The 56,878-nt window shown below is 63.0% G+C and carries 50 protein-coding genes and 1 tRNA gene (1 of these 51 cut by a window edge); 20 read left to right on the forward strand and 31 right to left on the reverse strand.

The annotated features are described in order from the left end of the window. Positions 1-151: 151 nt before the first annotated feature. Positions 152-2,866, reverse strand: a complete 2,715-nt coding sequence (polA, locus tag MLD24_RS18855) for a DNA polymerase I (RefSeq protein ID WP_248168640.1) — start codon at positions 2,864-2,866, stop codon at positions 152-154. Between the two features lie 191 nt (positions 2,867-3,057). On the opposite strand from polA, the gene MLD24_RS18860 reads away from it, so the two are divergent. Together MLD24_RS18860 and MLD24_RS18865 are read left to right on the forward strand one after the other, a co-directional pair. Further along, positions 3,058-3,408, forward strand: a complete 351-nt coding sequence (locus MLD24_RS18860; RefSeq protein ID WP_416381874.1) for a DUF2782 domain-containing protein — start codon at positions 3,058-3,060, stop codon at positions 3,406-3,408. 494 nt (positions 3,409-3,902) lie between these two features. Further along, entirely contained in the window at positions 3,903-4,343 is a 441-nt protein-coding gene (locus MLD24_RS18865; protein ID WP_248168641.1) for a hypothetical protein, read from the forward strand. Between the two features lie 93 nt (positions 4,344-4,436). Here the strand turns inward: MLD24_RS18865 and MLD24_RS18870 are convergent, their stop codons facing one another. Both MLD24_RS18870 and pyrE read right to left on the reverse strand, forming a co-directional pair. Next, on the reverse strand, positions 4,437-5,099 hold the full coding sequence (locus MLD24_RS18870) for a DUF4124 domain-containing protein (protein ID WP_248168642.1): 663 nt from the start codon (positions 5,097-5,099) through the stop codon (positions 4,437-4,439). Between the two features lie 91 nt (positions 5,100-5,190). Then, on the reverse strand, positions 5,191-5,829 hold the full coding sequence (pyrE, locus tag MLD24_RS18875; protein ID WP_248168643.1) for an orotate phosphoribosyltransferase: 639 nt from the start codon (positions 5,827-5,829) through the stop codon (positions 5,191-5,193). A gap of 70 nt (positions 5,830-5,899) precedes the next feature. On the opposite strand from pyrE, the gene MLD24_RS18880 reads away from it, so the two are divergent. Further along, on the forward strand, positions 5,900-6,706 hold the full coding sequence (locus tag MLD24_RS18880; protein ID WP_227172601.1) for an exodeoxyribonuclease III: 807 nt from the start codon (positions 5,900-5,902) through the stop codon (positions 6,704-6,706). 88 nt (positions 6,707-6,794) lie between these two features. Here the strand turns inward: MLD24_RS18880 and rph are convergent, their stop codons facing one another. Then, the gene (gene rph / locus MLD24_RS18885) at positions 6,795-7,511 is read right to left on the reverse strand and encodes a ribonuclease PH (protein ID WP_227172600.1); all 717 of its coding nucleotides are present in this window, start codon (positions 7,509-7,511) and stop codon (positions 6,795-6,797) included. Positions 7,512-7,701: 190 nt separating this feature from the next. On the opposite strand from rph, the gene MLD24_RS18890 reads away from it, so the two are divergent. The 5 genes from MLD24_RS18890 (at position 7,702) to MLD24_RS18910 (ending at position 12,398) form a co-directional block, all read left to right on the forward strand. Continuing rightward, positions 7,702-8,568 (forward strand): YicC/YloC family endoribonuclease, encoded by an 867-nt coding sequence (locus MLD24_RS18890; protein ID WP_248168644.1) that lies wholly within the window; start codon positions 7,702-7,704, stop codon positions 8,566-8,568. Between the two features lie 76 nt (positions 8,569-8,644). Continuing rightward, positions 8,645-9,274 (forward strand): guanylate kinase, encoded by a 630-nt coding sequence (gmk, locus tag MLD24_RS18895; RefSeq protein WP_227172598.1) that lies wholly within the window; start codon positions 8,645-8,647, stop codon positions 9,272-9,274. 116 nt (positions 9,275-9,390) lie between these two features. Next, positions 9,391-9,603, forward strand: coding sequence for a DNA-directed RNA polymerase subunit omega (gene rpoZ, locus MLD24_RS18900; RefSeq protein WP_227172597.1), 213 nt, complete (start codon positions 9,391-9,393; stop codon positions 9,601-9,603). 131 nt (positions 9,604-9,734) lie between these two features. Next, the gene (locus MLD24_RS18905; protein ID WP_248168645.1) at positions 9,735-11,912 is read left to right on the forward strand and encodes a RelA/SpoT family protein; all 2,178 of its coding nucleotides are present in this window, start codon (positions 9,735-9,737) and stop codon (positions 11,910-11,912) included. Positions 11,913-12,011: 99 nt separating this feature from the next. Beyond that, the gene (locus tag MLD24_RS18910; protein ID WP_227172595.1) at positions 12,012-12,398 is read left to right on the forward strand and encodes a RidA family protein; all 387 of its coding nucleotides are present in this window, start codon (positions 12,012-12,014) and stop codon (positions 12,396-12,398) included. A 48-nt stretch (positions 12,399-12,446) separates the two neighbouring features. Here the strand turns inward: MLD24_RS18910 and MLD24_RS18915 are convergent, their stop codons facing one another. Continuing rightward, positions 12,447-13,331 carry an NAD-dependent epimerase/dehydratase family protein gene (locus MLD24_RS18915; RefSeq protein WP_248168646.1) on the reverse strand — a complete coding sequence of 295 codons (885 nt, stop codon included), beginning with the start codon at positions 13,329-13,331 and terminating at the stop codon, positions 12,447-12,449. An 86-nt stretch (positions 13,332-13,417) separates the two neighbouring features. Here MLD24_RS18915 and MLD24_RS18920 point away from each other — a divergent pair, with 86 nt between their 5' ends. The 3 genes from MLD24_RS18920 to MLD24_RS18930 all read left to right on the forward strand — a co-directional run bounded on the left by MLD24_RS18920 (position 13,418) and on the right by MLD24_RS18930 (position 17,949). Next, positions 13,418-14,377 (forward strand): hydrogen peroxide-inducible genes activator, encoded by a 960-nt coding sequence (locus tag MLD24_RS18920; RefSeq protein ID WP_248168647.1) that lies wholly within the window; start codon positions 13,418-13,420, stop codon positions 14,375-14,377. Between the two features lie 7 nt (positions 14,378-14,384). Continuing rightward, on the forward strand, positions 14,385-16,460 hold the full coding sequence (recG, locus tag MLD24_RS18925; protein ID WP_248168648.1) for an ATP-dependent DNA helicase RecG: 2,076 nt from the start codon (positions 14,385-14,387) through the stop codon (positions 16,458-16,460). Positions 16,461-16,578: 118 nt separating this feature from the next. Further along, positions 16,579-17,949, forward strand: a complete 1,371-nt coding sequence (locus MLD24_RS18930) for an HDOD domain-containing protein (protein WP_248168649.1) — start codon at positions 16,579-16,581, stop codon at positions 17,947-17,949. Positions 17,950-18,276: 327 nt separating this feature from the next. On the opposite strand, the gene MLD24_RS18935 is transcribed toward MLD24_RS18930, so the two are convergent. From MLD24_RS18935 to MLD24_RS18945, 3 genes are all read right to left on the reverse strand, one after another. Continuing rightward, the gene (locus MLD24_RS18935; RefSeq protein ID WP_248168650.1) at positions 18,277-18,732 is read right to left on the reverse strand and encodes a DUF2489 domain-containing protein; all 456 of its coding nucleotides are present in this window, start codon (positions 18,730-18,732) and stop codon (positions 18,277-18,279) included. Between the two features lie 52 nt (positions 18,733-18,784). Continuing rightward, complete coding sequence (locus tag MLD24_RS18940) at positions 18,785-21,061, reverse strand: molybdopterin oxidoreductase family protein (RefSeq protein WP_248168651.1); 2,277 nt, start codon at positions 21,059-21,061, stop codon at positions 18,785-18,787. Between the two features lie 137 nt (positions 21,062-21,198). Beyond that, positions 21,199-22,785, reverse strand: coding sequence for a hypothetical protein (locus MLD24_RS18945; RefSeq protein ID WP_248168652.1), 1,587 nt, complete (start codon positions 22,783-22,785; stop codon positions 21,199-21,201). A gap of 383 nt (positions 22,786-23,168) precedes the next feature. On the opposite strand from MLD24_RS18945, the gene MLD24_RS18950 reads away from it, so the two are divergent. Further along, entirely contained in the window at positions 23,169-24,038 is an 870-nt protein-coding gene (locus tag MLD24_RS18950) for a CHAD domain-containing protein (protein ID WP_248168653.1), read from the forward strand. A 173-nt stretch (positions 24,039-24,211) separates the two neighbouring features. On the opposite strand, the gene MLD24_RS18955 is transcribed toward MLD24_RS18950, so the two are convergent. The 4 genes from MLD24_RS18955 to rpsU all read right to left on the reverse strand — a co-directional run bounded on the left by MLD24_RS18955 (position 24,212) and on the right by rpsU (position 28,584). Beyond that, positions 24,212-24,288, reverse strand: a tRNA-Ile gene (locus tag MLD24_RS18955). An 85-nt stretch (positions 24,289-24,373) separates the two neighbouring features. After that, a complete protein-coding gene (gene rpoD / locus MLD24_RS18960; protein WP_227172586.1) occupies positions 24,374-26,215 on the reverse strand; it encodes an RNA polymerase sigma factor RpoD in 1,842 nt (613 codons plus the stop codon). 253 nt (positions 26,216-26,468) lie between these two features. After that, positions 26,469-28,217, reverse strand: coding sequence for a DNA primase (gene dnaG, locus MLD24_RS18965; protein ID WP_248168654.1), 1,749 nt, complete (start codon positions 28,215-28,217; stop codon positions 26,469-26,471). Positions 28,218-28,368: 151 nt separating this feature from the next. Next, on the reverse strand, positions 28,369-28,584 hold the full coding sequence (rpsU, locus tag MLD24_RS18970; protein WP_004578868.1) for a 30S ribosomal protein S21: 216 nt from the start codon (positions 28,582-28,584) through the stop codon (positions 28,369-28,371). Between the two features lie 302 nt (positions 28,585-28,886). Between rpsU and tsaD the strand changes: the two genes are divergently transcribed. Beyond that, on the forward strand, positions 28,887-29,948 hold the full coding sequence (tsaD, locus tag MLD24_RS18975; protein WP_248168655.1) for a tRNA (adenosine(37)-N6)-threonylcarbamoyltransferase complex transferase subunit TsaD: 1,062 nt from the start codon (positions 28,887-28,889) through the stop codon (positions 29,946-29,948). Between the two features lie 12 nt (positions 29,949-29,960). Here the strand turns inward: tsaD and plsY are convergent, their stop codons facing one another. Continuing rightward, positions 29,961-30,554, reverse strand: coding sequence for a glycerol-3-phosphate 1-O-acyltransferase PlsY (plsY, locus tag MLD24_RS18980; protein ID WP_248168656.1), 594 nt, complete (start codon positions 30,552-30,554; stop codon positions 29,961-29,963). Positions 30,555-30,710: 156 nt separating this feature from the next. Between plsY and folB the strand changes: the two genes are divergently transcribed. Continuing rightward, complete coding sequence (gene folB / locus MLD24_RS18985; RefSeq protein ID WP_227172582.1) at positions 30,711-31,070, forward strand: dihydroneopterin aldolase; 360 nt, start codon at positions 30,711-30,713, stop codon at positions 31,068-31,070. Further along, a complete protein-coding gene (folK, locus tag MLD24_RS18990; RefSeq protein WP_248168657.1) occupies positions 31,067-31,588 on the forward strand; it encodes a 2-amino-4-hydroxy-6-hydroxymethyldihydropteridine diphosphokinase in 522 nt (173 codons plus the stop codon). Before folB ends, folK (MLD24_RS18990) begins: the two co-directional genes overlap by 4 nt. Positions 31,589-31,652: 64 nt before the next feature. On the opposite strand, the gene pgi is transcribed toward folK (MLD24_RS18990), so the two are convergent. From pgi to dksA, 10 genes are all read right to left on the reverse strand, one after another. Continuing rightward, entirely contained in the window at positions 31,653-33,320 is a 1,668-nt protein-coding gene (gene pgi / locus MLD24_RS18995; protein WP_227172580.1) for a glucose-6-phosphate isomerase, read from the reverse strand. A gap of 28 nt (positions 33,321-33,348) precedes the next feature. Continuing rightward, positions 33,349-34,203 (reverse strand): pantoate--beta-alanine ligase, encoded by an 855-nt coding sequence (gene panC, locus MLD24_RS19000; protein WP_227172579.1) that lies wholly within the window; start codon positions 34,201-34,203, stop codon positions 33,349-33,351. Then, the gene (panB, locus tag MLD24_RS19005) at positions 34,200-34,994 is read right to left on the reverse strand and encodes a 3-methyl-2-oxobutanoate hydroxymethyltransferase (protein ID WP_227172578.1); all 795 of its coding nucleotides are present in this window, start codon (positions 34,992-34,994) and stop codon (positions 34,200-34,202) included. Before panB ends, panC begins: the two co-directional genes overlap by 4 nt. A 115-nt stretch (positions 34,995-35,109) precedes the next feature. Continuing rightward, the gene (folK, locus tag MLD24_RS19010) at positions 35,110-35,622 is read right to left on the reverse strand and encodes a 2-amino-4-hydroxy-6-hydroxymethyldihydropteridine diphosphokinase (protein WP_227172577.1); all 513 of its coding nucleotides are present in this window, start codon (positions 35,620-35,622) and stop codon (positions 35,110-35,112) included. After that, positions 35,619-36,983, reverse strand: coding sequence for a polynucleotide adenylyltransferase PcnB (gene pcnB, locus MLD24_RS19015; protein ID WP_248168658.1), 1,365 nt, complete (start codon positions 36,981-36,983; stop codon positions 35,619-35,621). The genes folK (MLD24_RS19010) and pcnB overlap by 4 nt, the downstream gene beginning before the upstream one ends. Positions 36,984-37,819: 836 nt before the next feature. Next, positions 37,820-39,211, reverse strand: a complete 1,392-nt coding sequence (locus MLD24_RS19020) for a sigma-54-dependent transcriptional regulator (RefSeq protein ID WP_227172574.1) — start codon at positions 39,209-39,211, stop codon at positions 37,820-37,822. A 1-nt stretch (position 39,212) separates the two neighbouring features. Further along, on the reverse strand, positions 39,213-42,182 hold the full coding sequence (locus MLD24_RS19025; RefSeq protein WP_227172573.1) for an ATP-binding protein: 2,970 nt from the start codon (positions 42,180-42,182) through the stop codon (positions 39,213-39,215). Beyond that, positions 42,172-42,348 (reverse strand): hypothetical protein, encoded by a 177-nt coding sequence (locus MLD24_RS19030; RefSeq protein WP_248168659.1) that lies wholly within the window; start codon positions 42,346-42,348, stop codon positions 42,172-42,174. Before MLD24_RS19030 ends, MLD24_RS19025 begins: the two co-directional genes overlap by 11 nt. 88 nt (positions 42,349-42,436) lie before the next feature. Beyond that, positions 42,437-43,345, reverse strand: coding sequence for a tRNA glutamyl-Q(34) synthetase GluQRS (gluQRS, locus tag MLD24_RS19035; RefSeq protein ID WP_248168660.1), 909 nt, complete (start codon positions 43,343-43,345; stop codon positions 42,437-42,439). A 48-nt stretch (positions 43,346-43,393) separates the two neighbouring features. Beyond that, positions 43,394-43,834 carry an RNA polymerase-binding protein DksA gene (gene dksA, locus MLD24_RS19040; RefSeq protein ID WP_227172570.1) on the reverse strand — a complete coding sequence of 147 codons (441 nt, stop codon included), beginning with the start codon at positions 43,832-43,834 and terminating at the stop codon, positions 43,394-43,396. Positions 43,835-44,042: 208 nt separating this feature from the next. Here dksA and sfsA point away from each other — a divergent pair, with 208 nt between their 5' ends. Beyond that, positions 44,043-44,771, forward strand: a complete 729-nt coding sequence (gene sfsA, locus MLD24_RS19045) for a DNA/RNA nuclease SfsA (protein ID WP_248168661.1) — start codon at positions 44,043-44,045, stop codon at positions 44,769-44,771. On the opposite strand, the gene MLD24_RS19050 is transcribed toward sfsA, so the two are convergent. The 3 genes from MLD24_RS19050 to MLD24_RS19060 all read right to left on the reverse strand — a co-directional run bounded on the left by MLD24_RS19050 (position 44,755) and on the right by MLD24_RS19060 (position 47,119). Then, positions 44,755-45,096: a Rieske (2Fe-2S) protein gene (locus tag MLD24_RS19050; RefSeq protein WP_227172568.1), complete on the reverse strand. Its 342-nt coding sequence runs from the start codon at positions 45,094-45,096 to the stop codon at positions 44,755-44,757. The genes sfsA and MLD24_RS19050 overlap by 17 nt on opposite strands. Continuing rightward, positions 45,093-45,449: a pentapeptide repeat-containing protein gene (locus MLD24_RS19055; RefSeq protein WP_227172567.1), complete on the reverse strand. Its 357-nt coding sequence runs from the start codon at positions 45,447-45,449 to the stop codon at positions 45,093-45,095. The genes MLD24_RS19050 and MLD24_RS19055 overlap by 4 nt, the downstream gene beginning before the upstream one ends. A 95-nt stretch (positions 45,450-45,544) precedes the next feature. Beyond that, positions 45,545-47,119: a bifunctional aminoglycoside phosphotransferase/ATP-binding protein gene (locus tag MLD24_RS19060; protein WP_248168662.1), complete on the reverse strand. Its 1,575-nt coding sequence runs from the start codon at positions 47,117-47,119 to the stop codon at positions 45,545-45,547. 112 nt (positions 47,120-47,231) lie between these two features. Here MLD24_RS19060 and mrcB point away from each other — a divergent pair, with 112 nt between their 5' ends. Together mrcB and MLD24_RS19070 are read left to right on the forward strand one after the other, a co-directional pair. Next, positions 47,232-49,559 (forward strand): penicillin-binding protein 1B, encoded by a 2,328-nt coding sequence (gene mrcB / locus MLD24_RS19065; protein WP_248168663.1) that lies wholly within the window; start codon positions 47,232-47,234, stop codon positions 49,557-49,559. Continuing rightward, positions 49,556-50,161, forward strand: coding sequence for a tetratricopeptide repeat protein (locus tag MLD24_RS19070; RefSeq protein WP_425562298.1), 606 nt, complete (start codon positions 49,556-49,558; stop codon positions 50,159-50,161). The genes mrcB and MLD24_RS19070 overlap by 4 nt, the downstream gene beginning before the upstream one ends. Positions 50,162-50,230: 69 nt before the next feature. Here MLD24_RS19070 and hemL read toward each other — a convergent pair whose 3' ends face one another. Genes hemL through MLD24_RS19095 form a run of 5 tightly spaced genes read right to left on the reverse strand, consistent with a single transcriptional unit; the run spans position 50,231 to position 55,221 of the window. Then, the gene (gene hemL / locus MLD24_RS19075; protein ID WP_248168664.1) at positions 50,231-51,511 is read right to left on the reverse strand and encodes a glutamate-1-semialdehyde 2,1-aminomutase; all 1,281 of its coding nucleotides are present in this window, start codon (positions 51,509-51,511) and stop codon (positions 50,231-50,233) included. Between the two features lie 46 nt (positions 51,512-51,557). Beyond that, complete coding sequence (gene thiE / locus MLD24_RS19080) at positions 51,558-52,223, reverse strand: thiamine phosphate synthase (RefSeq protein ID WP_248168665.1); 666 nt, start codon at positions 52,221-52,223, stop codon at positions 51,558-51,560. Continuing rightward, positions 52,220-52,978 (reverse strand): bifunctional hydroxymethylpyrimidine kinase/phosphomethylpyrimidine kinase, encoded by a 759-nt coding sequence (gene thiD, locus MLD24_RS19085; RefSeq protein ID WP_248168666.1) that lies wholly within the window; start codon positions 52,976-52,978, stop codon positions 52,220-52,222. The genes thiE and thiD overlap by 4 nt, the downstream gene beginning before the upstream one ends. A gap of 41 nt (positions 52,979-53,019) precedes the next feature. Continuing rightward, positions 53,020-53,442 carry a protoporphyrinogen oxidase HemJ gene (gene hemJ, locus MLD24_RS19090; protein ID WP_227172560.1) on the reverse strand — a complete coding sequence of 141 codons (423 nt, stop codon included), beginning with the start codon at positions 53,440-53,442 and terminating at the stop codon, positions 53,020-53,022. Positions 53,443-53,445: 3 nt separating this feature from the next. Further along, positions 53,446-55,221, reverse strand: a complete 1,776-nt coding sequence (locus MLD24_RS19095; RefSeq protein ID WP_227172559.1) for a chloride channel protein — start codon at positions 55,219-55,221, stop codon at positions 53,446-53,448. 169 nt (positions 55,222-55,390) lie between these two features. On the opposite strand from MLD24_RS19095, the gene argC reads away from it, so the two are divergent. Together argC and MLD24_RS19105 are read left to right on the forward strand one after the other, a co-directional pair. Then, entirely contained in the window at positions 55,391-56,431 is a 1,041-nt protein-coding gene (gene argC / locus MLD24_RS19100) for an N-acetyl-gamma-glutamyl-phosphate reductase (protein WP_248168667.1), read from the forward strand. 8 nt (positions 56,432-56,439) lie between these two features. Further along, on the forward strand, positions 56,440-56,878 hold the 5' portion of the coding sequence (locus tag MLD24_RS19105; protein WP_248168668.1) for a DUF6776 family protein. The gene runs 302 nt beyond the window's last position; 439 of the gene's 741 nt are visible here — the first part of the coding sequence; its start codon is at positions 56,440-56,442; its stop codon lies off the right edge, out of view.

Genomic DNA, 56,878 nt, shown 5'->3' on the forward strand with positions numbered 1-56,878 from the left:
GGGCAGCCTCTGGAAAGTCGCTGACCCCAATTACAACAAACCCCCGCTGCCATGGCGAGGGTTTGTCAGCAGTCTGAAACGCCCCAAAAGGGGCGTTTATTCAGATGTTTGCACTGTCTAGGGGCAATGATCTAACGGTGATGAAGTGGCTTCAGTGGGCCTCATCCCAGTTGTCGCCCACGCCGGCCTCCACCAGCAGTGGAACCCGCAGTTCTGCGGCGGCGGACATCCGTGCCACCAGGCCCTCACGAACCCGCTCCACCGCGTCTTCCCGGACTTCCAGAATCAGCTCATCGTGAACCTGCATGATCATCCGGGCATCGTCGGGGTGTTCGCTCAGCAGCCACTCTTCCACGGTGATCATGGCGCGTTTGATGATGTCGGCGGCGGTGCCCTGCATCGGCGCGTTGATCGCCGTGCGTTCCGCAGCCTGCTGCATCTGCTTGTTGCGGGCATTGATCTCCGGCAGGTAGAGGCGACGGCCAAACAGAGTCTCAACGTAGCCGTCGTCGTGGGCCTGTTTGCGGATGTCATCCATGTATCGCAGCACACCGGGGTAGCGCTCGAAGTAGCGGTCGATGTACTGCTGGGCGACCTTGCGCTCGACGTCCAGTTGTCGCGCCAGCCCGAAGGCGGACATGCCATAGATCAGGCCGAAGTTGATGGCCTTGGCGCTGCGACGCTGGTCGTCACTGACGTCCTCCAGTGACACCCCGAATACCTCGGCAGCGGTGGCCCGGTGAATGTCCTCGCCGTTGGCGAAGGCGGTCAGCAGGCCTTCGTCGCCCGACAGGTGGGCCATGATCCGCAGCTCGATCTGGGAATAATCCGCCGCCATCAGCTGGTAGCCTTCCGGCGCAATGAAGGCCTGACGGATGCGTCGTCCCTGGGCGGTGCGAATCGGAATGTTCTGCAGGTTGGGCTCGCTGGAAGACAGCCGTCCGGTGGCGGCCACCGCCTGATGATAGGAGGTGTGGACGCGGCCGCTGCGGGCACTGATCATGCCGGGCAGGCTGTCAGTGTAGGTGGACTTGAGCTTGCTCAGGCTGCGGTGTTCGAGAATCAGTCGGGGCAGGGCGTGCTCGTGGGCCAACTCCTGCAGCACCGGCTCGGCGGTGGACGGCGCGCCCTTGGGGGTTTTCTTGATCACCGGCAGGCCCATCTTGTCGTAGAAGATGGCCTGTAGCTGTTTCGGCGAACCCAGGTTGAACTCTTCGCCGGCTTCCTCGTAGGCTGCGGCCTGCAGCTCTTCCATTCGTGCTGCCAGCTCCTTGCTCTGGGTGGCCAGGCGTTCGGCGTCCACCAGGGCGCCACGCTGTTCCATCCGCGACAGCACCGGGACCAGGGGCAGTTCGATGGTGTTGTAGACCTCGGCGAGGCGGCCGAGACCATCCAGCTGGGGTCTCAGGGTCTGGTGCAGGCGCAGGGTGATGTCGGCATCTTCGGCGGCGTAGGGCGCGGCCTGTTCCAGATCGATCTGGTTGAAGGTGAGCTGCTTGGCGCCCTTGCCGGCGATGGTCTCGAATTTGATGGTGTCCAGTCCCAGGTACTTCCGGGCCAGGGAGTCCATGTCATGCCGGGACGCGACGGAGTTGAGCACGTAGGACTCCAGCATGGTGTCCTCGGCAATGCCTTCCAGGGTGATGCCGTGGTTGGCCAGCACGTTCTTGTCGTACTTCAGGTTCTGGCCGACCTTGTGATGGGACGGGTCTTCCAGCAGGGGCTTGAGCTTTGCCAGGGTCTGATCACGGTCGAGCTGCTCCGGTGCGCCCAGGTAGTCGTGGGCCAGCGGCACGTAGGCGGCTTCGCCGGGCTCGATCGCAAACGACACACCAACAATCTCGGCCTGGCTGTAGTTGAGGCTGGTGGTCTCGGTGTCAAAGGCAAACAGCGGCGCCCTGGCGAGCCTTTGCAGCCATTCATCCAGCTCCGCCTCGGTGGTGATGGTCTGGTAGTTGGTCTCGATCTCGGGGGTGGCCGGAGCGGGCTCCTCACTGGCCGTGTCCTGGCCTTCGAGTTCGGCAACCCAGGTTTTGAATTCGTATTCACGGAACAGCGACAGCAGGGTGTCCCGCTGCTCGTCGTCGTGTTTGAGCGCTTCCAGGCCGAAGTCCAGCTCCACGTCGGTCTTGATGGTGGCCAGTTCCCGGCTCAGGGGCAGCTGCTCCAGCGCGTCCCGCAGGTTCTCGCCGATCTTGCCCTTGACCTCATCGGCACGGGCCATCAACTGGTCCAGGTCGCCGTAGCTCTGCAGCCATTTGACCGCGGTTTTCGGTCCGCACTTGGTCACCCCGGGGATGTTGTCCACCGAGTCGCCCACCAGGGCGAGGTAGTCGATGATCCGCTCTGGGCCGACGCCGAACTTGTCGACCACGCCGTCCCGGTCCATGCGGGTGTCGGTCATGGTGTTGATCAGCGTGACGTGATCGCTGACCAGCTGGGCCATGTCCTTGTCGCCGGTACTGATGACCACATCAATGCCTTTGCTGGTGGCCTCGTGGGCGAGGGTGCCGATGACATCGTCCGCTTCCACGTCTGGCACGATCAGCAGTGGCAGGCCCATGGCCCGGATGATCTGGTGAATGGGCTCAATCTGGCTTGCCAGGTCTTCCGGCATCGGTGGCCGGTTGGCCTTGTACTCGGCGTAGAGGTCGTGACGGAAGGTCTTGCCCTTGGCATCAAACACCACCACCACTCGTGAGCCGGGAAAGTCCTGATCCAGACGCCGGATCATGCTGATCACCCCCTTGATGGCGCCGGTGGGCTGCCCCTTGCTGGTGGTCAGGGGCGGGAGGGCGTGAAACGCCCGGAACAGGTAGGAGGAACCATCAATGAGAACCACCGGGGGTGTCTGCTGCTGACTCATATCAACTCGTTTCCGGAATCTGTTGAAGCGTGTTTGGGCTTGTGCAATTCTGGGGCCTGGAGGCGCTGATGCCGGCAGGACCAGCCTTGTGGGGCATTCTATCGGTTGCCGTCACTCTAGGCGAACCCGTTGTCGGCGGCAATTCGGGTGCGCCAAGACTGTTCCATAATCTGATAAGGAGTCGACTGACTGTGAGCCTGTTGCAACGGTCCCTGTGTCAATCTCTGGTGTTGGCCGGTCTGCTCCTGCCATTGGCGGTCCAGGCGCAGCAGGCCGCTGACCTTCCGACAGATGTCGAGCCGTCGGGCGAGCCGGTGGTGGTGCCCGAGTACCAGCCCGAGCCCGGTGAGCCCCAGGTGGTGATTCGTGGTGGCGAAGATCAGGTGGTCTACGAGTACCGCGTCAACGGCGAAGTGGTGGAAATCAAGGTGGTGCCCAGTACCGGTCCGGCCTATTACCTGGTGCCAGCCGACGGTGGTGGTTGGGCGCGAACCTCGGAATCGGACACCCTGATTCCCAGTTGGGTCATCTTTCGCTGGTAAGCCGCGCAGCCTGATTGCCATAACCCGCCATTTTCCGGTCGTCCGCCCGCGGCGGCCACTTCCTTTCGGATTCCCGTTCCTGCTTACATTTGACCTGCCCGCATCGACCCCGAGGTCGCAGAGCTTTCCTTGGCATGCCGCTTTGACATGGCGCCAATTTCGTCGCCATTAGTATGAACATTCTAATTTTTGTCTCTAGTCTCGATGATGAATTGAAGCCCCGGTAGGGAAACGCCGGACGTTCAAGTCACGCAGGCAGCTGTACTTTGCCCGCCTCTCAGATGCCCGTTCCGGGCGTGGGCGCCGAAGTGTTGTAGCCGGTGCTGCAGGTGCAGAGTTTGTCTCAAAGGGCAGGGTTTGTCTCAAGCGAGCAGTGCCTTTCACGGGCATGGTTTCGAACAGGCATCGCCAACCAACGGCCGCGCACAATTGCCGGCCAAGCAATCTCACTGGCAAGCAATCTCAAAGGCAAGCAATCTTAAAGGAGAGTCACCATGGGTAAACTCAAGTCGTATCAGGAACAGCTTCAGGACATCGTCGCCAAGGGTATCAACACCGCTGAGGAGCAACAGAAAAAACTCTCCTCCAAGCCGTTCGAATACGCCGAGAAGCTGGAGTCGGAAGTCCGTGAATACAGCGTCAAGTCCCTGCGGGAGCGCTATGACGGTTACAGCGAATCGCTGTTTTCCCAGCTGCGGGATCTGAACACCCGTTTCGGCAGCTTCGCCGGTGATCTGGTCGCGCGTCTGGAGAAAGAAGCCGCGGAAAGCGCCGATGCGGTTGCTGAGGCAGCAGATGACGTTGCTGAGGAAGTGGAAGAAGCCGCCGAGGCCGCCAAAGACGCGATCAACGGTGCTGAGGAGAAGAAGGCTCCGGCGAAGAAGCCGGCTGCCCGCAAGGCCACAACTGCCAAAAAAGCGTCTACCACCGCCTGAGGCGGTCAGCCCTGAGCTGGCGGTTGTCGGTGGGGCAAGGTAAGACAAAGGCCATCCCCGGGGGTGGCCTTTTTGGTGGCGGGACGGTGGTGCTCAGGGCGCTCCGTTGCCGTCAGCGATAGGGGCGAGATCCGGTGTGATGGTGGCCTGCTCACCGGTGATGATTTCCAGGCGTTCGATGTCTTCTAGGTAGTGTTCGCGCATCCGTTCGATCTCGGCGTTCTGAACCGCAATCTCCCGTTCGATGCCCCGGATCTGATTCTGTAGCCGGGTGATCTTCTGCAGGGTGGATTCCGGAATGTCCCGTCCGGCCCGCTCCAGGTTGGCGGCCCGGCCCTGCTCTTCGTCGAGCTGGCTCACCAGCACGGAGATGTTGCCGCGTTTGAGCTGGGTCAGCCCGCGCATTTCCTGGATCTTGCGCTCCATTGCCCGGATCGCTTCGTCAGGATGGCTGAACCGCTTCAGCAGCGCCAGGTCCGCCTGCCGTTGCAGTTCTGCCTGCCGCTGTCGCTCTTCTTCGGCGGCTCGGGCGGCGAGTTCTTCGGCGGTGGGTTCCGGGTCGATGACTTCAACCACCCGGCCCTGGCTGTTGAGGATTTCGTAGCCGCGGCGGGATGCCTGCTGGGGCACGGTGTTGCTGATCACCGTGCGGCCATTCTCATCCTTGTAGCGGTACATGCGGGCATCGGCGGCGGTCGCCGCGAACAGCAGCGAGGCTGCCAGGACAGTGCTGAAGAGTCGTTGGATACGATTCATGGCGTGTCGACGCGGCTTCCTTTTCAGGCTGGGCTGGTGTGTGTTCAGCATATCAGACTGTCAGCGGGCTGCCAGGATTACACGGCTGTACTCAGATGCCGTAGCTCTGCCGGTAGTCGGCAACCTTGCGGGCATGCTCCTCAAAGCCTGGTTGAGACTGGGCGTAGCTGAGCACCTGCTCCAGCTGGATGATGCTGACCACCGGGATGTTGAACTGCTGCTCCACCTCCTGAATGGCGGAGAGCTCACCGGTGCCGCGTTCCTGGCGATCAAGCGCGATCAACACTCCGGCAGGTTCGGCGCCGGCCGCCTTGATTAGCTCAATGGATTCGCGAATGGCGGTGCCGGCGGTGATGACATCATCGACGATCAGTACCTTGCCCTTGAGCGGAGCGCCAACGATGTTGCCGCCTTCGCCGTGATCCTTCTTCTCTTTGCGATTGAAGGCAAACGGCCGGCTGTCGCCGTCGCTGGCCAGAGCCATGGCGGTGGCGGCCGCCAACGGTATGCCCTTATAGGCGGGGCCGAAAATGATGTCATAATTCAGCTCACTACGCTGCAGCGCGGCGGCGTAGGCACGACTGAGCTGAAGCAGGTCGTCTCCGGTATTGAACAGACCCGCATTGAAAAAGTAGGGGCTGATCCGGCCTGACTTGAGGGTAAATTCACCAAAACGCAGTACGTTTCGGTTGATAGCAAACTCTATGAAATCGCGCTGGTAGTCGTGCATGGCAAGGCTTCTGGCTTTTAAAAGCATTTAAAACCGGTATCATACACACAAACCGAATCAGGGAACACGTATGCGGGTAGTATCAATCAGCGTCAATGGCCTCGAACAGGCCGTTGAAAAAGGCTTCTTCGACTGGTTGTTGAAGCAGGGCGCCGATGTGGTCTGTGTGCAGGACCACCGTATGCGCGCCTACGAGATTGAAGACCGTAACCTGATTCCCGAAGGCTACGAGGCCTACTTCATCGATGGTGAGCGGAACGAGGACGGCGGTGTTGGCATCTACACCCGCCATTTCCCCAAGGCCATCATGTACGGTTTCGCCAACGAACAGGCGGACCGGGAAGGTCGCTTTATCCAGGCTGACTTCGATAAGGTCAGTGTGGCCTGTGTGCTGGCGCCATCCGCCCTGGGTAAGGAAGACGAACCCATCGGTGAGGATGACCTGACAGCGCTGGACCACAAAGACGCCTTTATGGACGCCTTCGGTCTGCACATGCAGAAAACCCTTCGCAAGCGCCGGCAATTCATCTTCTGCGCCAATCTGCAGACCGCCCACCACGTCACCGATGCCAGCTCCCGTTATCACCAGCTGGATGTGTCCGGCTTTCTGCCTCACGAGCGTGCCTGGCTGGACCGGCTGTTCGATGAGATGGGCTGCATAGATGCTTTCCGCGAGATCAACAAGCAGAGCAACCAGTTTACCTGCTGGCCCGAATGGGCCGAAGGCTGGCGCCGCAATGCAGGCATCCGTATCGACTATCAGCTGCTGACGCCGGGGATTCGCAAGACCATCCTTGATGGCTGGATCGACAACGACACCCGCTTCTCCGATCACGCGCCCGTCATCATGGACTACGACATCGAGATCGGATTCTGATCCCGATGTGATCGTCCTTGCCCGTGGCCAGCCGAGGCTGCTCGCGGGTGCCGCCGCTTCCATGCGGCGGCGTGTTTCCGTTTCTGTCTCAGTCTTCCAGTGCCGCTTTCTGCAGCGCGAACACCTTCTCGATGCCCTGTCGGGCCATTACCAGCATGCTGTCCAGTTCGTCCTGGGCAAACGGTGCACCTTCGGCCGTGCCCTGAATCTCGATGAAGCCGCCCTGGTCGGTCATGATGACGTTCATGTCGGTTTCGGCGGAGGAGTCTTCCGGGTAGTCGAGGTCGGTCACCGGGGTGCCCTGGTAGATGCCGACGGAGAGAGCGGCCACCATCTGCTTCAGCGGCGAGGTTTTCAGTCGGCCTTCCTTCACCAGGTGGTTCAGGGCGTCGACCAGGGCAACGCAGCCGCCGGTGATGGCAGCGGTGCGGGTGCCGCCGTCCGCCTGGATGACGTCACAATCGATGGTGATGGTGTGCTCGCCCAGGGCCTTGAGGTCCACCGCTGCCCGCAGTGAGCGGCCAATCAGGCGCTGGATCTCAACCGTGCGGCCTCCCTGCTTGCCGCGGGCGGCTTCCCGGCCCATGCGGCTGCCGGTGGAGCGGGGCAGCATGCCGTATTCGGCGGTAATCCAGCCCTGACCCTCGCCCCGCAGGAACGGTGGTACCTTGTTCTCCACCGAGGCGGTGCAGATCACTTTGGTGTCGCCAAATTCCACCAGCACTGAGCCCTCGGCGTGACGGGTGTAGTGACGGGTGATTCGGATATCTCTCGGTTGTTCCGGCGTTCTTCCGCTGGGTCGCATAGTGATCCTGGGTCCTGCTTGAGGCCGGCTGACGAGCCGGCCGGAATGAATGAAGTGACCCACCAGTATAACATGGCGACAGGGGGCGGCGGCCAGGCTCGCCGGGAACCGTCGGCCCCTGCTACACTCGGCTTCGGAGAGTGCAGCCCCTCCCTTTGCCGGGGTTGCCCAAGCCAGACTCGGAGCCGCCATGATCAGAAGTATGACCGCCTTTTCCCGCCAGGACGCCCAGGGTGACTGGGGCTCACTGACCTGTGAGATCCGCGCCGTTAACCATCGCTATCTGGAGCCCGGATTCCGGCTGCCGGATACCCTGCGGGAGCTGGAAAACCGGTTCCGTGAGCAGCTGCGTACCCGCCTGAAACGGGGCAAGGTGGAAGTGGGCATGCGCCTGCATCTGGCTGACAGCACCAGCCAGGAGCTGGTAATCAACCATGATCTTGCCGCCAGCGTTAACGAGGCTGCCAATCAGATCAATCGCATCCTGGACAATCCCGCCCACATCAATGCCCTGGATATTCTGCGCTGGCCCGGTGTGATGCAGGCCGCTGAACAGGATCTGGAGCCGGTCAAGGCCGAAGCGCTGGCGCTGTTTGAGCGGGCGGTGGCGGAGCTGATCGAGGCCCGTGAGCGGGAAGGTGAGCGGTTGCGGCCGCTGTTTGAGGACCGCCTGCAGCAGATGGCTGTCCGGGTCAGCGAGGTTCGTGAGCTGATGCCGGAACTGCTGGCCCAGCAGGAACAGAGCCTGAGGGAGCGATTCCAGAAGGCGAGCGTGGAGCTGGAGCCCGATCGGGTCAGTCAGGAAATGGTGATGCTGGCGCAGAAATCGGACGTGGCGGAAGAGCTTGATCGTCTTGAGGCGCACATCGACGAAGTCACCGACACCCTGGCCGGCGATGGCGCCGTTGGCCGGCGCCTGGACTTCCTGATGCAGGAGCTCAATCGTGAGGCCAATACCCTCAGCAGCAAATCGTTCGATGCCCGGGTGACCCGCGCGGCGGTGGATCTGAAGGTGCTGATCGAGCAGATGCGCGAGCAGGTGCAGAACCTGGAGTAGAGCGGCGGATGCGGCTCCGCGACGGAGCCCCTATAATGGCCGACTTTTCTCACACAACCGCGGAGTCCACCAGCCGATGAGCGAGCAGCAACAAGGCACCCTGTACGTCATATCTGCACCGTCCGGAGCGGGCAAGACCAGCCTGGTGGCGCAGATGCTCGAACGTGATCCGGTGTTGGGGGTATCGATCTCCCATACCACCCGGCCAATGCGCTCGGGTGAGCAGGATGGCGTCAACTACCACTTCGTGGGGCGCGAACAGTTCGAGGCGATGATCGAGCGGGATGAGTTCCTGGAGCACGCCGATGTGTTTGGCAACTACTACGGCACCTCCCAGCGCTGGGTGGCGGACACCCTGGCCCAGGGCCGTGACGTGATCCTTGAGATCGACTGGCAGGGCGCGGTGCAGGTACGGCGGCTGATGCCGGACTGTGTTGGTATCTTCATCCTGCCGCCGTCGCCGGAAGTGCTGCGGCAGCGGCTTACCGGGCGCGGCACCGACGCGGCTGAGGTGGTGGAGCGACGCCTGCGGGAGGCAGCGGAGGAGTGCCGTCATGCCCAGGAGTTTGATTACCTGGTGGTGAATGATGACTTTGAGGTGGCGCTGTCGGACCTGCTCGCCATCGTGCGTGGCCAGCGCCTGCGGGTGGCCGCTCAGGAAGCTCGCCATGCCGGTTTGCTTGCCAGCTTGACGGCGAGACCGTAGGGGATAGTCCGGTTCATCGCACTGTATACAAAATGAACCAGTGGCGGTAGACTACGCGGTCTGCCGAAATGCGTGCCTTACAGGCACTGTTACCAAAAGAATTGCCGGGGAGTGTTATGGCTCGAGTTACCGTTGAAGATTGCCTGGATCACGTAGATAACCGCTTCCAACTGGTCATGGTGGCCAGCAAGCGTGCTCGCCAGATTGCCACCAAGGGCCACGAGCCGATGGTGCCGGAAGAGAATGACAAGCCGACGGTTCTGGCCCTGCGCGAGATTGCCGAAGGCAAAGTCAGCCCCGAGCTGCTCACCGAAGAAGAAGACGATTAAGAATCGTCGCCCCCTGCTGAATGGGGCATTGAAATTCGTCCTGACGGTTTTATAGTGTCAAGTAGGGGGCTTGCCCCCAACCGTTGATGGACCTCGAAAACCCGGATGGTCACATCCGGGTTTTTTGTCCAATGCCATGTCGAAGAGTTGGAGGGGCGGTGTCAGCAGAGCAGACGGTGGAAGGTCTTGCCAGGGAACTGAGCAGTTACCTGGACAGCAGTCGCGTCAATCAGGTGCGACGGGCGTATTATTACGCCGAACAGGCTCACGAAGGCCAGAAACGCCGCAGTGGTGAGCCCTACGTTACCCACCCGTTGGCGGTTGCCAGCATCCTCGCCGATCTCCGGCTGGACCATCAGAGTCTGATGGCGGCCATGCTCCATGATGTGATTGAAGACACCGGTATCCCCAAGGAAGCACTGTCCGACCAGTTCGGAGAGTCGGTGGCGGACCTGGTGGACGGCGTCAGCAAGCTGACCCAGATCGAGTTCCGCTCCCGCGCCGAGGCCCAAGCCGAGAACTTCCAGAAGATGACCCTGGCGATGGCCCGGGACATCCGCGTTATCCTGGTCAAACTCGCCGACCGCCTGCACAACATGCGTACCCTGGGCCCGCTGCCCTTTGCCAAGCGCCAGCGCATCGCCACCGAAACCCTCGATATCTACGCCCCCATTGCCAATCGCCTGGGCATGCATTCGATCTGCACCGAGCTGGAAGACCTGGGTTTCTCCTCGCTCTATCCGATGCGCTCCCGTTACATCTCCAAGGCGGTGGCCAAGCTGCGGGGCAGCCACCAGGAAATCATCCAGGAGATCCGTGGTCGACTGGAGGAGAAACTGGCGGAGCGTGGTCTGCCCGGCCGCATCATGGGGCGGGAGAAGCACCTGAACAGCATCTACAACAAGATGAAGTTCAAGCAGAAGTCGTTCCACGAGATCATGGACGTCTATGCCTTCCGCATCATTACCGACACCGAAGACGACTGCTATCGCATCCTGGGGGCGGTCCACAGCCTCTACAAACCATTGCCGGGGCGTTTCAAGGACTACATCGCCATGCCCAAGGCCAATGGCTACCAGTCCCTGCACACCACGTTGTTTGGCATGCATGTGAACATTGAGATCCAGATCCGGACCGAGGAAATGGAGCACATTGCCAACAACGGGATTGCCGCCCACTGGATGTACAAGAACGACCAGTCCAACATCATCAGCGTAAACCAGAAGCGGGTGGACCGCTGGGTCAAGGGACTGATGGAGATGCGGGAACGGGCGGACGATTCGCTGGAGTTTATCGAACACGTCAAGGTGGATCTGTTCCCCGACGAGATCTACGTGTTCACCCCCAAAGGCAAGATCATGGAGCTGCCCAGTGGCGCCACGCCCATCGACTTTGCCTACGCCATCCATACCGATATCGGCAACGCCAGTGTGGCCTGTCGGATCAACCGCAACCTGGCGTCCCTGAGCCAGCCGCTGCAAAGCGGGCAGACCGTGGAAATCATCACCGCGCCAGGGGCCCGGCCAAACCCGGCCTGGCTTGGTTTTGTCGTCACCGGCAAAGCCCGCAGCAGCATCCGCCATGTGCTCAAGCACCAGAAGCGCACCGAATCCCTGGAGCTGGGCAAAACCCTGTTGAAAAAATCCCTCAACGGCTTTGGCCAGAAGCTGGGGGACATCAAGGACGCCCAGATAGAGGCGGTGGTGCGCCATAACCAGGTGCAGAGCTTTGATGACCTGCTCAGTGAGATCGGCCTCGGCAACCGCATGGCCTATCTGGTGGCTCGCCAGCTGGTCAGCGGCGCTGGCAGCGACAGTCAGGACACCGGCGCGGACCTGGAGCAGAGCGGTGATGGCTATCGCCGGGCCCCGGTCACCATTCGCGGTACTGAGGGCTTGCTGGTGCGCTTCGCCCAGTGCTGCAAACCCATCCCCGGTGACCCGGTGGTGGGGGTGATGGATTCCGGCAATGGCATGCTGATTCACTCTGATACCTGCGAGCGCTTGCCGGAAAGCGACGAAGCCCGCTCACGCCTGACCCATCTGAAGTGGGCCAAGGACATCACCGATGAGTTCTCGGTGGAGCTGCGGGTTGAGCTGGAGCGTCAGCGCGGTGTCATTGCCGAGGTGGCCAGCGCGGTGGCCAAGGCCGATGGCAACATTGAGCGCATCAACGTGGAAGAGCAGAATGCCCGTCTGGGCATCGTCAGCCTGGTGGTTCACGTCAATGGCCGTCGCCACCTGGCACGGGTGATGCGTCGAATCCGCAATATCCGGGCCGTTACCCACATCAGCCGGATTCGCCACTGACGCCGCCACCGTGGCCCCTTGTGGCGGTCCATGGTCGATCTTGACAGACTCGCTCCGAAGGGGCGAGGATGTTCGTTTTAGTGAAAAGGACCCTAGGTCATGACCAACAAATCGGTAATCCAGACAGAAAGTGCACCCCAGGCTATTGGTACCTACTCCCAGGCAGTAAAAGCCGGTGATACCGTGTACCTGTCAGGCCAGATTCCGCTGGTGCCGGAAACCATGGAAGTGGTGGCCGGGGATTTCGCCGCCAAGACCCGCCAGGTGTTCGAGAACCTGAAGGCCGTGTGTGAAGCGGCCGGTGGCAGTCTGCAGGACATCGTCAAGCTCAACATCTACATGACCGACCTGAGTAACTTCGCCACCGTTAACGAAGTGATGGCGACCTACTTCCAGGAGCCGTACCCGGCCCGTGCCGCCATCGGTGTGGCTGCCCTGCCCAAGGGCGTGCCGGTGGAAATGGACGCGGTGATGGTCCTGAGCTGAGCATGACTCATGGCCCTGGCCCTTCCGCCAGGGCCGGTGAATTCCCTTCTAACCGGCGTCGTCCGGCTTCTCCTGCGCAATCATCTCACCGTAACCCACCCGAAAATTGGGGTATTGAAACCGGAACCCGGTGGCCAGCAGCCGTTGGTTGCGACAGCGTTTACTTCCGGCCCGGCCGCCTGTGCGGGCATCATCGCCGGGAGTGCGACAGGGCGCCTGGTCCTGAACCCAGCGCACCACTTCATCCAGTCGCACCGGCTCACAGTCACTGACCAGGTAGGTCGGGGCGACATCATTGCCGCTGAGCGCCAGCTCCAGCAGGTGTACTACCGCCCGGGCAGCGTCCTCTTCATGAATGCGGTTGCTGTAGGGGCCGGGTGAGCGTGGGTTCATACCGCCGTCCTGCACCGCGGTGAGAAAGCGGCGCCGGCTGGGGCCGTAGATGCCGCTCAGGCGTACTACCGTGGCCGGAATGCGGCTGTCGCGGGCCCGCTGCTCACCCTCGAGAATGCACTGGCCGCTGAAGCGCGCCGGCTCGGTGGCGCTGTCCTCGTCGACCCAGTTGTCGTCGTCCTGGTGGTACACGCTGGTGCTGCTGATGAAGATCAGGCGTTGGGGGCGTTGGCCATCGAGCGCGTCCAACAGGTTGTTGAGGCCGGTCACGTAGGCGTCCCGATAGCCCTGGTCGCTGTACTGGCTGGGGGTCAGGCAGTAGATCACCGCATCCAGGTCTGACGGCAGAACCTGCCGCAGCTGTGTCGGCTGCAGCAGATCGACGGCCACCGGCTCGACTCCGGCAGGTACCTTGTTGGCTTGACGGCGCAGCCCGAAGACGGTGGCGTCCCGGGCAAGCAACGTGGCGATACGACCGCCGAGGGCGCCACAACCGGCGACCAGGATACGGGGCTGGGAAGCTGTTTCTTCGATTGCCATAATCAATATCTATCCTTATGCTTGATCCAGAGAGCCTATGGATGATCCAGGCCGCCGAACCCTATTCTGATTGACCGGAGCGCACCATGACCCTCACCGAGTTGCGATACGTCGTTACCCTGGCCCGGGAAAAACATTTTGGCCGGGCGGCGGAGCGATGTCACGTCAGCCAGCCCACCTTGAGTGTCGCGGTGAAGAAGCTGGAAGAGGAGCTCGGCGTTCCCCTGTTTGAGCGCAGCAAGAGCAGCATCCGGGTCACCGAGTCCGGCGAGCGGATCATTGAGCAGGCCCAGCGGGTGCTGGATCAGGTGGGGGTGATCCGCGACATGGCCCAGGACGGCAAGAACCAGCTCAATTCGCCGCTCAAGGTCGGAGCCATTTACACCATCGGTCCCTACCTGTTTCCCCATCTGTTGCCAGAGCTGCGTCGTGCGGCGCCGCAGATGCCGTTGTACATCGAAGAGGACTATACCGCCAACCTGCGCCAGAAACTGCGGCACTCGGAGTTGGACGCCATCATCGTGGCATTGCCATTCGATGAGCCGGAGGTGGTCACGCTGCCGTTGTACGACGAGCCGTTCGTGGTGCTGTTGCCGGCTGGGCACCCCCTGGCGGACGAAACGGAGCTGACAGCCGAACAGCTGTCGCGGGAGCAGTTGTTGCTGCTGGGACCGGGACACTGCTTCCGGGACCAGGTGCTGGAGTCCTGCCCGCCACTGGTGGAAACCGTCACCAATCGCCCCCAGAGTGCCACACCGGCACTGGTGACCGAGGGCAGCTCGCTGGAAACCATCCGTCACATGGTGGCGTCGGGATTGGGCATCACCGTATTGCCGTTGTCTGCCGCCACGGCCATGCAGTACCGGGAGGACATCCTGGTGGTGCGTCCGTTCGTGGCACCGGTGCCCTACCGCACCGTGGCGCTGGCCTGGCGGGTGACCTTCCCGCGACCCAAAGCCATTGATGTGCTGCGGCTGGCCGCGGGGCAGTGCCGGGTGATGGAGAAGGCCCGGGACGAGACGCCGGCAGCGCCACTGAGCGCCTGAGGGTGATATGACCTCGCTGGAAGACCTGCCTGTCACAACCCTCAAGGGCGTCGGCGCAGCGCTGGCGGGCAAGCTTGCCAAACTGGGCATCCACAGCCTGCAGGACATGGTGTTCCACCTGCCGCACCGGTATGAGGATCGCACCCGGGTGCTGCCGATCGGCAGCCTGCGCATCGGTGATGTGGGTGTGGTGGAAGGGGAGGTCGCCAAGGCCGATCTGGTGATGGGGCGACGACGCAGCCTGCAGGTGACGCTGCGGGACGATTCCGGCTTCCTGGTGATGCGTTTCTTCCACTTCAACGCCGCCCAGAAAGCGCAACTGGCTGCCGGCACCCGGGTGCGCTGTTTTGGCGAGGTCCGTGCCGGCCGTGCCGGATTTGAGTTCTACCACCCCGAATACGAGATCAATCCTGCCCCCATGGCGCCTGAGGAAGACGCCTCGCTGACGCCAGTCTATCCTTTGACCGATGGTATCCAGCAGCCCCGGGTGCGGGCGCTGTGCCGCCAGGCCCTGGCCTATCTCCAGCGCTACCCGATCCGGGAACTGCTGCCGGAGGCCGTGCTCGCCGACTACCAGTTACCGGACATTACCCGGGCGGTGATGCTGGTGCATGCACCGCCGGCGGACGCCGATGTGCCCCAGCTGCTGGCGGGCAAACACCCGGCCCAGCAGCGGCTGGTGATGGAGGAGTTGCTGGCCCATCAGCTCAGTCTGCTGCAGGTGCGGGAACAGATCCAGCAGCGGCAGTCGTTGCCGCTGTTGCCCCAGGGCGATCTGGTGCAGCGGTTTGTCGATGAACTGCCGTTTGAACTTACCCGTGCCCAGCGTCATGTCGTTGGCGACATCCGTCAGGACCTGAGCCAACCGCTGCCCATGTTGCGGTTGGTGCAGGGGGACGTTGGCTCGGGCAAGACCGTGGTGGCAGCGCTGGCGGCACTGCAGGCGATTGCCGCCGGTGGTCAGGTGGCGCTGATGGCGCCGACGGAAATCCTCGCCGAGCAGCACTACAATAGCTTTCAGCAATGGCTGGAACCACTGGGGCTGTCACTGGCGTGGGTCTCCGGCAAGGTCAAGGGCAAGGCGCGCCAGCGGGTGCTGGAGGCGCTCGCCAGCGGCGATGCCCAGATCGCCATTGGCACTCATGCGCTGTTCCAGAACGATGTGGCGTTCCAGCGTCTGGCACTAGTGATTGTGGACGAGCAGCACCGCTTTGGCGTTCACCAGCGCCTGGCCCTGCGGGATAAAGGGGTGGCCGGTGAGTTGGCACCGCACCAGTTGATCATGACCGCAACCCCGATTCCCCGGACCCTGGCGATGAGCGCCTACGCCGATCTGGACACGTCGGTGATCGATGAGCTGCCACCAGGCCGTAAACCCATCGACACCATCGTGATCCCCGACAGCCGCCGGGAAGACGTGATTGAGCGGGTGCGCAGTGCCTGTCGGGACGGCCGCCAGGCGTACTGGGTCTGCACCCTGATCGAAGAGTCCGAGGCGCTGCAGTGTCAGGCCGCCGAGGCGACGGCGGAAGACCTGCAGGCGCGACTGGCGGACCTGAAAGTGGGGCTGGTGCATGGTCGCTTGAAAGCGGCGGAGAAGGCCGAGATGATGGCGGCCTTCAAAGCCGGTGACCTAGACCTGCTGGTGGCCACCACCGTGATCGAGGTAGGGGTGGACGTTCCCAACGCATCACTGATCATCATAGAGAATCCGGAGCGCCTGGGGCTGGCCCAGCTGCACCAGTTGCGGGGCCGGGTGGGGCGTGGCCATGAGGCCAGCTTCTGTGTACTGCTGTACCACCCGCCACTGTCGACGAACGGCAAGGCCCGCCTGCAGGTGTTGCGGGACAGCCAGGACGGCTTTGTCATTGCCGAGAAAGACCTGGAAATCCGCGGTCCGGGGGAGGTCCTGGGAACCCGGCAGACCGGGCTGATGCAGTTCCGGCTGGCGGAATTTGAGCGTGACAAAGGCTGGATCGAACCGATCCGCGAACTGGCGCCCGGCCTGATGGCGGATCGGGCCCGGGTGACGGCGCTGATTCGCCGTTGGCTCGGAGAGCGTATACGCTACGGAGACGTATAATCAGCTATCAGGGGTGCCGACGTGGACGGCAACGCAACCGGCCTGGATGCCCCTGACGGAACCAAAGCAACGTGGCTGGCGGTTAGTGTCCCGCCAGCACTGGAAACAGGGGAATACCATGGAATTACCCGTCGTTGTCCGTCAGGCCCTGGGGGACACCGCCAACAGCGTGGAGCTGCGTGATGCCACCAGCGCCAGTGCAGCGGACACCCTGCTGCGGATGGTGCTGCTGAGTGATGATCAGGGCAAGTTGCAGGTCATCTGTCGGCGTCAGGACATGATCGACATCGCCGCCCTCAACAGTCGCCTGCAGCGGTCGCTGCGGTTGCTGTCGGGCACTGAACTGGGTCGGCTGCGTGAGCGTACCGGGCTGCGGGAACTGCCAGCGCTGCCGTCACTGACCGGTTATCCCACGGTGGTGGACGAGGCCGTGGATACCCTCTCGGTGGTGGGGCTGGAGTTGCCCGAGCAGGGAGGCACCATTGTGCTCAGCGATGGCGATTTCCGCGAGCTGACGGCTGGCGCCCAGCGTTTGGGGTTTGCGGTCGATCCTGACACCATCAGTGTTAACCTGGACCGGCCCGAGGAAGACCAGGCTCAACTTCACACCGCCATCAAGCGTTTCACCGGCCTGCGTATCCAGCAGCGCCTCGATGACACCCTGGAACTGCCACCGCTGCCGGAGACCGCGCAGCGCATTATTCACCTGCGGGTAAATCCCAACGCCATGATGGGCGACCTGGTGGACATTGTTGAAAGCGATCCCAGCCTGGCGGCGCAAGTGGTGAGCTGGGCGTCGTCGTCCTTCTACGCCGCTGCCGGCCAGGTACGCTCGGTTCACGATGCGGTGTCGCGGGTACTGGGATTCGATCTGGTAATGAACCTGGCGGTGGGGCTCTCCCTGGGGCGGGCCCTGGATCAGCCCAAACTCAAGCCTGAGGGCCAGGTCGATTACTGGCAACAGGCGATCTGGCAGGCCCAGTCCGCCGGGGTCCTGGCCAGCATGATGCCGCGAGGGCAGCGACCGGTGTTTGGGCTGGCGTATCTGTCCGGACTGCTGCACAACTTCGGTTATCTGGTGCTGGCCCATGTGTTCCCGCCCCATTTCCAGAAGCTGTGCCGGTTTCTGGAAGTGAATGGTCACATCGACTCTTCACTGATCGAGCATTACCTGCTGGGGGTCACCCGGGAGCAGATCGGCACCCAGCTGATGACCAACTGGGGCATGCCGGATGAAGTCACCCAGGCGATCCGGCAGCAGAAGAACCCCGACTTCCAGGGTGAGTATGACGTTTACCCGCGATTGCTGTGGCTGGGGCGTCAGCTACTGATCCAGCGGGGTATCGCCCTGGGTGCGGCGGAGACGGTGGATCGCGCCCACTTTCTGGCCCTGGGGCTGGATCAGGCTGAGGTGGAGGCCCAATTTGATGATCTGGTGGGTAACAAGGATGCGGTGATGGCCATCGCCGGCATGATGCAGGGCCACTGAGCGCCCGGGATGGAAAAAAGCCGGCCCCAAGAGGCCGGCAAGCTCACCCGCTTGTTGCAGATCACTCACGGTATCGTCGCATTCGATCAATCAAAGGAGATAGCAATACAGCGCCTGGGCATGGCAAACCCAAGAGGCCCCGCCGATGTGAAGCCGGGCCTGTCTTTTAATCTAGCCAAAAAAAGCTGCTGTGGGAGCGGGCGTCGGGTGAGACCGGGTTCAGGACCGGAGCGGGCTGTGCCGGGCGCTGACAAAGCCGCTGATTTACAACGCGAATTAAGCGGCCCGGCCTAATTGGTGCGGTTACAAACTGTTACAAAATGCCGGTCAAAACGTGTGCTGACGCAGCGCGGTGGCGGCCCGGCGGATGGCGTCGGCGTGCTGCTGCTCCACCGCAAAGCGTTCCTTGTCCATCTTGCGCACAAACTTCCGATCGGTGTCCTGGCGTGCCTGGTGCGTCGGCATATGGCTGATCTGGTCGTGCACCTCCTGAAACACCTGGTACGGCGGTTGGGTCAGCAGCTCCGGCGCCACCAGCTCCAGCAGTCCCTTGATCCGCAGGCACGCTTCCGAGTATTCCACCTGATCCTGCTCAATGGCCATGGCCAGCACCTGCAGGCTGTCGACAATGCTCTCCCGGCGCTGGGCATGGAAAGCCGCCTGGCTGCGTTCCCGAGCCCGAGCCCGGCGCAGGATACGCCACTGGCGAACGATAAACAGCACTAGCAGGACGCTGGCGATCAGACCGGCGACAATCAGACTCCACTGCAGCCATGCTGGCATGGTGTACAACTCCTGGGACGACCCGCGCCAGGGGGCGCGGTGGGTGATTGGTTCATGGTTCGCCGCACCGGTGAACCGTGACGGTCTGGCCGTTCAGTACCGAGGTGCCGCTGAGCGGGTCCACCTGGTCGTCGCCCAGCACGTCATTGATGCTGCAGCCGGCGTGGGCGGCGGCGACCGACTGACCGGAACCGGGCCGGTGATGTCCCCAGCCGTGGGGAATGGACACCACGCCGGGCATCAGATCTTCGGTGATTTCCACCGGAATCACAACCTCCCCGGCGCGGCCGCGAACCCGGGCCGGCTGCCCCGGTTCCAGGCCAAGATCGGCCGCATCCCCGGGATGAATCTGCAGGGTACAGCGATCTTTACCCTTGACCAGGCGGTGGCTGTTGTGGAGCCAGGAGTTGTTGCTGCGCAGATGGCGTCGACCGATCAGTTGCAGACCCTCCCCCGGCTGGTCCCGGAGTCGGTCGTGCAGTCGCTCCAGATCTTTCAGATAGCGGCGGGGGGCGAGATTGATGCAGCCATCCCGGGTGAACAGCCGCTCAGGCAGGCTCGGTTGCAGTGGTCCCAGATCCACCCCGGAGGGGGCCTGTTGCAGGCTCGACAGTGACAGCCCCTTGGGCAGGGCCTGCCAGCGCCGGTTCAGCGGGCTCAATTCAGCCAGAGTGTGTAGCGGGTGGCGCTCGGGCAGCAGATCCAGCACCAGGTCGGTCAGCGGCTGACCCAGTGAGCGCAGGGGGCCGCCGCCGTGGCCATAGGGGCCGCTGCGCAGCAGCAGGTCGAGGATGGGGTCGGGACCAAGCTGCTTGAAGGCACGCCAGCCCAGTTCCTGGCGCCACCCCAGACGCCCGTCGTGTCGTCGCTGTTCCAGTCGGTGGGCCAGTTCCAGCAGTATCTGCCAGTCATGGCGGCTGTTGGCGTCAGCCTCGAACAGGGGCGGGCTGAACTTGCTGGTGTTGCGCACCGACAACAGGTTGAAGATCAGATCGTAATGACTGCGTTCCAGCGCCGAGGTCGGCGGCAGGATGACGTCGGCATGGCGGTTGGTTTCGTTGATGTAGTAATCCACAGATACCATGAAATCCAGGCCCGCCAGCGCCTGTTCCAGGCGTTGGCCATTGGGGCTCGACAGCACCGGGTTGCCCGCCAGGCAGACAAAGCCCCGGATCTGGCCATCACCGGGCGTCAGCATCTCCTCGGCCATGGTGCTGGCGGGAAACTCGCCGCCAAACTCCGGTAATCCCTGCACCCGACTGTGGCGTCGGCCAATGTGACCGGCCTGGCCCGCCATGGCGCCGAGCCCCACCAGATCCACCGCGGGCTGGGTAAACATCACCCCGCCGGGCACGTCGAGCTTGCCGGTCAGGATGTTGAGGACGTGAATCAGCCAGGTGGCGACGCCGCCGTGTGCCTGGGTGCTGGTCCCCATGCGGCCGTAGAGAGCCGCCCTGGGGGTGGTCGCCAGCTGCCGGGCAAGCGCACGGATGTCGGCTGCGGCGATGCCGGTGTGAGCGTCGACCTGCTCCGGCGCGAAGGGCAGGGCGGCCAGCTCCACCAGATCCCGATCCTTGAGCCAGGGCTCGATGTGCCCGGGGTTGACCAGGCCCTCGTCAAACAGGGTGTGCACCATCGCCATCAACATCAGGGCATCGCTGCCGGGACGGATGAAGTGGAAACGGTCGGCCACCGCCGCAGTCTCGGTACGGCGCGGATCGATCACCACCAGCTCGCCACCCCGGCCCTGCAGGGCCTTGATGCGATGGCGGAAGCCCGGCACCGACATCAGGCTGCCGTTGGAGGCCATCGGGTTGGCTCCCAGGCAGATCAGCAGGTCGGTGCGGTCGATGTCGGGGATCGGAAACAGCAGCTGGTGACCGAACAGCTCCAGATTCGCCAGCATATGGGGCAACTGATCATTGGAGGTAGCGGAGAAGCGGTTGCGGGTGCCCAGCGCCTTGAGAAATGGCAGGTTGGCCACCAGAGCGCCGTGGTTGTGGACGTTGGGATTGCCCAGATAGGCGCCAACGGCATCGCGGCCATGAGCCTGCCGCACCCGGTCGAGCTGCTCCGCGACCAGGTCCAGGGCCTCATCCCAGGCCAGTGGCTGCCAGCCGTCGGCAGTTCGCCGCACCGGCTGGCGCAGCCGTTCGGGGTCGTTGTGGAGGTCTTGCAGGGCGACCGCCTTGGGGCAGATGTAGCCGCGGCTCAGCGGGTCCTGGGGGTCGCCCTGGATGCTGTCGATCTGGCCCTCACGGACCGTGATGGTGATGCCGCACATGGCTTCGCACAGGTGGCAGGTGCGGTGGTGGGTTCCGGTGTCCAAGTTGCTCTCCCTCTGGTTGCGCCCGGTTTGTTATTGGCAGGGCGTCAGAGAGCAGGTTAGCAGCATTCGCTGCGCTTGGAACCTCCCGCAGGGCCAGCCCGACCAGCGCTTGCTAAGGTGCCGGTCGGGCTGCCGTCTCAGGCGCCGGGGAAGGCGGTCCAGCCGTCGAGCCAGGAGGTTCGCGACAGCGGGTTGAGAGCTCCCTGGAACACGGCGGATTCGTCAAAGAACTCGCTCTGGGGCGGTTTCACCGCCTGCATCTGACGCATCTGGACCCGGGTCTCGAAGCTGGGCGCATACAGGTCGCGGGCGGTACTGTGGAGGGCGCCGTCCATGCGGATGGCGTTGTTGAAGGCCGGGTTGCGCAGCCAGTCGTTTTCGCTGAAGCCGAAATCGTCATCGCTGTCACCGGACTCGTCCGGCCCGCGACCGAGACGACCGGTATTGGCCAGCAGGTTGTGGCTGAAGGTGAGGGTTTCGGCGCTGGTGAGCGACAGCACTTCATCCCGGGTGTCCACCGCCTCAATGGCGTAGCTGTCGATGATCATATTGTGAAAATGACCGCCACTGCCTTCCCGCAGCACCATGCCGCGATGCTGCTTCTCGGACTGGCCGGCTCCCACCAGGGTAACGTTGTAGAAGGTGGGCTCGGAGCGGGGGCGGGCACTGTGGTTGTTGCCGTTGTTGTCCCCCTCAAAGGCGTTGTCGCCGACGTCCGGGTGCTGCTGGATCACCGCGAACTGGACCCGGCCGGTCCAGCCCCAGTCCCAGTCGATGCTGTCATCGCCGGCGCCGGAAATCACGATGTTCTTCAGATCCACGGTGCCGCCGAACATTTCGATGCCGTCGTCCAGGGCGCGGTGTACCTGAACGTTGCGGATGATGGTGCCGCTGCCGCAACCGCCCAGGGTGAGGCCGTTGAGCTCGTTGTCCTTGTAGACCTCGAAGCCGGCGTACTCAATGCGGGTGTACTCCACCAGGCCGCAGCTGCCGTTGGCATTGGTACCACCGAACTGACCGCGGCGGTCGCCTTCCGGTACCCCTTCAATGGAGGCGTTGGGCTGGTTGACGGGCGCGTCGCCGAGCAGGACCACGCCGCCCCAGTCGCCCCGGTGGCGCTTGCCTTCCGGTTGGCTGCTGGTGAACACGACGGGGGCTTCGGCCTGGCCGCGGGCGTACAGCCGGCTGTCCCGGGTCACGATCAGCGCGGAGCCGTTCTCGCCTTCAATGGTGACCCCGGGTTCGATGGTGAGGTTGGCACCATCGACAAACACGATCTTCTCGAGGATGTAGCGATTACCGCTTTCCCACACGGTGTTTTCGACGATGTTGTCACTGACCCGGATGGCGCGGTTTTCAAACGCTGTGAAGCCGGCGATGGCGGCCACCGCCACGCCGACCACCGGGATCAGGGTGGTGGAGCGGCGGCGGAGCCAGCTGCGATTGCTGTCCTGGTCCGTGTCACGATCGCCCTGTCCCAGTGCCGATGGGTTGCTGCGCGCCATCAGCGGCTCGCCATGGTCGGCGGCCTGGACCTCCCGCGCCAGTGCCTGCATCTCAGGCCCGCCGTGGCTCTCGACCCGTCGCAGTACATCGGCGCGGTAACCCGGCTCCCGCAGCAGTGAGTTGAGGTGGACAAACTCCACTCCCGGACAGGCGCCCTTGTCGATTCGGCGCTTCAGTTGCCACAGTTTCTCCACCAGCATTGAGGGTTGACCTGACATAACGACTACTCCCCTGTATCAGTAAGGGAGTGTTTTACCGATGGTTTATGAAGATCGTGTGAATGTGTGACGATTTTCTCATTCTGGCCGTCACCGGCCGTACAAAAGTCATCTGACTGCAATGTTGGTGTAGTCCAATGGCGCCGCCGAACTCACAGAGTCTTTGCTCTGATCTCGGGCGGCTTTGGCAGCCTCAGGTGTCACTATCGCACTCCAAAACCGGAAACCTTCCGGAAGTCGTCAGCCGTTACGAACGTGTTCGACCAGAGCGGTCTCCATTTGAGAAGTTGCCGTCAGTCACTATGGCCAGTAGGCTGCGAGAGTAGGGCGTTTTCAAACGTGTTCCGGGCGCACTCGTGCCCACGGTGACGTTCGGAGGTTCCATGCGCTATCGCCTCAATCCCAGCGGCAACTTTGGCAAGCAGTTGCAGCGCCTGATCCAGTCCATCAATGAAGACATCGCCGTTGCCCTTCTGCAGGCCTGCCGTGATCCCGAAACCGGTGTCCACCAGACCCGCAAGAGCTGTAAGGAAATCCGTGCGCTGTTGCGGCTGCTGCGTCCGCAGATCGGAGTGGAGGCGTTTCGCCATCATCAGGCCCGTTATCGACACGTTGCCGGGGTGTTGTCCGGAAGCCGGGACGCCATGGTGATGGTCAATACCTGGCGTGCTTTGCAGGATGAGCGGCAGGAATTGCAGGCCGAAGGTTTTGATCGGGTCACCGCCATGCTGACCGAGCGCGCCCGGGAAGACCCGCTCACCAGCAAGGGGCAGGCGTTCTTCGTTGATCTGGCCCTGGAGATGGAGGCCCAGCGTTTTCTGGCGCGGGATTGGCAATTGCCCAGGCGGTTGGAGGATCTCAAGCCCAACTTCAGGCGTCTCTATCGCAAAGCCCGTGATGCTGAACGCCGGGCGCTGGCCTCCGACGACATCGACGATTTTCACGACTTCCGCAAACGCAGCAAGGATCTGTTCTACAGCCTGCGAATCCTGATTCCACTCCATGACAAACGCTTCAAGAAGCAGGTGCAGGCCTTTGAGGGCATGACCGAAGTCCAGGGACTGGCCAATGATCACGCCGTGCTGGCCGAATACCTGGAAACGCACCGGGAGTCCCTGGGACTTGCAGCGGATGACGAGCAGCGGCTAACCGCTGCGATACAGGATCGGCTGCAGGCGTTGCAGGCACAGGCTCACGAGTGGGCGGAAGCGCTGTTGAAGGATAAACCGCGGGTATTTGTTAAGCGTCTTTGAAAGGGAGGAGGCACGACGTCAAGGCCTTGTCATTGGACGTGCTTGGCCACCAGGAATGGAACTCGCGCGGTGTCGGTGCCAGGTTTTGGCGGTTGTCAAAGAAGGAGTCGTTGACACTTGGTTGACACCTAGAAGGCTAAAGTGGGGGAGGGGACTCGTAAGTTACTGATTGATGGTGGGCCCAGCTGGACTCGAACCAGCGACCAAGGGATTATGAGTCCCCTGCTCTAACCAACTGAGCTATAGGCCCTTTTCGTACTTTCGGGAGCTTCTCGGGAGGAGAAAGCGGGCGCCATTATACCGGTGCGGTGTGGCGCCCGCCACTGCTGTGGGGATTAACCGTTGCCCTGATCGTCAATAAAGCCGCGCAGGTGATCGGAGCGGGATGGATGACGCAGTTTGCGCAATGCCTTGGCCTCGATCTGACGAATCCGTTCACGGGTGACGTCGAACTGTTTGCCGACCTCTTCCAGGGTGTGGTCGGTGTTCATCTCGATACCGAAACGCATCCGCAGTACCTTGGATTCCCGGGCCGTCAGGCCGGACAGCACGGAGCGGGTCGCTTCCCGCAGGCCTTCGGCAGTGGCAGAATCCACCGGCGACAGCGCCTGGATGTCCTCGATGAAATCCCCCAGATGGGAATCTTCGTCGTCGCCGATCGGGGTTTCCATGGAGATCGGTTCCTTGGCGATCTTCAACACCTTGCGGATCTTGTCTTCGGGCATGTCCATGCGCTCACCCAGCTCTTCCGGCGTGGGCTCGCGGCCCATCTCCTGCAGCATCTGACGGGAGATGCGGTTGAGCTTGTTGATGGTCTCGATCATGTGCACCGGAATACGGATGGTGCGGGCCTGGTCCGCGATGGAGCGGGTGATGGCCTGACGAATCCACCAGGTAGCGTAAGTGGAAAACTTATAGCCACGACGGTACTCGAACTTGTCCACCGCCTTCATCAAGCCGATGTTGCCTTCCTGGATCAGGTCCAGGAACTGCAGGCCGCGGTTGGTGTACTTCTTGGCAATGGAGATCACCAGACGCAGGTTGGCCTCGACCATTTCTTTCTTGGCACGGCGCGCCTTGGCTTCACCGATGGACACCCGGCGGTTGATTTCCTTGATGTCCGGAATCTCCAGATCCACTTCGCTCTGAACGTTATGGATGCGCTTCTGCAGACGCACGATCTCGTCGGCGCGCTCACCGAGGGCAGAGGCATAGCCCTTGCTGCTCTTGGCCAGGTCTTCGGCCCACTCCAGGTTGGTCTCGTTACCCGGGAACCATTTGATGAAGTCCTTGCGCGGCATACGACACTCGCGCACACAGATCTTCATGATGGCCCGCTCGTTCTCACGCACCATTTCGTTGGTGGAGCGAACCACGTTGACCAGTTCCTCGAACGCCTTGTTGGCCAGCTTGAACGGGGCAAATACCTCGCCCAGCTCATTCAGCGCCTGCTGGGTGGCCTTGTCGGAACGGCCCTTGTCGCTGAGCATAACCTCGGCGGCTTTCAGCTTCTCACGCAGGAGCTCGAAACGCAGGCGGGTTTCTTCCGGATCCGGACCACTTTCGGTTTCTTCCTCGTCGTCGCTGTCATCGTCGCTGTCCGAGGAAGAATCCGGCACATTGCTGGCGGTGTCGTCGGTGCCCATGAACGGCTCGGCGTCGTCCGGGTCGAGGAAGCCGGTGACGATGTCGCTGATGCGGCCTTCGTTCTCGATAATGCGCTCGTAAGCCTGCAGCACGGTGCCGGCGGTGCCCGGGAAATGGGCAACGGCGGCCATCACGTCGCGGATGCCTTCTTCGATGCGCTTGGCGATAACGATCTCGCCTTCCCGGGTCAGCAGCTCAACGGTACCCATTTCCCGCATGTACATACGGACAGGGTCGGTGGTGCGGCCAGCGTCAGTTTCAACAGCGGCGAGGGCGGCGGCGGCTTCGGCAGCTGCGGCTTCGTCGGCGGCGGAGTCGCCATCGGTCATGAGCAGGGTGTCCGCGTCCGGTGCTTCTTCGCAGACCTGGATGCCCATGTCATTGATCATGCGGATGATGTCTTCGACCTGATCGGGATCCGCTATGTCTTCCGGGAGGTGATCGTTCACCTCGGCGTAAGTCAGGTAACCTTGTTCCTTGCCTCGGGCAATGAGGTCTTTCAAACGTGATTTCTGCGAATTGCCTGACATAGACACCCTGTGAACTCGCTGGTAAAAGGAAAAAAGTTAAACAGCCATTATAGCTGTCGCGTGGTTTGTGTGCCACTGGATGGTTAGATGGTGATCAATACCGTTAGTTTCAAGGCCGCTGGTGGTAAAGCCCCGTGCCGCCGTGATCTCCAGTGTTCAAACCGTCGTTCTGTCGCCAGTTTGGGGCGGGCTGGCTTGACCCCGTTGCGCCAGGTTTCCCTGATGCGGTTGTCCCCCGTTATCGCGCAGCCAATTAGCCCGCCTCGTGACGGCTGAGCTGGCGCAGTTCCTGCCGCTCGGCATCGCTCAGGTCGGCGAGGCTGCGTTTCTCGTTCAGCAGCGCCGCCAGGCGTTGCTTGCGGGCCGCTTCCTGATCCGGTTGCAGCATCTCCCTGGCGACGGCCAGGGTCTGTTCCCGTTTGGGCACGTGTTCGATGCCGTCGAACAGGCCGAAAAAGCGCCCGTGGGCCTGGCTATCCAGGGCCAGGCGGCTGAGCAGCTGGCGTTGATCGCCAATCTGCTGCTGGTCAATCCAGCTGGCCAGCTGGCGGGCCTGGGGCAGCTGACGGTCGATCCGGGCCAGCTCCAGTACCTCGGTGGCCAGTTCCGGTGCTTCCACCAGGGCCAGGCACAGCAGGCTGTCCTTGTTCAGGCGCACGTCGATGCGCTCTTCCTGAATGCGGTCGCGGCGGTGACCAAACCGGCCAAATTTGCCACGACCACCGTCACCGCGCTGGTTGTTCTGCCAGTCGCGCTTGCCGCCACACAGCCTCAGCATTTCGTGCCACATGGCATCCCGCAGGGTGCATCGTGGCATCTTGTTCAGCAGCGGTTCCACCCGCGCCCGCAGTTCGCCGCGGTGCTCCGGGAGTGCCAGATCGAGTCCCTCGCTCTTGCGATTGAAGAGGTAGCGGGACAGCGGTGTGGCACCATCAATGCGCTGCTGGAACGCGTCCGGACCTTCCTTGCGCACCAGGGTGTCCGGATCTTCCCCCTGGGGCAGCATCAGAAACTGCAGATGGAGACCGTCCGCCAGCAGTTCCAGTGCGTTCTCCATGGCGCGATCGGCGGCGCGGTGACCGGCGGCGTCGCCATCAAAACAGAACACCAGGTGCCGGACCTGGCGCAGCAGCGCGGTCAGGCTGTCCTGGTTGGTCGCCGTGCCCAGCGTGGCCACCGCATAGTGAATGCCATGCTGGGCCAGGGCGATGACGTCCATATAGCCTTCCACCACCAGCAAGCGGTCGAGCTGGCGGATGGCCTGACGGGCTTCGAAAAGACCGTAAATCTCCCGGCTCTTGTGGAAGACATCGGACTCGGGCGAATTGATGTACTTCGCCTTGTCGTCTCCCAGGGTCCGCCCGCCAAAGGCAACGGTGCGTCCGCGGCTGTTGCGGATCGGAAACATGATCCGGTTGCGGAACAGATCCCGGGGCCGGCCATAGCGGTCAGACACTGTGCCGGTTTCCACCAGCGGGCCCTTGAGGTCGGCCGCGGCCGCCTCGAACAGCGCGGTGCCGGTGCCCGGCGCAAAGCCGAGCTGGTAGCGCTCTGTTGTGGCGGCGTCGAGCCCCCGTTGTTGCAGGTAGTCCCGGGCGTAATTGCCCTGGGGACTGCGCAGCGTGCCCTGATAGAACTGGCTGGCAAAATCCAGCGCGTCGGTCAGTGTCCGGGCCTGTTGCATCTCCTGACGGGCCACCCGGTCGTAGGGCACTTCCAGTCCCTGGCGACGGGCCAGCTCTTCAACGGCGTCGGTAAATCCCAGGCCGTCAAACTCGCGGATGAAACTGATGGCGTCCCCGTGGGCACCACAGCCGAAGCAGTGATAGAAGCCCTTATCGGGGCGGACGTTGAACGACGGGGTCTTTTCGTCGTGAAAAGGGCAGCAGGCCTTATAGTTTCCGCCGGCCTTTTTCAGGGTGATGCGCGACCCGATCAGCTCCGCAAGGTCGATGCGGTCTAGCAGCTCTTCGACAAAGCGTTGCGGGATCAAGCCACTCATGGGAACTCCGGAGGCATAGGGCTGCGGTGATTGACGGCGGCCAAAGCCAAAAATGCCGTCGAAGCGGGGCCTCGACGGCATTCTGGAAGCGCAACCCGAAACCGATGGGTCGCGACTTGGAGCTTGCAGTCAAGCAAGCGCCGGGTACAACTCAGTACAGGCGCTCGAACTTGCGCTGTTCCCGCTGCAGCTTCTTGAGATGACGCTTGACGGCAGCGGCGGCCTTGCGCTTGCGAACGGCAGTCGGCTTCTCGTAGTGCTCGCGACGACGAACTTCCGACAGGATGCCTGCTTTTTCGCAGGAACGCTTGAAGCGACGCAGTGCTACGTCAAACGGCTCATTCTCTTTCACTTTAACAGCTGGCATTCGAAAATCACCTACCTATTATGGAATCGGTTTCAGTTTTAAAGGTGTGCAGACAGGTCCACTTGTACCTGCGGTGCAGTACACAGCGACTCGTTGCTCGCCAGCCCACTCCTGCACACCTTCCATTGTACCGCCTGGTAAGATTGAACAAAACTCGACCAGTGCGATTTTGGGGCGGCAATGATAGCGCTTTGATCACTCGATGGTCAATGGCCGCTGTGGAAAACTGCCGTCGGCCGGCGCCGTTCTGGTAGAATCCCGGGCTTCTGTTTCCCCCAACCAACGCAAGACGTGAGCGAGTTATGCTGATTCTGGGTATTGAGACCTCCTGCGACGAGACCGGTGTGGCGCTGTATGACAGCGAGCAGGGCCTGCTGGCCCATGCCCTGTTCAGCCAGGTGGACATGCACGCCGATTACGGCGGCGTGGTGCCGGAACTGGCCTCGCGGGACCATGTCCGCAAACTGCTGCCGCTGTGCGATGAGGTGCTGGAGCGCGGTAGCCGCAAGCGGGCCGACCTTGACGGTATCGCCTACACCGCCGGGCCGGGCCTGGTGGGGGCGCTGATGGTGGGCGGCTCGGTGGCTCATGCCCTCGGTTTTGCACTGGGCGTGCCGGTGTTGGGGGTGCATCACATGGAAGGCCATCTGCTGGCGCCGATGCTGGAAGAACAGCCGCCGGCGTTCCCGTTTGTGGCCCTGCTGGTGTCCGGTGGCCACACCCAGCTGGTGCAGGTGGATGGCATCGGCCAGTACCGGTTGCTGGGGGAGTCGGTGGACGACGCCGCCGGTGAGGCTTTTGACAAGGCCGCCAAGATGCTGGGACTGGATTACCCGGGGGGACCGCGGGTGGCGGCCCTGGCGGAACAGGGGCGGGATGGTCGCTATAAATTCCCGCGACCGATGACGGATCGTCCGGGGCTGGATTTCAGCTTCAGTGGCCTGAAGACCTTTACCCTGAACACGGTGACTGCGGCGGAACAGGCCGACGCCCTGGATGATCAAACCCGGGCGGACATTGCCCGTGCCTTTGAGACCGCCGTGGTGGACACCCTGGCGATCAAGTGTCGCCGGGCACTGCAGCAGACCGGCTGTCGGCGCCTGGTGATGGCCGGCGGTGTCAGTGCCAACCGGCGTCTGCGCTCGGCGCTGGCGGAGATGGCGCAGAAACTGCGGGCAGAGGTGTTCTATGCCCGGCCGGAGTTCTGCACCGACAACGGTGCGATGATCGCCTACGCCGGTTGTCAGCGTCTGCTGGCTGGCCAGCGCGACGGTGAGCGCATCGTCGCGGTGCCACGCTGGCCCATGGACCAGTTGCCTCCGCTGGAGGCCGAGTGCCTGGACGGCCTGGCGCCCCAGCGCTAAGTCGTTGCCGTGCTAAAATCTGGATTCCCGCCCCTGGGCCAGACGAATCAGGTTGTTGCGGTGGCGAACGACGATCAGCAGCGCCAGCAGGCCAAACAGGGGCAGGGTGTCCGGCTCAATCAGCGCACTGACCAGAGGGCCGCACACCACGGCGACAATCGAGGCCAGTGCCGAGATGCGCCAGCGCCACATCACCACGCCCCACACCGCACTGATCAATAATGTGGTCAGCGGTGCCAGCGCCAGCCCTGTGCCCAGTGCGGTGGCCACGCCCTTGCCACCCTTGAAGCGAAAGTACAGCGGGATCATATGGCCGGTGACCGCAAACAGCGCCACCATGGCCTGCGCCAGCAGTGACAGCCCGGCCTGATAGGCCAGCCACACCGGCAACCAGCCCTTGGCGGCGTCCAGTACCAGTGTTGCCAGTGCCGGCGCCCAGCCGCCGGTGCGGTAGACGTTGGTGGCGCCGGGATTGCCCGAGCCCTGGGCGCGGGTGTCCGGCAGTCCCCACGCCTGGCAGACCGGTACCGCAAACAGCACCGAGCCCAGCAAATAGGCCAGGGCACAGAACAGGGTGGTCAGCAATGGCTCGTTGATCGCGATCATGGGAGTAGGACGGGCACCACTCAAGTGTGCGAAAATCCCCGCGCTGGCGCGAGCGGGCAGTCGGTCCTACAGTATCGAGTTGCCCCGGGCGGTTCAATTAGCTATCGGTCGCAAGGCCGGCCTGGCAGGCAGAAGCGGTAAGAGAGGTAGTCTCTGGTGACGGATTTGGTGTTGATAGAAGGGCTCGCGGTGGACGCCGTGATCGGTGTGTACGACTGGGAGCGGGAAATCACCCAGAACCTGTTGGTGGATCTGGAGATGGCCTGGGACAACCGTCGACCGGCGGCCAGTGACGACGTTGAGCTGGCGCTGGACTACGCCGATGTCAGTTCCCGGGTGAGCGGGTTTCTGCAACGGCGACAGTCCCAGCTGCTGGAAACCGCCGCCGAGGAACTGGCCGCTGACCTGCGGCAACACTACGGTATTGCCTGGCTGGCGCTGACCCTGCGCAAACCCGGCGCGGTGCCGCAGGCACGGTCGGTCGGTGTGCGTATTGAGCGGGGGCAGAAGCCGTGACGGGGGCGGTGGAAGTGCTGGTCAGCATTGGCAGCAACGTCGATCGGGAACGCTACGTCGCCGCAGCGCTGGATGCCCTCAGCGAGGCCTTTGGCGAGCTGCGGATCTCGTCGGTCTATGAGAGTGAGGCGGTGGGTTTCAATGGCTCGCCGTTCTTCAACCTGGTGGTCGCCCTTTACACCGATGACCCGGTGGCCACCCTGTCACGACGATTCAAGCAGATTGAAGCGGACAACGGCCGCCGTCGTGACGCCCCCAAGTTCAGCGCCCGCACCCTGGATCTGGACATCCTCACCTACGGCGACGCCGCCGGTATCATCGATGGCGTGGAACTGCCCCGGGGGGAAATTCTCCACAACGCCTTTGTGCTGTGGCCGATGGCGGAAATTGCCCCGGAGCAGGCGCACCCGCTGAATGGACAGACCTACCAGGCGTTATGGCAGGCCTACGACCGTGACCAGAAACTCTGGGTGGTGCCGTTCCAGTGGCGGGGGCAGACCATTTCACCCCGGCCCTGAGGCCATCTTGGGCGTCCTGCTGCTGCATCCATCGTCGGTAGGCAGCGAATGAGCTGGAGGGGCGCTAGCGCTCGTGGTGGTGACGGGAACGGAACAGCGCAATCAGCCCGTCGGTCGAGCTGTCTGAACTGCCAGGCAGCGGTGACGGGCTTTGCAGGCGTTGCAGGATGTCGGCGCCCAGCTGCTTGCCCAACTCCACGCCCCACTGATCAAACGAATCCAGATCCCAGATCACCCCCTGGGCGTAGGTCTTGTGCTCGTAGAGTGCGATCAGCGCGCCCACGATCCGGGGGGTGGCGCGCTCAAACAACAGGGTGTTGGTGGGCTTGTTGCCCGGGATGACCTTGTGACGGGCCAATCGGTCCACCTCTTCCGGCGGCAGGCCCTGCTGCTCCAGCTCGGTGCGGGCTTCCGCTTCGGTTTTGCCCTGCATCAGCGCCTGGGTCTGGCTCAGGCAGTTGGCGAACAGGATGGCGTGGTGGCTGGCCACCGGGTTGTGGGTCTGCAGGGGGATGATGAAGTCCGCCGGCGACAGCCGGGTGCCCTGGTGCAACAGTTGGTGATAGGCGTGCTGACCATTGGCGCCGGCGCCGCCCCAGATGATGGGGCCGGTGTCATAGTCCACCGGGTCGCCGTGCTGGGTCACGCACTTGCCGTTACTCTCCATATCCAGTTGCTGCAGGTGGGCCGGCAGCCCCCGCAGGTAGTGATCGTAGGGGAGGATGGCGTGGGCATCGGCGCCCCAGAAATTGCCGTACCAGATGCCTAACAACGCCTGGATCACCGGCAGGTTGCGCTCCAGTGGCGCGGTGCGGAAATGCTGGTCCATGGTGTGGGCGCCAGACAACAGGGAGCGGAAGTTCTCCATGCCGATGGTCAGTGCGGTTGGCAAACCGATGGCGGACCAAAGCGAATAGCGGCCTCCCACCCAGTCCCACATCGGGAAGATGTTCTCTTCGGCGATGCCGAAATCAATCGCGGCCTCGGGCTTGGCGGTCACCGCCACAAAGTGCTTGCTGATGTGCTCCTCACGGCCGCCGTTGTGGAGGAACCATTCCCTGGCCACCTTGGTGTTTTCCAGCGTTTCCTGGGTACGGAAGGACTTGGACTGGATCAGGAACAGGGTGGTTTCGGGGTTGATGTAACGCAGCACCTCGGTGATGTGGCTGCCGTCAATGTTGGCGACGTAGTGGCAGTTGAGGTGGCCGTGCCAGTATGGCTTGAGCGCCGCCGATACCAACTTGGGGCCGAGAAACGAGCCGCCGATGCCAATGCTGACCACGTCGGTAAAGGGCTTGTTGGAGAACCCGCGCCACTGGGTGCTGCGGATACGCCAGACAAATTCCTCCATACGCGCCAGGGTGCTGCGCACCTCGGGCATGATGTCCTGGCCGTCCACCTGAATGGCTTCGTCGCTGAGGTTGCGAAGCGCCACGTGCAGGGCTGGTCGCTGCTCGCTGAGGTTGACGGTGTCGCCCTGGAACAGCGCTTCAATCCGCTCCGGCAGCTGACAGCGCCGGGCCAGCGCCATCAGCAGCGCCAGGGTGTCGTCGGTGATCAGGTTCTTGGAGTAATCCAGCGACAGCCCGGCGGCTTCGGTAAAGTAGCGCCGGAACCGGTCCCGGTCGAGGGCGAACAGCTCCCGCATGTGCACCGACTGCATCTCACCCTGATGCTTGCGCAGGGCTTGCCATTCTTCAAGTTCGGTCAGGCGTTTGCGGGCCTCGGCCATGGTCGGGTTCCTTGTCGGGAGCTGGGTGTCAGGCGCGCTGGATGGACAGGTTGTCGATCAGGCGGGTAGTGCCCAGAAACGCTGCCGCCAGGATCGTCAGGTCCCGCTCGCCGGAACGGGGTGGTTTCAGGCTCAGGCTGCTGACGATGTTCACGTACTCCGGGCGAAAGCCCAGCCGCTTGAGTTCGTCCATGGCGTCCTGTTCCAGTCCGGGGATGGCGTCGTCGTCTGCGTTGGCCAGCTTGCCCGCGGTGTCCTGAAGCACCCGTTGCAGGCCCGGGGCGCGCTGGCGGTCTTCCTCGCTGAGGTAGCCATTGCGGGAGCTGAGTGCCAGGCCATCCTCATCGCGGACGGTGGGCGCGCCGATGACTTCCACCGGCAACATCAGGTCCCGCACCAGCTTGCGAATCACCGCCAGCTGCTGGAAATCCTTCTCGCCAAACACCGCAATGTCCGGCTGGACCATGTTGAACAGCATGGTCACCACGGTGGCGACGCCCTCAAAATGGCCCGGACGTCCAGCGCCGCAATGGCCTTCGCTGACACCCGGTACCACCACCTGGGTCTGCTGGACCAGGCCTTCAGGGTAGATCTCGCTGACCGGCGGGGCGAACACCAGGGTGTTGCCACTGGCGTCGAGTTTGTCCTGATCGGCCCGCAGGGTGCGGGGGTAGCTGTCCAGATCCTCGTTGGCACCGAACTGCATCGGGTTGACGAAGATGCTGGTAACCACCACATCGGCGGCATCCAGGGCTTTGGTTACCAGTGACAGGTGACCGTCGTGCAGATTGCCCATGGTGGGTACCAGACCAATACGTTTGCCCTGGGCCCGGTAGCTTTGCAGGATGGTTCGCAGTTCCTTGACCTTGTGTACGGTTCTCATGCCTGGAAACTGTGCTCCTCAGCGGGGAATTGACGGTGTCGCACGGCGTCGACGTACGCCTTGATAGCGTCCTGGACGGAATCTGATTCCGCCAGGAAGTTTTTCACGAACCGCGGCGGCCGTCCCGGAGTCAGGCCCAGCATGTCGTGAACCACCAGTACCTGACCATCGGTGTCAGCGCCGGCACCAATGCCGATCACCGGGGCCTTGACTGCCTGGGTGATGCGGGCAGCCAGGGGCGCCGGCACGCATTCCAGCAGGATGACATCGGCGCCGGCCCGCTCCAGCAGACAGGCGTGCTCGATCATCTGCTCGGCGTGGTGTTCATCGCGCCCCTGCACCTTGTAGCCACCAAACTTGTTGACGAACTGGGGTGTCAGACCCAGGTGAGCGCACACCGGAATGCCGCGTTGGCTCAGGGCGGTGATGGTGTCGGTCATCCAGTCGGTGCCTTCCAGTTTGACCATCTGGGCACCGGCCCGCATCAGTTCGGCAGCGTTATTGAGTGCCTGCTCAGTGGTACCGTAGGACATGAAGGGCATATCGGCCATCACCAGGGCGCCCTGATTGCCCTTGGCCACAGCCCGGGTGTGGTAGACCATCTGTTCCATGGTTACCGGCAGCGTGCTGTCATGGCCCTGCAGCACCATGCCCAGGGAGTCACCAATGAGGATGACATCCACGCCGGCTGAGCTGACGGTGTGGGCAAAGGTGGCGTCGTAGGAGGTCAGAACGGCAAAGGCTTCGCCTTTCTGTTTGTACTCTCGCAGGGTATTGATGGTCACAGCCATAGGAATCTTGCCTTCTGTAGACTGGGTCAAGACGTGGGCCGGCGGCCGCCGGCGCAATTAAACGACAAGGGTATCCCCGGCAACCGCGGGAGGCAAGCGGGCCCCCGGTGCGGGATCAAGCCGGTGTGGGGGCCTCGCCGGTGGGTGGCTCCAGCCGTTGCAGGCCGTTGTCGGCACAGCGATGTCGCAGCTCGGCCAGGGGGCGGCCATCGGGTAGCCGAAGATCGGGGGAGAGATCCAGCAGCGGCTGGAGTGCAAAGTCCCGGTTTGCCAGTTCCCGGTGCGGTACCGTCAGCCTTGGATCGTCGATGGTCTGGTTGCCGAACAACAGCAGGTCGAGATCCAGGGTGCGGGGGCCCCAGTGCCGCAGGCGGACGCGACCCTGGTTCTGTTCGATGGCCTGGAGTTCGTCCAGCAGCGCCAACGGCGACAGCTTGGTGCGCAGGTGCACCGCGCCATTGACGAAGTCCGGCTGGTCCTGGGGGCCGACCGGTCGGCTGCGGTAGAACGGTGACTGTGCCACCAGCGCCGAATCCGGCAGGCAGGCCAGCGCGCTGATGGCGCTGGCCAGTTGCGCCAGGGGATCGGCGAGGTTACTGCCGAGGCCGATAAAGGCGTCGGTGGTCATGCACTGGGCTTCCGGTTGGCGGGCTTGCGCCGCCGCCGCCGCTTGGGACGGCCTCCGCCACTGCCGAGATCGCTGAGCATGCGCTCGCGGCCGCGCTCGTCGGTGGCCTGGAACTCGGTCCACCATTGGCCCAGGCCGGCTTCGATCTCACCGGCGCTCTCGCGCACCAGCAGGAAGTCGTAGGCGGCGCGGAAGCGGGGGTGCTCCATGGTGATGAGGGCACGTTTGCCGTGGCGGCGCGGCAGTCGCATCTGCATTTCCCAGATTTCCTTCATCGGGCCGGAGAAGCGTTTGGGAATCGAGGTGGCCTGAATCTGGCGCCCCATTACCTTGCCCATGGCCTGATGCAGTGCCGGCTGGACCGGTTCGCCATGGTCTTGACGCCGACGCCATTCCTGTTGCAGCGCTGGCCACAGCATGGCGGCGTACAGGAAATAGGGGGTGACCGACTTGCCTTTGCGGATGCGGGCATCGGTGTTGCGCAGGGCCTGGCGGATCAGTTCGTCGGATTCGCCGGCCTCAATGGCGCGCACCGTGTCCGGGAACAGCGGTGCCAGCAGGCCATAATCCTGCAGCAACTCGTAGGTGCGCTCGCCGTGGCCGGCGGAAAACAGCTTGAGCACTTCGTCAAACAGCCGGGCGGCGGGAATGTGTTCCAGCAGCGGGGCCAGTTCGCGAATCGGTGCTTCGGTGTCCGGCTCGATGGTGAAATCGAGTTTGGCGGCGAAGCGGATGGCCCGCAGCATCCGCACCGGGTCTTCCCGGTAGCGGGTTTCCGGATCGCCGATCAGGCGAATCTCGCGGTTGTTGAGGTCGTTCACGCCACCGGCGAAATCGATGACGGTGAAGTCACGGATGCAGTAGTACAGCGCGTTGATGGTGAAGTCGCGTCGCAGAGCGTCCTCTTCCATATTGCCGTAGACGTTGTCCCGCAGCAGCTGGCCGTGCTCGTTGGTCTGGCGGTGGTCGCTGTCGTCCTGGTCGGCTTCCTGGGCGTTGCCGCGGAACGTGGTGACCTCGATCACCTCACGCCCAAACAGCACGTGGACGATGCGGAAGCGACGACCAATCAGCCGGGAGTTGCGGAACAGCTCGTGGACCTCTTCCGGTGTGGCGTTGGTGGCGATGTCGAAATCCTTGGGCTGGCCGTCCAGCAGGATATCGCGCACGCCGCCGCCCACCAGGTAGGCCTCGTAACCGGCCTTGTTCAGGCGGTTGAGCACTTTCTTGGCCGGTTCGCTGATCATGGAGCGGGAGACGTTGTGCTCGTCCCGGGGGATATCCCGACGTTCCAGCTTGCGGGTTTTTTTGCTGTTATTGCCAAGCAGGCGGGACAGGCTGGTCTTTACTTTATTAAGCATTGAATTCCGTCATTGCGTTACGCAAAAACGAGAGTTTAACGGTTTGGCGAGGATTTGCACACGGCTGGAGGGGAATGGGGGGCTGGCTGGCGTTTGTTGGTGCTCCAGATAACCAAAAGGCGGGCCGCTGTCGCGAACCCGCCTCCGAAGAATAGACGATCTGCATTGTTTTTGTTTTTGCCGGGCTTCTTCTTTGTGTTCTTGCCCCATCATAGGCCCCTACGGTCAGGGGCAAGCAAGGCAAACGGAACGCTTTGAATACATAGAGTGGACAGAAACTCGCTGTAAGATTGAAGCAGATATAGCGGCGCCTGGAGGACGATTCTTCTCTACATCTACAACTCACACGAGCCATGGGACCACTAAAAAGCAAAGTACCCAAAACACTCAGTTCGCTTGCGCTCTATTCTTGTTTTTGTTGCTGAGCGCTTCGTGCAGCTTTTTGTTTTTGTTTTGGCGCTGCCAGTCACCATTGTTTTTGTTGTTGTGCGCCATAGAGATTGCACTGCGTGTGCCAGTTTTTAAAAAACCTTTGTTAACAGTGGGTTAAGATTTTGTAGTCTTTGGTGTTGGTGAATTATTAGACTAAAGTGTTACTCGAAGCCGGGTTCTTATACACCTTCCTGTTCCTTGCGGTAACACCGGGTAACACTGTTACCGCAGCGTTACACCCGTTGGGGATAACCGCGCTTTTGGCGGTTGTCCTCAAATCGCGCCGAGACGATTCGGAGTTGGTTGGGGGCTTCAAGGTGAAGGCGGAGAGGGGGGAGTTGTGCCAAGGGGCTGGGCGACCGGGAAGTGGCCGCCCGAGGGGCTGGGAGTTAACCAGAGGCTCCCTAGTTGCTTTTCTTGCGGGGGATGCCCAGGCGCTGGCGACGCTCCCACAGTGATTTGCGGCTGATGCCCAGTTTCTGAGCCAGTTCGGTCTCGCTCATGCGGTCCTGGTTCTCCAGTACGAAATGCTGGAAGTAGTCCTCCAGCGACAGATCGTTGGAGCCGTCGTTGTCCTGGGCCTGCTCGTTGTTGCCTTCCACCAGGCTCTCGGGGATGTTGACGTCTTCGCCTTCGGTCTCCAGGTCGAGCATGGCGGGGGAGATCAGGTCGCCATCCACCAGGATGCACGCCCGTTCGATGGCGTTTTCAAGTTCCCGCACGTTTCCGGGCCAGCGATGGCGCTGTAGCAGACGCATGGCTTCCGGGCTGAGGTTGAGGTTGGGGTTGCCCAACCTCTCGCTCTGGCGCTTGAGGAACTTGCGGGCCAGTCCAAGTACATCGGCCTGGCGCTCCCGCAGCGGTGGGATGCGAATCTGCACCACGTTCAGCCGATAATAGAGGTCTTCCCGGAATTCACCGGTGCGGGTCATCGCCTTGAGGTTGCGATGGGTGGCCGCAATCATGCGGACATTGACCTTGCGGCTCTGGGTGGAGCCGACCTTGCGAATCTCGCTCTCCTGCAACACCCGCAGCAAGCGGGCCTGGGCCTCGGCGGGCAGTTCGCCAATTTCGTCGAGGAACAGGCTGCCACCGTCCGCCGCCTCGATCAGCCCGGTGCGGGCAGACACCGCCCCGGTGAAGGCGCCCTTTTCGTGACCGAACAGCTCCGATTCAATCAGGCTTTCGGGAATGGCGGCGCAGTTGACCGAAATCAGCGGTTTTGACGCCCGGGGGCTGAGCAGGTGCAGGGCGCGGGCGGCCAGCTCCTTACCGGTACCGGATTCGCCATTCACCAGCACCGTGGTTTCGGTGGGCGCGACTTTGCGGATCAGGCGGAAGACCTGCTGCATGGCATCGCACTCGCCGTACATGATGCTGGAGGGGTCGTCCTCCGAGGCACCGGGTACCGGGGCGTCGTCGGCTTCCGTCTCGGCTGGAGCCTGGCGACGCTGGCTGAGGATGGCTTCCACAGCGGCCAGCATTTCATCGTGATCAAAAGGTTTGGCAATGTACTCCACCGCCCCCAGCTTCATCGAATCCACCGCGGAGCGCAGGCTGGCGTAGCTGGTCATGATCAGCACCGGCACGCTGGGGGCGCGATTGATCAGCTCGGTGCCGGGGGCGCCTGGCAGTCGCAGGTCGGAAATGATCAGATCAAACTGCTGCAGATTGTTGTCGCGCTCGGCTTCGTCCACCGAGCCGGCGTCAGCGACATCGTAGCCGGCATGCAGCAGCAGCTTGCGCAGCGCCGAGCGGATGATCTCTTCGTCTTCAACAATCAGGATACGGGGCATATCAGTTTTTTGACCTTTCGTTCCGGCTCGTCGGGGCGGTGTCGTTCTCGGCGTCGGCCTCGTAGGCGGGCAGTCTCAGGCGCACACAGGTGCCCCTCTCATCGGCGACGGGACTGTCGACCTGAATGTTGCCGTAGTGTTCTTCCACGATGCTGTACACCAGAGACAGTCCCAGGCCGGTTCCCTGGTTCGGGCCCTTGGTGGTGTAAAAGGGTTCGAAGATGTGATCCAGTTGATCCGCCGGAATACCGCTCCCTTCATCAGTGACCTCGATGATAGCGGAGTAGCCTTCCAGGTTTCCACCAATGCGGATGGTGCCGCCTTCCGGCGAGGCATCGCGGGCATTGGCCAGCAGGTTGACGAACACCTGCACCAGCCGCTGTTCATCCCCCAGCACCACCAGGTCGTCCGGGCAGTCGTTGAGGTAGCGGATGCCGCGCCCCTTGTCGCTGAGGGACAGCAGGTTGATGGACTCCTCCACGCAGCGGCGAATAACCGCCGGTTCGTATCGATTGGCCTGGGCGTGGTTGCCGGTACGGGCAAAGTTCATCAGTGACTGCAGGATGGTGGATATACGCCGGGTCTGTTGCTGGATCTGGTCGGCGGTGTGGAGAATATCCGGATCGTCGGTTTCCAACTTCAGGTTCTGCGCCAGCGACGAGATGCCGGTAACCGGGTTGCCTACCTCGTGGGCGACACCGGCCGCCAGTCGTCCCACCGACGCCAGCCGTTCGCTGTGCATCAGCTCATCTTCCAGCAGTCGGGTCTCGGTCTGGTCTTCCACCAGGATGATGCTGCCGCCTTCGGGGTGATCGGGGCCGCTGAGGGCGGCACGGTGCAGATTCAGCCAGTGGGGACGGCCGCGCAGATCCAGGCGGTGCTTGTAGCGGTGCAGGTCCGGGCCGTTGACGAAATCTTCCAGCAGGGTGTACCAGTGCTCTGGCAGCGCCAGCAGGCGCCCACCGACCACGTCGTCGGCGGCGATGCCGGTAAGTTGTTCCATGGCGTGGTTCCACATCAGCACCTCGCCGTCGTCACCCACTGAGCAGGCCGGAATGGGCAGGTTCTGCAGGGTCTGGCGATAGTGGCGGCGGAGATTGTCCAGCTCGGCGGCAAGCCCGGTTAGCTGGCTCTGGTAGTCGCCCAACGCCCGTTCCATATAGTGGATGTCCTGAGGGCCGCCATCGCTGGCCAGGGGCTTGAAGCCCAGACTGCGTTTGACCAGATCCCGGGACACCGTCGGCCCCAGCAGGCCGGACAGGTTGACCTCGATCTGGTCCCGCAGCCGCCGTAGCTGGTAGGGCCGGTATTCCACCGCGGGCAGTTTGAGCTGACTGATGGCGCGATCCACCTCGCGCTGGGCCACGTCCGACCCTAATGGCTCGGTCAGCTGCTGGACAAACTCCGTGGATGAGCCGGCCAGCAGCTCCCGCCGTTGTGGCCGTGACAGCGCGCCCCAGGAGCAGGCCTGGGCGGCGCTGGTCTCTTCGCTGTTGGGACGGGTGAGCATGGACACCAGGGCAAAGGTGGTGATGTTCAGGGTCAGGCTGAGGAAGATGAAGATATGCCAGTTGCTGTAGTCCGGCACCAGCGGTGCTCCCAGCTCGGCGAGGGGATTGGCGGCGTTGGAGAACGGCAGCACCAGCGTCAGCCCCCACACCGTCATGCCCACCAGCAGTCCGGCGATCAGCCCGCGGCGGTTGCCCTCCGGCCAGTAGATCACCCCCAGCGCGCCCGGCAGCAACTGCAGTACCCCGGACAACGACAGCATGCCGAGGATCGCCAGATCCAGGTTCTTGCCGAGGGTTTCGTGGAACAGCAGGGCGGTGAGAATGATTAGCCCCACGAGGATGCGTTTGACCCAGCGCAGCCAGCGGTAGATGTCACCGTGATCGGTGGGCGTGCGCAGGGGCAGTACGGTGTGGTTCAGCAGCATGCCGGCCAGGGCGAGGGTGCTGACGATCATCAGCCCGCTGGCGGCGGAAAGCCCGGCGATGTACATCAGCAGGGTCAGCGCCGGGCTGTCCAGGGCCTGGGCCAGTCCGATCACCAGATAGCTGGGGGGCGAGCTGGCGCCCAGCGCCTGGCCGGCCCAGAGGATGACCGGCACCGGCAGCCCCAGCAGCAACAGGTACAGCGGCAGGCCCCAGCTCGCCTTGGCCAGGGCCCGGGGGCTGGGGTTCTCGCTGAAGGTCATGTGGTACATGTGGGGCAGCACCAGCGCGGCGGCAAACGACATCAGCATCAGCGCCCGCCAACTGCCATCGTCGACGCTGAGTTTCATATAGCCGACCTGGGGTTGGTGGCTTGCCAGCCACTGCTCCAGACCATCCAGGCCGCCAAACACCGTGGTGAGGGCAACGCCGCCCAGTACCAGCAGGGCCACCACCTTGACCAGGGAATCGAAGGCGATCGCCGCCACCAGGCCGCGGTGACTCTCCGATCCCTGATCCCGCTGGGCGCCAAACAGCACCGCAAACAACAGCACAATCAGGCTGAACAGCACCGCAATCATCTGCGGCGAGGTGTCCGGCGCCAGCAGCGCGGCGGATTCCGCCACCGCTTTGATCTGCATGCTGAGCAGCGACAGGATGGCGACGCCCGAGCACAGGGTGGCGAGGGTGCCGGCAAACTGACTGCGGTAGCGGAACGCGAACAGGTCCGCCAGTGACGTCAGCTGGTAGGCCCGGGCAATCCGCAGGATCGGGTTGAGCAGCACCGGTGCCAGCAGGAAGGCGCCGCTGATGCCCAGATAGTAGGCCAGGAAGCCGTAGCCGGTTTCCGCCGCCACGCCAAGAGCGCCATAGACCGCCCAGATTCCGGCGTAGACCCCCAGGCTGAGGATGTACACCACCGGGTGCTGCAGCCAGGCGCGAAACATGGCGCCGCGCTCGGTCAGGTGGGCGATGCTGAACAACAGAGAAAGATAGAGAAAGCTGCAGGTGAGCAGCGTGGTCAGACTAAAACTCATTGGGGTCCCGTCGCCATTCCAGCCAGAAGCCCACGGCAATCAGACCACCCCACAACAGGTAGGGGGTGTACCAGGCATTCCCGGGGGCAATCCACCAGTCGAGGATGTTGGGGGAGAATATGTAGATGGCCAGTACCAGCAGGAAGACCAGTCGGTAGATATACATCGGTACAGCGTCCCGAATGTGATGACAGCCTGCGTTTATACCATGTCGGTTGCGGCGGTGTCAGGGCTGGCCGCTCAGGCCCGGGTGGTCAGTCGTGGCGCTGTGGTGGCGTTGGGTGCTGTTCACACTGGGAGTGTCGCGGTAGGCGGTCGGGCTGCCAGTGCGCCCTGGCCCAGTCCAGTACCGTGGTCACAGTGCCTTTGGCCAGGTTGGCTGGTGGTTGCTGGCCCAGGGCGGTCAGCGCCCGCACCAGGTTATCCGTCGGCTGGCGGTCGTCCAGGGCCGGCGCGTGGGTCTGTTTGCTGAGCTTCTGACCGGCCTGGTTGAGTATCACCGGAATGTGAAACCAGCTGGGCCAGGACGCGTCCAGGGCCTGATAGAGCTGCTGCTGGTGGCCGGTGGTGGCGAGCAGGTCGGAGCCGCGGACGATGTCGGTGACGCCCTGGTCAATGTCGTCCACCACCACCGCCAACTGGTAGGCGTAGAAGCCTTCCTTGCGCTGGATCACCGGGTCTTCCAGTTCGGCGCGCACGGTCAACTGCTGATGACCGAGCAGCCGGTCCTGCCACTCAGCCACCGCATCGCGCAGGGCGAAGCGAACGGCGAAAGGGGTGCCGGCGGGGATGGCTTCGCGGTGCCGGCAGCGCTCGCTGTGATGGCCGTCATTGGCCTGCAGCTCCTTGCGGGAACAGGGGCAGCGATAGGCCTGGCCGGTTGCCAGCAGGCGTTCGATGACCGCCTGATAGGCGTCGTGGCGTTGGGACTGAAAACGAATGGGAGTGGCGGTATGGAGTTGATGGGCGTCGAGAGAGGTCAGGATACGATCGACCGCCTCCTGGCTTTCCCGCAATGGGTCCAGATCTTCAATCCGTACCAGCCAGGTGCCCTGATGGCGGTCGGCTTCCAGAAAGCTGGCCAGAGCCGTGACCAGGGAGCCGAAATGCAGCGGACCCGTCGGAGATGGCGCAAAGCGCCCGCAGTAGTGGGGTGACGTCATGAGATGCAGGCGCGCCGGCGGCAGGGGACCGGCGCGCGGGAGTCGGGATCAGATACCGGTCTGGCGCTCGCGGATTTCCGCCAGGGTTTTGCAGTCGATACACAAGGTGGCGGTTGGTCGTGCTTCCAAACGGCGAATGCCGATTTCAACGCCGCACTGGTCGCAGAAGCCGTAATCGTCCTTGTCGATGCGATCGATGGTCTGGTCGATTTTCTTGATCAGCTTGCGTTCGCGGTCACGGGTGCGCAGCTCCAGGCTGAATTCCTCTTCCTGGGTGGCACGGTCGCTCGGGTCCGCGTAGTTGGCGGCGTCTTCCTGCATGTGGTGCATGGTGCGGTCGACCTCTTCCATCAGCTCCTGCTTCCACTGCAGCAGTAGATCGCGGAAGTGCTCGAGCATCTCGGCACTCATGTACTCTTCACCCTTCTTCATTTCATAAGGGGTGAAGTCGGTGAACTTCTCGTGCGGTCTTTCAGCAGTATTTGCCATGTAACCCGGCCTCTTTCATGTACTTCACAATAACGCGCTGACGTCCTCCGTGGAGCGTCGCAGCGCGGTCATCCTGAAACGCGAATTTGCGGAAAATAGCAGATAACCCCCGGGGGCGCCAGCCTTGTGATCAGGGCCTGTGCGTTGGCGCGATCCCGCCGCTGCCGTATCATGCGGGCCTTTTCCGCGAATCATTTCGGAGCATAGCATGCAATTCCCGTCGCCGTTGATTGAGGGGCGCCTGATCCGGCGTTACAAACGCTTTTTGGCAGATGTGCTACTGCCGGATGGCAGTGAAGTGATCGCCCATTGTCCCAACACCGGTTCCATGCTGGGCTGCCAGCCGGATCATGCCCGGGTTTGGTTAACATCCAGTGACAACCCCAAACGCAAGCTCAAGTACACCTGGGAACTGGTGGAAACTGCCCCGGGGCAGCTTGCCTGCATCAATACCGCTCGTCCCAACGCCCAGGCCCGGGAGACGGTGGAAGCGGGGCGCATCGAGGCGCTGGCGGGCTACGCCCACTGCCGCAGTGAAGTGCGCTACGGCGCTGAGAACAGTCGTATCGACCTGCATCTGTCCGGCCATGCCGAGCTGGCGGATGCCTGGGTGGAGGTCAAGAACGTGACCCTTTGCGAGGATGGCCGCGGGCTGTTCCCGGATGCGGTGACCACCCGCGGCCAGAAGCACCTGCGGGAACTGATGGCGCAGGTGGAGGCCGGTGAGCGGGCCGTGCTGCTGTTTTGCGTCAATCACTCCGGCATCACCGAAGTTCGCCCGGCGGACCGGATCGATCCGGCCTACGGCGCCCTGCTGCGGGAAGCGGTAGCGAGAGGGGTGGAAGTGCTGGCCTGGCAGGCGAATCTGGCCGTTGCTGGCGAGGTCAGTGGCCGCCTTGACCTGGTCCGGCCGGTGCCGGTCAGTCTGGCACCCTGACCAGAATCTGGCCGCGACTTTCCCGCACCTCCAGCGGGCTCAGGGCATCGCCCTGGCACGGGCCGGCAATGCAGTGTCCGCGATCGGGGGTGAACAGCGCGCCGTGGGTGGCGCACTGGATAAAGTCGCCGTCGGCATCCAGGAACCGGCCGGGCATCCAGTTCAGCTCGATGCCAAGGTGAGGGCAGCGGTTGGCGTAGGCCACCAATTGGTCCCGGTGGAACATCACAAAGCCCGGGGTATCGTCGACGGTGAACTCGACAGCTTGCCGGTCCGTCAGCGCGTCGCGCTCGCAGACCGGGTGCCAGGTGGTGGAGGCGTTCACTTACCGGTATTGCACCGCATGCGGGTGCCATGGTTCAGCGACATAACGATCTCATCAGCGTGCAGCGCCAGCGGGAAGTAGCATCCGGAAATCTTGGCACCGGCAATGCTGGCGCCTTCCAGTTGGGCCTCACGGAAGTCGACGCCACGAATGTCCGCGCCGCGGAAGTAGGCGTGGCTGAAATCCAGGCCACTGGCGTCCAGACCCCGCAGATCCAGACCGCGGAAGTCGCCATGGGAAAAACTGGGCAGGCTGTCCCGCTTGGCCTTGGCCTCGTTGAACGCCTTCATATTCTCGTTGCGGAGGATCTCGTACAGCGGATCGTCGATATGGCGGATTGCGTCGGTGTCCATCGTTTTACTCCTTCCCGGGCGCGGGTGCCGCGCCGACTGGTAACAGTGTAGCCCAGTGCGGGCCAGGCCATGGCCGGGCCAGCGTGCGCAGGGCGTTACTCCGGCAGCCCCAGGTGCTGGCGGATACAGTCGGCCAACGCTTCGGCCGCCTGGGGCTGGTCGGTGTGGACGTGGACAGTGTGGCGCTTCTCGTCCGTGGTCAGCGGTTCCCACCAGTCCTTCTGGGCATCCAGCAGGGATTCGGTGGCCTCAGAGGCGTCGCCCTTGCGTTCACGAATCCAGGCCCGCCGTTTCTCTTCAGGCGCTTCGCAGTGCAGCAGCGCGAACGGCACGCTGTGACTTTCGGCTACGTCGGCGATCAGTGTCCGCTCGCTGACCCGCAGGTTGGCGGCATCGACAATGACCGGCAGACCGGCTTCCAGCAGCTGGCCGGCCAGTTCCGCCAGGCGCTGGTAGGTGCGTTCGGTCGCTTCCGGCGTGTACAGGTTACCGCCCTGGGGCGACCTGCTCTGGTCCAGTGGCCCCAGGCCGAACAGGCGCTTGCGCTCCACATCGGAACGCAGCCGTACCAGTCCCAGCTCCCGGGCCATGGCGGCACTGACGCAGGTCTTGCCGCTGGCAGACAGACCGCTGGTGGCCAGCAGGTAATGGTTGGGAATGCCGCTGTAGCTTTCTGCCAGTTCGGCGTAATCGCGATAGCGCTGGTGCAGGCCGGCTTTCTCGGTGTCGGTCAGGGCCGGGTTGCCGAGGGTGAACAGGGCAATCTTGGCGCGAACGAGCGCGCGGTAGGCTTTGTATAGCGGCAGCAAGGTCAGCGCCTGGAAGTCGCCGCGGTACTCCAGGTAGGTGTTCAGCACCTCATTGGCCAGGGCGTACTCGCGACGGGACTCCAGGTCCATCAGCAGGAACGCCAGGTCGTTGATGACATCGATCCAGCGGAATGGCTCGTTGAATTCGATGCCGTCGAAGACCGTGACCTGGTCATTGAACACTGTGATATTGGCCAGGTGGAGGTCACCGTGGCACTCCCGGACAAAACCGCCGGCACGGCGTTGGGCAATCAGCTCGCGGTGGCGCTCGAACGTGGTGCGGGTCCAGGCCTCGAGGTTGTCGAGCTGGTCAAGCAGGGGCTGATCCGACAACAGCGGACGAATCTGGTCAAAGTTCTCCTGCATGGCGGCATAAACCGCCTCCGGCGTGCCCAGGGGCTTGTCGTCGGCGACCGCCGGCAGCTGGTCGTGGAAGCTGGCGACCTGGCGGGCGAGAGTGGTCAACAGCGCCGCTGGCAGGTCGCCCCGTTCCTGGCGGGCGTCGAACAGTTCGCTCTGGCTGAACTGGCGCATGCGAATGGCATACTCGATGGCCTCGCCGCTGCCGCCCAGCTGGGGCGCGTCCGGAGTGCCGGTGATCGGCAGCACATCGACGTAGAGCTCGCTGGCAAGGCGGCTGTTGAGACGCAACTCTTCCTCACAGAAATGCCGCCGACGGTCCAGGGTCGAGAAATCCAGGAAGCCGAAGTCCATCGGCTTCTTGATCTTGTAGGCGTAGTCGCCGGTCAGCAGCACCCAGGAAATGTGGGTTTCCAGCACTTCGAAGCTGTCTACCGGGTGGTCAAACAGGTCCGGGTTCTGCAAAGCCTGGATCAACTGGTCTGGGGATGTCTCGGTCACGACCGCTCCTTGGAGTTCTGTTTTTTGTGGCTCTCTATCATAACGGGCGCATTACAGAAATAACACAGAGCGGCCCTGCCAAGCCCGCGCTGGCTGTGGGTATAATCCGGACATGAAAAAGTCTGCGCCCGCCAAGAAGAAATCTCGCAAATCCCCCAAGAAATCCCCCGTTGCCCGCAAACGCTGGTTCTGGCCACTGGTCCTGCGATTGACTCTGGTTGGTGCCGTGCTGCTGGCTGGCTGGCTGGTGTACCTGGATGCCGTTGTCACCGAGCGCTTCGAGGGCCGTCGTTTCGAGGTGCCGTCGCGGGTCTATGCCCGTCCTCTGGAGCTGTATGATGGCGCCAGCATCAGCCGCAGCGCGCTTGAGCGTGAGCTGGCGCTGGCGGGTTATCGTCAGGGCGATGGTCAGCGCGTCGGTACCTATCAGCGTTCCGGCCAGAACTATGTGATCAGCACCCGGGGCTTTGAATTCAGCGACGGTGATGAACCCCGGCGGCGGCTGGCGTTCCGGATTGCTGGCGACCGGGTGCAGGGGCTGCGAACCCTGTCCGGGCCGTCCTCGCCCATCGTGCGGCTGGAGCCCGCGCAGATCGGTGGCATCTATCCGGCCCACCGGGAAGATCGGGTGCTGATCCAGCTCAGTGACCTGCCGCCATTGTTTGAGCAAACCCTACTGGCGGTGGAAGACCGGGATTTTTACGACCACTTTGGCGTTGCGCCGTTGTCCATTGCCCGCGCCATGTGGGTGAACCTGCGTGCCGGCCGGGTGGTGCAGGGCGGCAGCACGCTGACCCAGCAGCTGATCAAGAATTTCTACCTGACCCGCGAGCAGACCCTGGTGCGCAAAGGTAATGAGGCGCTGATGGCGATTCTGCTGGAGCTGCATTACGACAAACGCGACATTCTTGAAACCTACCTCAACGAGGTTTACCTGGGGCAGGCCGGGGTACGCAGCATTCATGGCTTTGGCCTGGCCAGCCAGTTTTACTTCGGTGAGTCACTGGCGGATTTGAGGGCGCACCAGGTGGCCCTGCTGGTGGGCATGGTAAAGGGACCGAGTTACTACAACCCCCGTCGGCACCCGGAACGGGCCCGGCAGCGACGCAACCTGGTGCTTGATGTGCTGGTGCAGCAGGGCCTGTTGAGTGAAGAGGCCGCTGCGGATGCCAAGGCGCGGCCGCTGGGTGTTACTTCAAAGCCCTCGTTCTCGGAGAACCGCTACCCGGCCTACATCGATCTGGTACGCCGTCACCTAGCGCGGGACTATCGCGACGAAGACCTGCAGAGCGAAGGCCTGCGAATCTTCACCACCCTGGATCCGGCGATTCAGGATTCGGCGGAACGTTCGGTACGGGAAACCCTGAAGGAACTGGATGGCCGTGGTGGCGACGGCAAGCTGGAATCGGCGATGGTGGTCACCAACCGCAACAGCGGTGAGGTGCTGGCGCTGGTGGGTGGTCGTGATCCGCGCTTTGCCGGTTTCAACCGGGCGCTGGATGCCCGTCGTCCCATCGGTTCGCTGATCAAACCCTTCGTCTATCTGGCGGCTTTGCAGCAGCCAGAGCGTTACACCCTGATCTCCCCGGTGCAGGACAAGAGCTTTGCACTGGTGTTCGATGACGGCCAGCGCTGGGAACCGCGCAACTACGATCGCAAGGAGCGTGGTGAGGTGCCGCTGCACCTGGCGCTGTCCCGTTCCTACAATCTGCCCACGGTGCGGGTGGGACTGGACGTTGGTGTGGAATCCGTCACTGATATTTTGCAGGACCTGGGGGTGACTGAATCGATCTCCCAGTACCCGTCGATGCTGCTTGGCGCGGTGTCGATGACCCCGGTGACCGTGGCCCAGACCTATCAGGGGCTGGCAACTGGTGGTTTCAATACCCCACTGCGCACCATTCGTCAGGTTACCGACGCCGGGGGGGAGGCACTTAGCCGCTACAACCTGGCGGTGGACCAGGTGCTGGACCCGGCGGCCACCCACCTGGTGCAGTACGCCATGCAGGAAACCATGCAGGAAGGCACTGGTCGCTCGGCCTATCGCTGGTTGCCCCGGGAGCTCACGCTGGCGGGCAAGACGGGCACCACCGATGACGGTCGCGACAGCTGGTTTGCCGGTTTCAGTGGTGACCTGCTGGCGGTGAGCTGGGTGGGGCGTGATGACAACGGTGCCACCTCGTTGACCGGCGCCTCCGGGGCCTTGCCGGTGTGGTCTGAATTCATGTCGCAGGTGCCACAGCACGGCTTTCAGCCGGTAGTCCCGGATGGCGTCCAGTATCACTGGGTGAACGCGGAGACGGGTGCGCTGACCGCGGAGTCCTGCGACAATGCGCGACTGATTCCATTCATCGCTGGTAGCGAGCCCGAGCGGCAGGATGACTGTGCCGGCAGTCTGTCCAACCGTCTGCGGGGCTGGTTTGAAGGACTGTTTCAATGATCCCCAAGCACCTGACATCCAAACACCCGACCCTTAAGCGCCTGATGCTGGGCAGCGCCTTTGGCAGTGCGCTGCTGCTGGCCGGCTGTGCCACCGGACCGGGTGGTTCTTCCATCTACGTGCCGGCGGCGCCGCCACCGGATTATGATCGCTCCGAGCCTGCCGACGCATCCTCGACGTCCAGCCAGGATTCGGCGACACCGGCCCGGCCAAGCTCCGCCCGGGAGGCAACGCCCCGTGAAACGGACCCGGCACCACGTTACCGTGATGAGGGGGATGCCCTGTCCGGCGCGGCGGCCAGCCTGATCGCGCGCGCCGACAGTCTGCTGGCCCAGGGCCGGACACAGGCGGCGATTGGCCAGTTGGAGCGGGCACAACGCATTTCGCCGCGTTCGGCGGAGGTCTATTTCAAACTGTCCGAGGCTTATGTGACGGCCAATAACCTGGGGGCGGCGGAACAGTTTACGCTGAAGGGGCTATCTCTGGCGGGTCGCAATGCCGGACTGCAGCGCTCCGGCTGGTTGCTGCTTGCTGACATTCGCCGCGCTCGCGGGAATGTGGCGGGTGCGGATCAGGCCGAAGCCAGGGCGGCGGCCCTGTAAGGACGGGGCGTTACGGTGTGGTCAGCATCGCCACGCCCCGGGAACTCGAGCGTGGCGACGTGGGTTGGATCACAGCGTGGCGAATACCCGCTCGGCAGCTTGCAGGGTGTGAGCGATGTCGTCGTCTGACAGTGCCGCACTGACGAAGCTGGCTTCAAACGCTGACGGCGCCAGGTAGACACCTTCTTTCAGCATGCCCTGGAAGAAGGTACCGAAGCGTTCCACATCGCAGGCCATGACCTGATCAAAGGTGGAGACCTGCTCCGCGTCGGTGAAGAAGAAGCCAAACATGCCGCCTGCACCTTGCACCGCGAGCGGAACGCCGGCCTTGTCGGCCGCGGCCTTCAGGCCCTGCTGCAGAGTCTCGGCCTTGCGGCTGAGGTCATCGTGGAAGCCCGGCTCGGAGATCAGGTTGAGACTGGTCAGCCCGGCGACCATCGCCAACGGGTTGCCCGACAGAGTGCCGGCCTGGTACACCGGTCCCAGAGGCGAGATATGTTCCATGATGGCGCGCTTGCCGCCGAAGGCACCGACGGGCAGGCCGCCGCCGATGACCTTGCCCAGGGCGGTGAGGTCCGGGGTCACGCCGTAGTGGGCCTGAGCACCACCCAGGGCAACCCGGAACCCGGTCATCACCTCATCGAAGATCAGCACCGTACCGCTGGCGTCACACACTTCCCGCAGGCACTCCAGGAACCCCGGTACCGGGGGGATGCAGTTCATGTTACCGGCTACTGGCTCAACGATGATGGCGGCAATCTGGTCACCCATCTTCGCGAAGGTGTCCCGAACGCCGTCGATGTCGTTGTAGGACAGTGTCAGGGTGTGCTCGGCGAGACTGGCGGGAACGCCTGGGGAGTTGGGTTCGCCGAGGGTCAGGGCGCCGGAGCCGGCTTTTACCAGCAGGGAGTCGACATGGCCGTGGTAACAACCTTCAAATTTGACGATCTTGTCGCGACCAGTGTAGCCGCGGGCAAGGCGGATGGCGCTCATGGTGGCCTCGGTGCCTGAATTCACCATTCGCACCATGTCGATGGAGGGCACCAGCTCGCATACCTTGCGGGCCATGTCGGTTTCAATCGCAGTGGGGGCGCCGTAGCCGACCCCCAGATCGATCTGCCGGTGCAGGGCCTCCTTGATGCTGGGGTTGGAGTGGCCGACGATCATGGGCCCCCAGGATCCGATGTAATCGATGTAGCGGCGGTCGTCCTCGTCGTAGAGGTAGGCCCCCTCGGCGCGTTTGAAGAACAGCGGGGTGCCGCCAACGCCGCGGAAAGCCCGGACCGGCGAGTTCACGCCACCGGGAATGTATTTCTGGGCCTGTTCGAACAGGGTTTCAGACTGGGTCATGCTGTGGAGCTCCGTGACGGCTACTGAAAGTGATGGGTTAAAAAGGTTACGGGTGAAAAGGGTAGAGCGGATGATGGTCAGCGAACAAGCGGCTGAATTGTCGTGCGCGCAGTTCGACATCACCGGGGGCGAACAATCCGCCCACCACCGCCAGCAGGTCTGCGCCGCTGGTGATAAGGTCGGCACCGTTGTGGACCGTAATGCCGCCAATCGCGGTGGTGGGGCGGCCGAACTGCCGGGCCTGGGCCAGTACCTGGCGGTTTGCCGGGGGCGCACCGGGCTTGGTGGCCGACTGGAAGAAGCGGCCGAAGGCGAGGTAGTCAGCGCCCTGGTCATGGGCCAGTCTGGCCAGTTCGAGATCGCCGTGACAGGTAATGCCAATGAGGGCGTCTTCCCCCAGCAGGTTGCGGGCGTCGGTCAGGGTCTGGTCGCTCTGGCCCAGGTGAACGCCGGCGGCCCCCACTCGTTTGGCCAGCTGCGGATCGTCATTGATGATCAGCGGCACCCCGGCTTCGCCACACAGGCCTTGGAGTCGGCTGGCCTGGTCCAGCCGCACGCTGTCCGGGGAGCGTTTGTCGCGATACTGCACCAGCACCGCACCACCGCGGAGGGCGGCGGTGACTGCGGCAACCAGTTGGTCGGCGGGGATCAGCTGTTCGTCGGTGATGGCGTAGAGCCCGGGCCGCAGCCCTTTGCTAAAAGCCGGATTCATGGGGCAATCCGCACCGACCGGTCGGGTACCGGCTGGCCCTGGCCGACCGCCAGCGCCTGATTGATGGCCGCGGAGACGAAGCGCTGGGCCTGCTCGATGGCGGCCTCCCGACTCAGCCCGGCCGCCCGGCCAGCGGCGATGGCGGCGGCGAGGGTGCAGCCAGTGCCATGGTATTCCCCGCCACGACGGGGGATCTGCCAGGCCCGGGGCGCCTGGTCCTCGCAGTAGAGTGTGTTGGTAATGTCCTCTTCCTGACCATGACCGCCGGTGGCCAGTACCGCCTGACAGCCGCCGCTGAGCAGGTTGGCCGCAGCCTGATCCGGCTGTTCCGAGTCCCCCAGCAGGGCCAGTTCGATGCCGTTAGGGGTGATCAGGTCGGCGCGGGCAAACAGCGCCTGTTTCATTGACTCGATCAGCGCCTGGTCGGCCAGGTCGCCACCGCCGGCGGCCTTGATCACCGGATCGACAATCAGCGGGATGTCGGGTTTGTCAGCGAGGAAATCCAGCAGCGTCTCAACGATGGCCGCATTCCCCAGGGCGCCGGTTTTGATGGCGTGGAACGGGGTGTCCTGGGCCAGGCAGTCGAGTTGCTGGCGAACCAGGTCGGCCTCAATGGCGCTGGCGCCGTAGACGTTGCGGGTGTCCTGAACGGTCAGGCAGGCCAGTACCGGCAGTGGATGGGCGCCAAGGGCCGTAATCGCCTGGATGTCGGCCTGGATACCGGCGCCGCCGGAGGGGTCCAGCCCTGACAGCACCAGGACCTGGGGGCGATGTTTGAGTTCGATGACGTTGCCTCCTAGAAGGGTTTGACGGTGGCGAGGATGACGACAGCCAGCAGTACCAGCACCGGCAGTTCGTTGAACCAGCGGTAGAATACGTGACTGCGGGTGTTCTGATCATCGCGGAAAACCTTGACCAGGTGACCGCAGTAGAAATGGTAGCCTACCAGTAGCAGAATCAGCGTGAGCTTGGCGTGCAGCCAGCCCTGGCTGAGATAACCGGCCGGGTTGAAGCTGATCAGCCACAGGCCAAAGCCCAGGGTTGCGATCATCGACGGCGTGGTGATGCCGCGATAGAGCTTTCGTTCCATGATCTTGAAGCGTTCCCGCCCCGGAGCATCCTCACAGGCAGCGTGATAGACAAACAGCCGTGGCAGGTAAAAAATGCCGGCGAACCAGCACACCATGGCAATCAGGTGAAAGGCCTTGACCCACAACATCCGTTAACTCCGTCGATACTGGTAGTAGCTTTCGATCTCGGACTTCAGCACCACGCCGTAGATCCGCTGGATCATCGGGGCAACGTGGCGCTGAACGTACAGTGCTTCGGCGTTGCTGGCGTGAAACACCTGCAGCGCCTCCTCGAGCGTGGCCTGATATTGTACCGCAGCAAGGTCGCGTCGGTTGGCGGGAATGTCCATCAGGTCAATGGATTCCGGCAGCGGCTTGTCGGTTTCCCGGCTCTCTTCGGTGACATCCTCCAGGTAACGTGCGAGGTCCACCGCCGGTAACAGCGCGCCGGGGCCCTGGCTGCCGTCCACGATCAGCCACTTGTGCTCCGCTTTCAGCACCCGTTTGCAGTCGTCCAGGGGCAGGTGACGCTGGACCCGGGCGAAACTGCGGTCCATGATGGCGCCCACGGATACCCGTCGCAAGGCCTGGATGATCGGAGAGTTCTGATAGCTCAGGCCCTGGCTCTTGAGAATGGTCAGGAACAGCGACTTCTGCCCGAACACCTCGCTGGTCACCATGCTGGCAGTGGTGATGATCAGCATCGCCGGCAGGATGATGTGGGGGTTGAGGGTCAGCTCCAACAGGGCCATCAGTGCGGCCAGTGGCGCCTGCAGTACCGCCCCCATCATTGCGCCCATACCCAGCATGGCGTAGAAGCCGACCGATGAGGCGTACTCCGGCGCGATGGCGGCACCGACCAGCCCCATGGCGCCGCCGAGGGTAGCGCCCATGAAAATGGTTGGGCCAATCACCCCGCTGGGCATGCCCAGCCCCAGGGTGACCGCCGTAACCACCAGCTTGGCCAGCGCCACGCCCAGCAGCAGCCAGAACGGCAACTGGTTGTGGATGGTGGCGCTGACGGTGTCGTAACCGATACCCATCACCTCCGGTACCAACAGGGCAAACGGCACCATCAGTACGCCGGCAGCAATGATGCGCAGCAGCACCGGGCGCTGGTGGAAACGACCGGTGTAGTCGAGCAGGAAAGTGAAAGCGGCAGCGGCGATGCCAATGATGACGGCCACCGCCAGAATCCAGGGAATCTCCAGCAGCGAGTTCATGGTCAGGGCCGGCACACTGAACGCCGGCTCGTCGCCATACACGGCCCGGGTGACCACTGCCGCCGTCACCGACGACAGGATGATCGGGGTGAAGCCGGCGATGGTGTACTCCATCATCACCACTTCCATGGCAAAGATCACGCCGGCGATCGGGGTGTTGAAGGACGCCGAGATCGCCGCCGCACAGCCACAGGCGACGAGGGTTCGGATGCTGTTGTTGGGCAGGCGCATCCACTGGCCCAGCAGACTGGAGAACGCCGCGCCGAGGTGGACTGCCGGTCCTTCCCGTCCCGCCGACTGGCCGGTAATGACCGTGCCAACCCCGCAGACAAACTGCACCACCGCACTGCGAAACGACAGATACCCCTGGTGGTAATTGAGTCGCTCCATGACGTGGACGATGCCCACCTTGCGGTCCTGAATGCCCAGTCGGTGGAGGAACAGCCCCAGGGCCACGGCGCCGGCCAGCGGCAGCAAGCCACGGGTGATCAGATCCAGATTCTCGAACGCTTCGGAGTCATGACCGGGCAGGAAATACTCCAGCGGCAGCTCAATCGCCAGCCGGAACAGCAGGATCACCACCCCCGTCACCAGACCGGACAGCAGCCCCAGCAGAGCCAGCTGGGGCAGGGCGTCAACGCCGGACAGCCGGCGCCGGAACAGGGGGAACAGTCGTTCGCTGATCTGGTGCTTGAGGTCGCGCATGGTGATCGTCTATCCGGATTGACAGTGGTGGCAGGTTTGCCCGCTTCCCGGGCTCCTTAATTGTAAAGGAGCGGGGGCGCCCTGCAATAAGACTCGGGATTATCGTGTTAGAATAGCCGGCCAAATCCACCCCCGCGCCTGGCGTGGGGATTTGCAGCGGGAGAGTTCGGTGATCAAGGTAGGTATTGTCGGAGGAACCGGTTACACCGGTGTCGAGTTGTTGCGCATTCTGGCGGTGCACCCCGAAGTGGAGGTGCGCTGTATCACATCCCGGTCTGAGGCCGGCATGGCGGTGGCCGATCTCTACCCCAACCTCCGAGGACACTTCGACCTGAACTTTACCGCCCCGGACCTGGACACACTGGCTGAGTGCGATCTGGTGTTTTTTGCCACGCCCCATGGTGTGGCCATGCGCATGGCGCCGGAACTGATCGCTCGGGGCACCCGGGTGGTGGACCTGTCTGCCGATTTCCGGCTCAAGGATCTGGATGTCTGGGCCACCTGGTACGGCATGCCCCACGAGAGCCCGGAGTGGGCCGAGAAAGCCGTCTATGGTCTGCCGGAAGTGGCTCGCGACGCCATTCGCGAAGCCGAACTGGTCGCCAATCCCGGCTGCTACCCCACCGCCGTTCAGCTGGGGCTGCTGCCGTTGCTGGAGCAGAGGCTGGTCAAGACTGACCGCATTATCGCCGATGCCAAGTCCGGTGCCAGTGGGGCCGGTCGCCAGGGCAAGATCGGCATGCTCCACGGTGAGATTGGTGAGAGCTTCAAGGCCTACGGCGCGTCCGGTCATCGTCACTTGCCGGAGATCCGTCAGGGCCTGGTTGCCGCCGCTGGCGACGCCTCCCTGGGGGTCACCTTTGTGCCACATCTGCTGCCGATGATCCGTGGGATCGAGGCAACCCTGTACGCCGAGCTGAACGATCCGGCGGATTTTGATCGTTTGCAGGCGGTGTTTGAGGACCGCTACCGTGACGAGCCATTTGTCGATGTCCTGCCGTTTGGCAGTCATCCTGAGACTCGCAGCGTGCGGGGCGCCAACCACTGCCGGATGGCCCTGCACCGGCAGGAAGACAGCGCGACAGTGATCGTGTCGTCAGTGATCGACAACCTGGTCAAAGGCGCTGCCGGTCAGGCCGTTCAGAACATGAACGTGATGTTCGGGCTGCAGGAAGACCTGGGTCTGCAAGCGCCAGCCTTGCTGCCCTGAGGCCTGGTGTGAGCGACAGCCGCAGTCCCAGTGAAGAATATGTGATGGTGCGCCGGCGGCCAGGCCGCCGGCTTCGCCGTACCGCAATCCTGCTGCTGTTTTCGGTGGCCTGCGCTGCTGGCGGTTATTTCCTGGGCCTGTCCCAGACCGGCACCCAGCTCACGTCGGTGGTGGACACCCGTGACCATTTGCTGGATCAGCTGGAATCGCTGCAGCAGGAGCGGTTGGCGTCGGAACAGCAACTGATCAATTTGGAGCGGGGGCGCAGCATTGATGAAGCGGCGCTGAGCCAGGCCCGCCACACCATCGCCCGACTGGAAAGCCGGGTGGCGGAGCTGGAAGCGGACCTGACCTTCTACCGCAACATCATGGCGCCCTCGGAAGTGGCCGAGGGGCTGCAGGTGGATCGACTGAACCTGCACACCACCCGTCAGGACGGGCGTTACG

The organism is Marinobacter xestospongiae (genome assembly GCF_023156385.1).
Taxonomy (GTDB): Bacteria; Pseudomonadota; Gammaproteobacteria; order Pseudomonadales; family Oleiphilaceae; genus Marinobacter; species Marinobacter xestospongiae.

Excerpts from the sequence above, each read along its gene's own strand:
- dksA (WP_227172570.1), bottom strand. The coding sequence starts at position 43,834 with ATGGCAAATACTGCTGAAAGACCGCACGAGAAGTTCACCGACTTCACC.
- pgi (WP_227172580.1), bottom strand. The coding sequence starts at position 33,320 with ATGGCCGAGGCCCGCAAACGCCTGACCGAACTTGAAGAATGGCAAGCC.
- MLD24_RS18935 (WP_248168650.1), bottom strand. The coding sequence starts at position 18,732 with ATGCCAGCATGGCTGCAGTGGAGTCTGATTGTCGCCGGTCTGATCGCC.
- rpoD (WP_227172586.1), bottom strand. The coding sequence starts at position 26,215 with ATGTCAGGCAATTCGCAGAAATCACGTTTGAAAGACCTCATTGCCCGA.
- MLD24_RS19095 (WP_227172559.1), bottom strand. The coding sequence starts at position 55,221 with ATGCGCGACCTCAAGCACCAGATCAGCGAACGACTGTTCCCCCTGTTC.
- MLD24_RS18945 (WP_248168652.1), bottom strand. The coding sequence starts at position 22,785 with ATGTCAGGTCAACCCTCAATGCTGGTGGAGAAACTGTGGCAACTGAAG.
- MLD24_RS18880 (WP_227172601.1), top strand. The coding sequence starts at position 5,900 with ATGCGGGTAGTATCAATCAGCGTCAATGGCCTCGAACAGGCCGTTGAA.
- MLD24_RS18915 (WP_248168646.1), bottom strand. The coding sequence starts at position 13,331 with ATGGCAATCGAAGAAACAGCTTCCCAGCCCCGTATCCTGGTCGCCGGT.
- MLD24_RS19055 (WP_227172567.1), bottom strand. The coding sequence starts at position 45,449 with ATGGACACCGACGCAATCCGCCATATCGACGATCCGCTGTACGAGATC.
- MLD24_RS18890 (WP_248168644.1), top strand. The coding sequence starts at position 7,702 with ATGATCAGAAGTATGACCGCCTTTTCCCGCCAGGACGCCCAGGGTGAC.
- MLD24_RS18920 (WP_248168647.1), top strand. The coding sequence starts at position 13,418 with ATGACCCTCACCGAGTTGCGATACGTCGTTACCCTGGCCCGGGAAAAA.
- folK (WP_227172577.1), bottom strand. The coding sequence starts at position 35,622 with ATGACCACCGACGCCTTTATCGGCCTCGGCAGTAACCTCGCCGATCCC.
- sfsA (WP_248168661.1), top strand. The coding sequence starts at position 44,043 with ATGCAATTCCCGTCGCCGTTGATTGAGGGGCGCCTGATCCGGCGTTAC.
- hemJ (WP_227172560.1), bottom strand. The coding sequence starts at position 53,442 with ATGTTGTGGGTCAAGGCCTTTCACCTGATTGCCATGGTGTGCTGGTTC.
- polA (WP_248168640.1), bottom strand. The coding sequence starts at position 2,866 with ATGAGTCAGCAGCAGACACCCCCGGTGGTTCTCATTGATGGTTCCTCC.
- tsaD (WP_248168655.1), top strand. The coding sequence starts at position 28,887 with ATGCTGATTCTGGGTATTGAGACCTCCTGCGACGAGACCGGTGTGGCG.
- MLD24_RS18950 (WP_248168653.1), top strand. The coding sequence starts at position 23,169 with ATGCGCTATCGCCTCAATCCCAGCGGCAACTTTGGCAAGCAGTTGCAG.
- dnaG (WP_248168654.1), bottom strand. The coding sequence starts at position 28,217 with ATGAGTGGCTTGATCCCGCAACGCTTTGTCGAAGAGCTGCTAGACCGC.
- thiE (WP_248168665.1), bottom strand. The coding sequence starts at position 52,223 with ATGAATCCGGCTTTTAGCAAAGGGCTGCGGCCCGGGCTCTACGCCATC.
- MLD24_RS18905 (WP_248168645.1), top strand. The coding sequence starts at position 9,735 with ATGCCATGTCGAAGAGTTGGAGGGGCGGTGTCAGCAGAGCAGACGGTG.
- pcnB (WP_248168658.1), bottom strand. The coding sequence starts at position 36,983 with ATGCTTAATAAAGTAAAGACCAGCCTGTCCCGCCTGCTTGGCAATAAC.
- gluQRS (WP_248168660.1), bottom strand. The coding sequence starts at position 43,345 with ATGACGTCACCCCACTACTGCGGGCGCTTTGCGCCATCTCCGACGGGT.
- gmk (WP_227172598.1), top strand. The coding sequence starts at position 8,645 with ATGAGCGAGCAGCAACAAGGCACCCTGTACGTCATATCTGCACCGTCC.
- MLD24_RS18865 (WP_248168641.1), top strand. The coding sequence starts at position 3,903 with ATGGGTAAACTCAAGTCGTATCAGGAACAGCTTCAGGACATCGTCGCC.
- rpsU (WP_004578868.1), bottom strand. The coding sequence starts at position 28,584 with ATGCCAGCTGTTAAAGTGAAAGAGAATGAGCCGTTTGACGTAGCACTG.
- MLD24_RS18910 (WP_227172595.1), top strand. The coding sequence starts at position 12,012 with ATGACCAACAAATCGGTAATCCAGACAGAAAGTGCACCCCAGGCTATT.
- recG (WP_248168648.1), top strand. The coding sequence starts at position 14,385 with ATGACCTCGCTGGAAGACCTGCCTGTCACAACCCTCAAGGGCGTCGGC.
- MLD24_RS19030 (WP_248168659.1), bottom strand. The coding sequence starts at position 42,348 with ATGTATATCTACCGACTGGTCTTCCTGCTGGTACTGGCCATCTACATA.
- mrcB (WP_248168663.1), top strand. The coding sequence starts at position 47,232 with ATGAAAAAGTCTGCGCCCGCCAAGAAGAAATCTCGCAAATCCCCCAAG.
- panC (WP_227172579.1), bottom strand. The coding sequence starts at position 34,203 with ATGAGAACCGTACACAAGGTCAAGGAACTGCGAACCATCCTGCAAAGC.
- MLD24_RS19020 (WP_227172574.1), bottom strand. The coding sequence starts at position 39,211 with ATGCCCCGTATCCTGATTGTTGAAGACGAAGAGATCATCCGCTCGGCG.
- MLD24_RS19070 (WP_425562298.1), top strand. The coding sequence starts at position 49,556 with ATGATCCCCAAGCACCTGACATCCAAACACCCGACCCTTAAGCGCCTG.
- rph (WP_227172600.1), bottom strand. The coding sequence starts at position 7,511 with ATGCGACCCAGCGGAAGAACGCCGGAACAACCGAGAGATATCCGAATC.
- rpoZ (WP_227172597.1), top strand. The coding sequence starts at position 9,391 with ATGGCTCGAGTTACCGTTGAAGATTGCCTGGATCACGTAGATAACCGC.
- plsY (WP_248168656.1), bottom strand. The coding sequence starts at position 30,554 with ATGATCGCGATCAACGAGCCATTGCTGACCACCCTGTTCTGTGCCCTG.
- MLD24_RS18930 (WP_248168649.1), top strand. The coding sequence starts at position 16,579 with ATGGAATTACCCGTCGTTGTCCGTCAGGCCCTGGGGGACACCGCCAAC.
- panB (WP_227172578.1), bottom strand. The coding sequence starts at position 34,994 with ATGGCTGTGACCATCAATACCCTGCGAGAGTACAAACAGAAAGGCGAA.
- MLD24_RS18870 (WP_248168642.1), bottom strand. The coding sequence starts at position 5,099 with ATGAATCGTATCCAACGACTCTTCAGCACTGTCCTGGCAGCCTCGCTG.
- MLD24_RS19025 (WP_227172573.1), bottom strand. The coding sequence starts at position 42,182 with ATGAGTTTTAGTCTGACCACGCTGCTCACCTGCAGCTTTCTCTATCTT.
- pyrE (WP_248168643.1), bottom strand. The coding sequence starts at position 5,829 with ATGCACGACTACCAGCGCGATTTCATAGAGTTTGCTATCAACCGAAAC.
- hemL (WP_248168664.1), bottom strand. The coding sequence starts at position 51,511 with ATGACCCAGTCTGAAACCCTGTTCGAACAGGCCCAGAAATACATTCCC.